The sequence below is a fragment of the Pseudomonas sp. P5_B2 genome (assembly GCF_056400445.1).
On the sequence record NZ_JBFULH010000002.1, the window covers coordinates 1 to 57671 of the forward strand.

General features: G+C 61.6%; 49 protein-coding genes and 2 pseudogenes (1 of these 51 running past the window's edge). 10 read left to right on the forward strand and 41 right to left on the reverse strand.

Annotated features, from left to right (window positions below; genetic code table 11):
- Positions 1-152: pseudogene (locus AC1DRJ_RS00465) on the forward strand (LysR family transcriptional regulator); the annotation flags it as partial.
- A 257-nt stretch (positions 153-409) separates the two neighbouring features.
- Here AC1DRJ_RS00465 and AC1DRJ_RS00470 read toward each other — a convergent pair.
- The 17 genes and pseudogenes from AC1DRJ_RS00470 to AC1DRJ_RS00550 all read right to left on the reverse strand — a co-directional run bounded on the left by AC1DRJ_RS00470 (position 410) and on the right by AC1DRJ_RS00550 (position 17075).
- A complete protein-coding gene (locus AC1DRJ_RS00470; protein ID WP_477800303.1) occupies positions 410-658 on the reverse strand; it encodes a hypothetical protein in 249 nt (82 codons plus the stop codon).
- Between the two features lie 33 nt (positions 659-691).
- Positions 692-1732 carry a 3-ketosteroid-9-alpha-monooxygenase, oxygenase component gene (locus AC1DRJ_RS00475; RefSeq protein WP_477800304.1) on the reverse strand — a complete coding sequence of 347 codons (1041 nt, stop codon included), beginning with the start codon at positions 1730-1732 and terminating at the stop codon, positions 692-694.
- Positions 1733-1912: 180 nt separating this feature from the next.
- The gene (locus AC1DRJ_RS00480; protein ID WP_477800305.1) at positions 1913-3289 is read right to left on the reverse strand and encodes a DUF1329 domain-containing protein; all 1377 of its coding nucleotides are present in this window, start codon (positions 3287-3289) and stop codon (positions 1913-1915) included.
- Between the two features lie 99 nt (positions 3290-3388).
- Positions 3389-4591 carry a helix-turn-helix transcriptional regulator gene (locus AC1DRJ_RS00485; protein ID WP_477800306.1) on the reverse strand — a complete coding sequence of 401 codons (1203 nt, stop codon included), beginning with the start codon at positions 4589-4591 and terminating at the stop codon, positions 3389-3391.
- Positions 4592-4661: 70 nt separating this feature from the next.
- Positions 4662-5870: an acetyl-CoA C-acyltransferase gene (locus AC1DRJ_RS00490; RefSeq protein ID WP_477800307.1), complete on the reverse strand. Its 1209-nt coding sequence runs from the start codon at positions 5868-5870 to the stop codon at positions 4662-4664.
- Positions 5871-5876: 6 nt separating this feature from the next.
- Positions 5877-6347 carry a MaoC family dehydratase gene (locus AC1DRJ_RS00495; RefSeq protein ID WP_477800308.1) on the reverse strand — a complete coding sequence of 157 codons (471 nt, stop codon included), beginning with the start codon at positions 6345-6347 and terminating at the stop codon, positions 5877-5879.
- 10 nt (positions 6348-6357) lie between these two features.
- On the reverse strand, positions 6358-7143 hold the full coding sequence (locus tag AC1DRJ_RS00500) for an SDR family oxidoreductase (protein ID WP_477800309.1): 786 nt from the start codon (positions 7141-7143) through the stop codon (positions 6358-6360).
- A gap of 224 nt (positions 7144-7367) precedes the next feature.
- Positions 7368-8246, reverse strand: coding sequence for an SDR family oxidoreductase (locus AC1DRJ_RS00505; RefSeq protein ID WP_477800310.1), 879 nt, complete (start codon positions 8244-8246; stop codon positions 7368-7370).
- 59 nt (positions 8247-8305) lie between these two features.
- Complete coding sequence (locus AC1DRJ_RS00510; protein ID WP_477800311.1) at positions 8306-9457, reverse strand: acetyl-CoA C-acetyltransferase; 1152 nt, start codon at positions 9455-9457, stop codon at positions 8306-8308.
- Between the two features lie 3 nt (positions 9458-9460).
- Complete coding sequence (locus AC1DRJ_RS00515) at positions 9461-10519, reverse strand: acyl-CoA dehydrogenase family protein (protein WP_477800312.1); 1059 nt, start codon at positions 10517-10519, stop codon at positions 9461-9463.
- Between the two features lie 10 nt (positions 10520-10529).
- A complete protein-coding gene (locus AC1DRJ_RS00520; protein ID WP_477800313.1) occupies positions 10530-11693 on the reverse strand; it encodes an acyl-CoA dehydrogenase family protein in 1164 nt (387 codons plus the stop codon).
- Between the two features lie 9 nt (positions 11694-11702).
- A complete protein-coding gene (locus AC1DRJ_RS00525) occupies positions 11703-12455 on the reverse strand; it encodes an enoyl-CoA hydratase family protein (protein WP_477800359.1) in 753 nt (250 codons plus the stop codon).
- 42 nt (positions 12456-12497) lie between these two features.
- A pseudogene (locus AC1DRJ_RS00530) lies at positions 12498-13565 on the reverse strand (NAD(P)H-dependent flavin oxidoreductase); the annotation flags it as partial.
- The gene (locus AC1DRJ_RS00535; protein WP_477800314.1) at positions 13562-14470 is read right to left on the reverse strand and encodes an enoyl-CoA hydratase; all 909 of its coding nucleotides are present in this window, start codon (positions 14468-14470) and stop codon (positions 13562-13564) included. The gene AC1DRJ_RS00535 and the pseudogene AC1DRJ_RS00530, both read right to left, overlap by 4 nt.
- Positions 14471-14486: 16 nt before the next feature.
- On the reverse strand, positions 14487-15284 hold the full coding sequence (locus AC1DRJ_RS00540; protein WP_477800315.1) for a CoA-transferase subunit beta: 798 nt from the start codon (positions 15282-15284) through the stop codon (positions 14487-14489).
- Between the two features lie 12 nt (positions 15285-15296).
- Positions 15297-16172, reverse strand: a complete 876-nt coding sequence (locus AC1DRJ_RS00545) for a CoA transferase subunit A (protein WP_477800316.1) — start codon at positions 16170-16172, stop codon at positions 15297-15299.
- A gap of 12 nt (positions 16173-16184) precedes the next feature.
- Positions 16185-17075, reverse strand: coding sequence for a VOC family protein (locus AC1DRJ_RS00550; protein ID WP_477800360.1), 891 nt, complete (start codon positions 17073-17075; stop codon positions 16185-16187).
- Positions 17076-17325: 250 nt separating this feature from the next.
- Here AC1DRJ_RS00550 and AC1DRJ_RS00555 point away from each other — a divergent pair, with 250 nt between their 5' ends.
- Together AC1DRJ_RS00555 and AC1DRJ_RS00560 are read left to right on the forward strand one after the other, a co-directional pair.
- A complete protein-coding gene (locus tag AC1DRJ_RS00555) occupies positions 17326-18498 on the forward strand; it encodes an acyl-CoA dehydrogenase family protein (RefSeq protein WP_477800317.1) in 1173 nt (390 codons plus the stop codon).
- Positions 18495-19688 (forward strand): acyl-CoA dehydrogenase family protein, encoded by a 1194-nt coding sequence (locus AC1DRJ_RS00560; RefSeq protein ID WP_477800318.1) that lies wholly within the window; start codon positions 18495-18497, stop codon positions 19686-19688. Before AC1DRJ_RS00555 ends, AC1DRJ_RS00560 begins: the two co-directional genes overlap by 4 nt.
- 175 nt (positions 19689-19863) lie before the next feature.
- Here AC1DRJ_RS00560 and AC1DRJ_RS00565 read toward each other — a convergent pair whose 3' ends face one another.
- The 3 genes from AC1DRJ_RS00565 to AC1DRJ_RS00575 are packed head-to-tail and all read right to left on the reverse strand — an operon-like array spanning position 19864 to position 22021.
- Complete coding sequence (locus AC1DRJ_RS00565) at positions 19864-20499, reverse strand: nuclear transport factor 2 family protein (RefSeq protein WP_477800319.1); 636 nt, start codon at positions 20497-20499, stop codon at positions 19864-19866.
- Positions 20499-21287 (reverse strand): SDR family NAD(P)-dependent oxidoreductase, encoded by a 789-nt coding sequence (locus AC1DRJ_RS00570; RefSeq protein ID WP_477800361.1) that lies wholly within the window; start codon positions 21285-21287, stop codon positions 20499-20501. Before AC1DRJ_RS00570 ends, AC1DRJ_RS00565 begins: the two co-directional genes overlap by 1 nt.
- Entirely contained in the window at positions 21287-22021 is a 735-nt protein-coding gene (locus tag AC1DRJ_RS00575) for an SDR family NAD(P)-dependent oxidoreductase (RefSeq protein WP_477800320.1), read from the reverse strand. Before AC1DRJ_RS00575 ends, AC1DRJ_RS00570 begins: the two co-directional genes overlap by 1 nt.
- A 274-nt stretch (positions 22022-22295) precedes the next feature.
- Here AC1DRJ_RS00575 and AC1DRJ_RS00580 point away from each other — a divergent pair, with 274 nt between their 5' ends.
- A complete protein-coding gene (locus tag AC1DRJ_RS00580) occupies positions 22296-23129 on the forward strand; it encodes an alpha/beta fold hydrolase (protein ID WP_477800321.1) in 834 nt (277 codons plus the stop codon).
- 118 nt (positions 23130-23247) lie between these two features.
- Here the strand turns inward: AC1DRJ_RS00580 and AC1DRJ_RS00585 are convergent, their stop codons facing one another.
- From AC1DRJ_RS00585 to AC1DRJ_RS00605, 5 genes are all read right to left on the reverse strand, one after another.
- A complete protein-coding gene (locus AC1DRJ_RS00585; RefSeq protein ID WP_477800322.1) occupies positions 23248-24477 on the reverse strand; it encodes an NADH:flavin oxidoreductase in 1230 nt (409 codons plus the stop codon).
- 74 nt (positions 24478-24551) lie between these two features.
- On the reverse strand, positions 24552-26198 hold the full coding sequence (locus tag AC1DRJ_RS00590; RefSeq protein WP_477800323.1) for a DUF1302 domain-containing protein: 1647 nt from the start codon (positions 26196-26198) through the stop codon (positions 24552-24554).
- A gap of 94 nt (positions 26199-26292) precedes the next feature.
- Positions 26293-27909 carry a FadD3 family acyl-CoA ligase gene (locus AC1DRJ_RS00595; RefSeq protein WP_477800324.1) on the reverse strand — a complete coding sequence of 539 codons (1617 nt, stop codon included), beginning with the start codon at positions 27907-27909 and terminating at the stop codon, positions 26293-26295.
- A 16-nt stretch (positions 27910-27925) separates the two neighbouring features.
- On the reverse strand, positions 27926-28948 hold the full coding sequence (locus AC1DRJ_RS00600) for a 2Fe-2S iron-sulfur cluster-binding protein (RefSeq protein WP_477800325.1): 1023 nt from the start codon (positions 28946-28948) through the stop codon (positions 27926-27928).
- Between the two features lie 80 nt (positions 28949-29028).
- Complete coding sequence (locus AC1DRJ_RS00605; protein WP_477800326.1) at positions 29029-30216, reverse strand: acyl-CoA dehydrogenase family protein; 1188 nt, start codon at positions 30214-30216, stop codon at positions 29029-29031.
- A 211-nt stretch (positions 30217-30427) separates the two neighbouring features.
- On the opposite strand from AC1DRJ_RS00605, the gene AC1DRJ_RS00610 reads away from it, so the two are divergent.
- The 4 genes from AC1DRJ_RS00610 to dmpG all read left to right on the forward strand — a co-directional run bounded on the left by AC1DRJ_RS00610 (position 30428) and on the right by dmpG (position 34076).
- Positions 30428-31201, forward strand: a complete 774-nt coding sequence (locus AC1DRJ_RS00610) for a glucose 1-dehydrogenase (RefSeq protein WP_477800327.1) — start codon at positions 30428-30430, stop codon at positions 31199-31201.
- 71 nt (positions 31202-31272) lie between these two features.
- Positions 31273-32064 carry a fumarylacetoacetate hydrolase family protein gene (locus AC1DRJ_RS00615; RefSeq protein ID WP_477800328.1) on the forward strand — a complete coding sequence of 264 codons (792 nt, stop codon included), beginning with the start codon at positions 31273-31275 and terminating at the stop codon, positions 32062-32064.
- A gap of 46 nt (positions 32065-32110) precedes the next feature.
- On the forward strand, positions 32111-33037 hold the full coding sequence (locus AC1DRJ_RS00620) for an acetaldehyde dehydrogenase (acetylating) (RefSeq protein ID WP_477800329.1): 927 nt from the start codon (positions 32111-32113) through the stop codon (positions 33035-33037).
- Between the two features lie 10 nt (positions 33038-33047).
- Entirely contained in the window at positions 33048-34076 is a 1029-nt protein-coding gene (gene dmpG, locus AC1DRJ_RS00625) for a 4-hydroxy-2-oxovalerate aldolase (protein WP_477800330.1), read from the forward strand.
- A gap of 129 nt (positions 34077-34205) precedes the next feature.
- On the opposite strand, the gene AC1DRJ_RS00630 is transcribed toward dmpG, so the two are convergent.
- From AC1DRJ_RS00630 to AC1DRJ_RS00680, 11 genes are all read right to left on the reverse strand, one after another.
- A complete protein-coding gene (locus AC1DRJ_RS00630; protein ID WP_477800331.1) occupies positions 34206-35039 on the reverse strand; it encodes an SDR family NAD(P)-dependent oxidoreductase in 834 nt (277 codons plus the stop codon).
- Positions 35040-35050: 11 nt separating this feature from the next.
- Positions 35051-35818 (reverse strand): SDR family oxidoreductase, encoded by a 768-nt coding sequence (locus AC1DRJ_RS00635; protein ID WP_477800332.1) that lies wholly within the window; start codon positions 35816-35818, stop codon positions 35051-35053.
- Positions 35819-35995: 177 nt separating this feature from the next.
- Positions 35996-37231, reverse strand: coding sequence for a LuxR C-terminal-related transcriptional regulator (locus AC1DRJ_RS00640; protein ID WP_477800333.1), 1236 nt, complete (start codon positions 37229-37231; stop codon positions 35996-35998).
- A 147-nt stretch (positions 37232-37378) separates the two neighbouring features.
- Positions 37379-39811, reverse strand: coding sequence for an efflux RND transporter permease subunit (locus tag AC1DRJ_RS00645; RefSeq protein WP_477800334.1), 2433 nt, complete (start codon positions 39809-39811; stop codon positions 37379-37381).
- Positions 39812-39825: 14 nt separating this feature from the next.
- Entirely contained in the window at positions 39826-40812 is a 987-nt protein-coding gene (locus tag AC1DRJ_RS00650) for a WD40/YVTN/BNR-like repeat-containing protein (RefSeq protein ID WP_477800335.1), read from the reverse strand.
- 373 nt (positions 40813-41185) lie between these two features.
- Positions 41186-42136 (reverse strand): bifunctional OB-fold nucleic acid binding domain-containing protein/MaoC family dehydratase, encoded by a 951-nt coding sequence (locus AC1DRJ_RS00655; RefSeq protein WP_477800336.1) that lies wholly within the window; start codon positions 42134-42136, stop codon positions 41186-41188.
- A gap of 4 nt (positions 42137-42140) precedes the next feature.
- Positions 42141-43352 carry a thiolase family protein gene (locus tag AC1DRJ_RS00660; protein WP_477800337.1) on the reverse strand — a complete coding sequence of 404 codons (1212 nt, stop codon included), beginning with the start codon at positions 43350-43352 and terminating at the stop codon, positions 42141-42143.
- 93 nt (positions 43353-43445) lie between these two features.
- Positions 43446-45113, reverse strand: a complete 1668-nt coding sequence (locus AC1DRJ_RS00665) for a DUF1302 domain-containing protein (RefSeq protein ID WP_477800338.1) — start codon at positions 45111-45113, stop codon at positions 43446-43448.
- 67 nt (positions 45114-45180) lie between these two features.
- Positions 45181-46266 carry an MBL fold metallo-hydrolase gene (locus tag AC1DRJ_RS00670; protein WP_477800339.1) on the reverse strand — a complete coding sequence of 362 codons (1086 nt, stop codon included), beginning with the start codon at positions 46264-46266 and terminating at the stop codon, positions 45181-45183.
- Positions 46259-48112 (reverse strand): long-chain-acyl-CoA synthetase, encoded by a 1854-nt coding sequence (locus AC1DRJ_RS00675; RefSeq protein WP_477800340.1) that lies wholly within the window; start codon positions 48110-48112, stop codon positions 46259-46261. The genes AC1DRJ_RS00670 and AC1DRJ_RS00675 overlap by 8 nt, the downstream gene beginning before the upstream one ends.
- Complete coding sequence (locus tag AC1DRJ_RS00680; protein ID WP_477800341.1) at positions 48109-49194, reverse strand: alkene reductase; 1086 nt, start codon at positions 49192-49194, stop codon at positions 48109-48111. Before AC1DRJ_RS00680 ends, AC1DRJ_RS00675 begins: the two co-directional genes overlap by 4 nt.
- A 255-nt stretch (positions 49195-49449) precedes the next feature.
- On the opposite strand from AC1DRJ_RS00680, the gene AC1DRJ_RS00685 reads away from it, so the two are divergent.
- Both AC1DRJ_RS00685 and AC1DRJ_RS00690 read left to right on the forward strand, forming a co-directional pair.
- Positions 49450-50778: a spinster family MFS transporter gene (locus tag AC1DRJ_RS00685; RefSeq protein ID WP_477800342.1), complete on the forward strand. Its 1329-nt coding sequence runs from the start codon at positions 49450-49452 to the stop codon at positions 50776-50778.
- Between the two features lie 69 nt (positions 50779-50847).
- Positions 50848-51282 (forward strand): nuclear transport factor 2 family protein, encoded by a 435-nt coding sequence (locus AC1DRJ_RS00690; RefSeq protein ID WP_477800343.1) that lies wholly within the window; start codon positions 50848-50850, stop codon positions 51280-51282.
- 359 nt (positions 51283-51641) lie between these two features.
- On the opposite strand, the gene AC1DRJ_RS00695 is transcribed toward AC1DRJ_RS00690, so the two are convergent.
- From AC1DRJ_RS00695 to AC1DRJ_RS00715, 5 genes are all read right to left on the reverse strand, one after another.
- Complete coding sequence (locus AC1DRJ_RS00695) at positions 51642-53024, reverse strand: DUF1329 domain-containing protein (RefSeq protein WP_477800344.1); 1383 nt, start codon at positions 53022-53024, stop codon at positions 51642-51644.
- Positions 53025-53116: 92 nt separating this feature from the next.
- On the reverse strand, positions 53117-54799 hold the full coding sequence (locus AC1DRJ_RS00700) for a class I adenylate-forming enzyme family protein (RefSeq protein ID WP_477800345.1): 1683 nt from the start codon (positions 54797-54799) through the stop codon (positions 53117-53119).
- 201 nt (positions 54800-55000) lie between these two features.
- Positions 55001-56143 (reverse strand): acyl-CoA dehydrogenase family protein, encoded by a 1143-nt coding sequence (locus AC1DRJ_RS00705; protein ID WP_477800346.1) that lies wholly within the window; start codon positions 56141-56143, stop codon positions 55001-55003.
- Positions 56140-57345, reverse strand: coding sequence for an acyl-CoA dehydrogenase family protein (locus AC1DRJ_RS00710; RefSeq protein ID WP_477800347.1), 1206 nt, complete (start codon positions 57343-57345; stop codon positions 56140-56142). The genes AC1DRJ_RS00705 and AC1DRJ_RS00710 overlap by 4 nt, the downstream gene beginning before the upstream one ends.
- A gap of 65 nt (positions 57346-57410) precedes the next feature.
- Positions 57411-57671, reverse strand: the 3' portion of a protein-coding gene (locus AC1DRJ_RS00715) for an acyl-CoA dehydrogenase family protein (RefSeq protein ID WP_477800348.1). The gene runs 909 nt beyond the window's last position; 261 of the gene's 1170 nt are visible here — the last part of the coding sequence; its start codon lies off the right edge, out of view; it ends in the stop codon at positions 57411-57413.

Here is a 57671-nt window from a genome sequence, read left to right on the forward strand (position 1 = left end):
CAGCCGGGGGTGTCCGAGCTGAAGACCCACCGCTGCCGGTACGCAGTTTTGAATTGCACATGGCCTGGCGTGGGTCGCAGGACAATGATCCGGGCGAGCGCTGGCTGCGTTCGCGGATACAGATGTTTTTTGGGGATCCGGATAGCCTTTAAAAACCTGCTGGATCGACCTAAAGGGCCCGTATTTCCTATGTTAAGCATCTTTTTTTGAATCTATTACAGTCTGTGAAAATCCGCTTGATTCCACGACCTTTGGGGGCATGATCAGGGCTGGTTTCAGCTTAATAAAAAAGGACGCCCCACCCGTATCCCGAAGGCAMCACCAGTCCTACCCTGACTTCTCGCAACCAAGGCGCTAAGACCGGATGACTACAAAACGAAGCGGCTACCCAGAAACCCCCTAGCGGAAATCAAGCCAGTTCGAGACTCTCGAATTTAGGCTGAGACAGCTCGCGTAACGCTTGCACGCCTTGACGCTGGCCGACTCCGGCGGCACCGAAACCTGTACGACCAAAACCAAGAGAATCAGTACTAACAAAGGAAAGGTATAGGCATTTTTTATTTTCATTGTGCATTCCCTCTTTACCTTCAAATCGACCCTGAGTCATGACCATGACTTCAAGGGTGGCAGTGCGCTTGGGCGCGCCTTCGAGAGACATTCGCTTGCGTCTCGAAGGCGCGCTGCTTCTCTATTAGCGCTCGTCAACCGTAATAAACTCGCGACGCTCTGCCATTGACACGGGCACGTCATCCTCATCAGTGAAGAATTGCTCGTACCACTCGCGCAACTGATAGACCGGGCCGTCTGTTTCTGCCAGCACCGGTTTGTCGATACGGATTTTGTGCTTCCAGATCACCACGTCCTGGTAGAACGAGTCACGGTTACCTTCGACATAGGCCCTGGCCACTTCCTGGTTCTGCTCTTCAGTCCATCCAGGCACCCGCTTGACCATGCAACCGAAGCGCAGGTCGAAACTGTTTGGCGTCACCGGCACGTGGCTGTTGAGCAGAATGGCGTGGATCCGCGCATCGCCGAACATCGAACTGATATGCGTGAAGTGAGTGGCTGGCCCGTAGTAGGCCGATGGCGCGATCAGGTCACCGCCCAAGCGCTCGGAGTCGCCATGGAAAATCTGATGGCCGATATGCCCTTCGAATATATTGGCGAAATACTTGGTTGGCGTACCGTGCACCGGCCCGAAGTGCTGAGCGTCCACCAGGTTATCGACTAACTCCCGTGGGTTGGTCTCGATCAGCATGGTGTCGATGTTCCAGTCATGAATCCAGTCTGGATCATCCATCTCGGGCAAGTGCGGAATGACCACGCCCTCTTTTGGCGGACGGCCTTCGGGGTTGTTCCAGACGAACAGCAGGTTGTTTTCCTCGCAAGTCAACCAACTGCGAGTCTTGGCCTTGGGTGGAATGCGTTTGCAGTAAGGGATCTCGACGCATTTGCCGCCGGTGTCGTATTTCCAGTGGTGGAACGGGCACACCAATTTGTCGTTCTCGATGGTGCCCTGGGACAGGTCGGCGCCCATGTGCGGGCAGTAGGCATCCAGAATGCTGATGGTGCCCTGGCTATCGGCAAAAGCCACCAAGCGGGTGCCAAAGATTTCCAGGGTATGGGGCTTGCCATTACGGTAAATGTTGGCGTTGCCCAAGCAGTGCCAGCCGCGCGCGTAACGGTGGCTGCGCTGGGCGTTTTCGATGTTGATTTCAGCGAGTTTCGTCATTGTTATTGTTCCTCGAATGCAGACTTCGGGGCAGGCAATGCCCCCAACAAATACAGGGTGATCCCATGGCGGACATCATTGAGTAGGATGCACAAGGAGATCATCGTTCAGTTGGACTAGATCAAATGGGAGCGACTCTCAAAGGGCGCCCCTGGGCAAAGCGGGCGCCAAACTTCTTGGTCACTGGCCGAAGCGGCGAGCGGCTTCCGGACCGAAGTCCCGGGGACTGAAACCGGGTTTATTCAACAGGTAGCCGTTGCGCTGCTCGTTGATCAGATTGAACGCCAGGTAGCTGCCGGCGTTGAGGTCGTAGTACAGGCCGACGCCCGCCTGCTGAGCCTGGCTTTCGTAGGCATAGAAGTAGTTGACCATCGAGGTGCGCCACAACTCGCCACGGTTGTCGTAGTTGTCGGCGAGCATCGGAAACCAGGTGTCTTCGTCGACATACAACTTGCGTTTGCCATACAGGTGGCGATAGCCAGGCTTGAGGGTGCCTTCCAGCTCCCAGACCCTATGGCGCTCATAACGCATCGCATCGGGATTGATATGACCGGGAGTCAACAAGTCGGCATATTTGAGTTTGGCGTCGTGCAGACGATAGGTGTTGTAGGGAATGTACATCTCACGCTTGCCGACGATCTTCCAGTCGTAGCGCTGACCGGAACCGTTGAACAGGCGCACTTCATCCACGGTGATCGACCCTCCGCTGCCGGGGAACGACATGTCGAAACCATAGCCTGGCGACTGGCGCACACGCCGTGTGCCCGGATCGTAACGCCAGGCCTGGCGCGGTTCGGTCTTGTCGTTCCAGAACTCGGTGCCGGTATTGATCTCACCCTTGTCCCGTTGCGGCAGCAAGGTTTCATTGAGATAGAACGACGAGTTGCCGGTGGTATCGCCAATCTTGCCTGGCTCCAGCGCTGGCGCCAGGTTGCGCGAATGCACGCGGCCCCAGTTGATGTTGCCGTCCTTGAGCACATAAGCGTTGTCGGAGGTGTACTCCTCGGTCCAGGCCCGCAATGTGAAGGTTGAGGCATTCTTCAACAGTTCAAGTCCGCTGCGCGGCACCGGGAACGGAGTGCCGCCTGTTTTGCCAACCACCCCTTCGCCATCATCAACCAGACGCGCCCCGCTGGCGTTCTCCCGTGTGGCTTGGCATACCACGTCATTGACGCGGAAATCCCTGTGCGAGGGATAGACCGGTATTTTGTAGGTGGCCGGGTAGAGCTTGAACAGAGCTTTTTGGCCGTCAGACAGGGAGTCGCTGTATTGCGCGATGTTCTGCGCGGTAATCACGAACAACGGTTTTTCGTCCGGGTACGGATCCACCGGGTGGTTACCCGTGCCTTTGAAATCAACATGGGGCGGCACGCCCAACCACTTGCCACTGAACGCTGGAATGCTGCCGTCGGCATTGCCGGCCTTTTCCGCGCCCAAGCACGTCAAGTCTTTGCCAAGGCGCGGGATGTCCTCAGGTGCGGCATTCACCGTGCCGACGGAACAGCATCCCAATAACAACGTCAAGGCCCAGCCAGGGGACTGATTACTGCCGGTCATTTTTATTCTCCATGGGTTCGACAACGGTTCCCAGTATCGACAGGCCAGGAACCCGACAGCATCGTCCGCACGGACTAACGCATTTTTACCCGGGCCGCGTCACAGCCGCGACCCGGCCGGCTGCGGCGCGCCCAGAGCTACCACGCTATTGAGCATGATCCGCACCAGCTCGGTCTGACGCCGAACGCCAGTCTTGGAAAATATCGAACGCAGATGCGCGCGAGCGGTATTGCGTCTGATATTGAGGATTTCCGAGGCTTCCTCCAGCGACAAGCCGTTGGCCAGTTCCAGTGCCAGCGCAGTTTCCGCTGGGGTCAGGCTGTACAGTTGCGAAGTCAACACCGTGCTCACCAGCGACTTGCTCACAGCGTCACGCACATACACAACCACCGTAGGTTTACCGTTGCCTTCGAGCAGTTCCCGGGATGGAATCAACTCCACCACAACGCCCAGGCTGACCTGGCCTGAAGGACGGGAAATCGACGTCGCCTCGGCCACCTGCACGCCCTTGCCGGCGCCTTGCCTGGTACGCTGAAAGGCATTGCGCACCAGGCGCGCCAATTCCCGATTGTCACTGGGGTAGGTCGCCTCCAGGCGACCGCCAACCACTTTGAGGCCGTCTTGACTGTCGAGGATTTCCCGGGCCACGGGGTTGAGTTGCACCACGCAGCCGTTTTCATCGAGCACGAAGGTCGCCACTGCGAGGCGGCTGATCGTCTGCGAATACAGGCTGCCGAGCGACTCGCTGCGGTCGAGTTGCGAATACATGTGCAAAGACCGGCGCAAATGTGGCAACAACATGGCGCACATGGCCCGCTCGGTATCACTGAAGCGTGGGTGACCCTGCGGTCGATTGATCCGAAAACGCACCGTGCCGCCATCCGGCATGCGTATATCAGCACCGAGCATGTGGTAACAATCGTAGGGTTGGCAGTACAGCAGGTAAAACGCCGAACTCGCCCATTCGGCATCGCTCATTAGCTCATCGATGGTGAACACGGTGTCGGTGGGCAAACCGTCGAACAGTGTGGATTTGGCGTAGTAGGCGTAATGGTTGATACCGCCCTGCCCCAGTTCGATATCACCGGCGACCACCATCGGTGACAACAGCGGCTCATCCTGAACCCGCAGGATCAAGGTCACGAAATTAGCCTTGAACAGCGCGCGTATTTCGCGCAACGAGTCGCTTAGGGAGGCGGGGTTCATCGCTGAGTCGTAGATGTTGCCAATGATCCGTTCGTACTCGGCCAACTCCAGGCCCATTTGCGCCAGGACCTGTGCATTGGGCAAACAACTTTGCATATCCATTCCCCAGCAGCGGGCCCGACCTGCGGGCCCCATGGATTTAATCGAGTGTGTGGCGGCGCCCGCTTTACGGCAGCTCGAACAGGCCGGCGGCGCCCATGCCGCCACCGATGCACATGGCAATCACCACATAGCGCGCACCGCGGCGCCGCCCTTCGAGCAAAGCGTGGCCGACCATCCGCGCGCCGGACATACCAAATGGGTGACCGATGGCTATCGCACCGCCATTGACGTTCAGGCGCTCTGCAGGGATCTGCAGCGCATCGCGGCAATGCAACACCTGGCTGGCAAAAGCCTCGTTGATCTCCCACAGTCCGATATCCGCCACCCCCAGGCCGAAGCGTTTGAGCAGCTTTGGAATGGCGATCACCGGACCGATGCCCATTTCCTCCGGTGCGCACCCACCCACGGCAATGCCCCGGTAGATGCCCAATGGCGTCAACCCTCGGCGCTTGGCCTCGGCACGACTCATCAACAGACTGGCCGCGGCACCGTCAGAGAACTGCGAGGCGTTGCCGGCGGTGACGAACTCTCCCTGCTCGATCCATTTTCCGTCCTTCCACACCGGTTTCAGATTTGCCAGGTCCTCAAGGCGCGTGCCGGGCCGATTGCATTCGTCACGCAAGACCTTCACGCGTTCATGACCATTAGGCTGACCATCGGCGGCGAACAGCAGCTTGTCCACGCTCAGGCCGACGATTTCCTCATCAAAAAGACCGTCCCGTTGCGCGGCAGCAGTGCGCAGTTGGCTTTGCAGTGAATACTCATCCTGAGCGGCACGACTGATGCCATAACGACGGGACACGATCTCGGCGGTTTCAATCATCGGGATATAGGCGCTGGGCATCACCTGCAGTACGGCTTCGGATTGGRCACGGAAGCTGTTTTTGTGTTTGGTCTGGGTCAGCGACAAGGACTCCACGCCGCCGCCAATGGCGATGCTCATCTCGCCACTCATGATGCTCTTGGCAGCCACGCCGATACTCATCAGACCCGAGGCGCACATCCGGTCCAGAGCCATCCCCGGCACACTGTCAGGCAAGCCACCGGTGTAGGCACAAAGCCGACCGATGTTATAAGCCTGGGTGCCCTGCTGAACCGCCGCGCCCATGATCACATCCTCTACGTCAGCCGGCTCGATGCCGGCACGTTCGACCACCGCGCGCACCACATGGCCACCCAACACCGGGGCCTCCGTATCGTTGAACGATCCACGAAACGATTTGGCCAGCGCAGTACGGGCGGTGGCGACGATGACGACTTCATTCTGGTCCATGGAAACTCACTCGGAAATTGGGTTGAAGGTGTAGCGGCTGATGGTGTCGATCACGCAGCCCGGACGCGCCTGGCCCTCGACCTCCACGCTGATGCGCACCACCAGTTGCACGGCGTCGCCCAGTGGCTCGGCACGGATGATCAGGCCGCTTCCGCGTACCCGCGAGTCGACCTTGACCGGAGCCGGGAAGCGCACCCGGTCGCTGCCGTAGTTGACCCCCATGGCCATGTTTGAAAGGGTCAACAACTGCGGCATGAACAGATTGGCCAGGGATTGGGTCAGGTAGCCGTGGGCAATGCAGGCGCCGAACGGACCGCTGGCTGCCCGTATCGGGTCGACATGAATCCACTGGTGATCACCCGTTGCTTCGGCGAACAGATCAATTCGCTGCTGGTTGATGGTCAGCCATTCGGTGTGACCAAGGTCCAGGCCTTCGGCCGCAAGCAAAGCCTTGGCACTGCTAAAAACGTGACTCATGAGCGCGCCCTCAAGCTTGTTGTGAACTGACGGACAACACTTCACCGACCATGTAGGAGGCATAGTCGCTGGCCAGGAACATCATCACGTTGGCCACTTCCCAGACTTCCGCGGCGCGACCGAATGCTTCGCGCCCCGCCAGGCTGGCGAGCAACTCTTCGCTGGAGGCTTTCTTGAGGAAATCGTGCAGGGCAATCGATGGCGATACCGCATTTATACGAACGCCGAACTCGGCGGCTTCCAGGGCGCTGCAGCGGGTCAGCGCCATCACCCCGGCCTTGGCGGCGGCGTAATGGGCCTGCTCCTTTTGTGCCCGCCAACCGAGCACAGAGGCATTATTGACGATGGCCCCTGCGCCGCGGCGCTGCATGTGCGGCAACATCGCCCGAGTCATTCGGAAGGTGCCGGTCAAGGTCACATCCAGCACACGCAACCACTCTTCGTCGCTCATCTCCACCACACGCTTCTGGCCACCCAGACCCGCGTTGTTGATCAGCACATCGACCCCGCCCAGTGCCTCTTCGGCCGCCACCACCAGGGCCTGGACTTCGTCTTCTATCGTGACATTGCACAGCTGGCCATAAATCGCCTGTAAACCGGTTTCGGCCTTGAGGCGCTCCACCGCCTCTTCCAGGCGCCGCGGATGCACGTCGGAAATCATCAGCGCCCGGCAACCTTCCTCGGCACTGCGTCGGGCCGCGGAGTAACCGATACCGGCACCGGCTGCGGCGGTTATCAACACCGACTTGCCGGCCAGCAATTGATGACCGGGAACATAAGGGGGGGCTTGTTTCACAGCGTCTACCTCCGAAGAAATCAATACGCTGTAGTTGTACGGAGGGGGCGATGCGGGCACATCGTCAAAATGGGGTATGAAGGCGAAGAACGCTGACTAACAGATACACCGCAGCGCCTGGTTTCTGTAGGAGCCGGCTTGCCGGCGAAGAACGATGACTCGGTATATCAGATACACCGCAGCACCCAGTTCCCCGGCAAGCCTGGCTCCTACAGGGTGGGACTTCAGCCTCCCCAGACTTTCTGCGCCTTCGGCGCTTCGGCGAGGATCTCATTCACTGCCGCACCGATTTCTTCGACTAGCCACAACGCGCCTTTGTCGCGGGTGACACCCGTGCGCCAGCCGTCAGCCAGTGAAATTCGCCCGCCCTGGCTTTCAAAGATCTGACCGCTGACGTGGGCCGACGCAGGGCTGCCGAGCCACACCACCAGCGGCGCAACGTTTTCTGCGGCCCAGGCGTCGAAGGTGCCGTCCTCGGGTTTTTTCACCACGTCGGGCATGGCGCTCTCGGTCATCGAGGTCCGTGCGGCCGGCGCCAGCGCGTTGGCGGTGACACCGTAGCGCGCCAGTTCTGCCGCTTGTACCAGGGTCAACGAAGCGATGCCGCCCTTGGCCGCCGAATAATTCGACTGCCCCACCGAGCCTTGCAGACCGGCGCCGGAGCTGGTGTTGATGATCCGGGCGTCAATCGGCGTGCCGGCCTTGGCCAGGTCGCGCCAGCGGCGGCCGAGGATGTTGGCCAGGCAGTAATGGCCCTTGAGGTGGACACGCATGACCATGTCCCAGTCTTCTTCGCTAAGACTGATGAACATGCGGTCGCGTAACACGCCGGCGTTATTGATCAGAACATGGACTTCACCGAACGCCGCCAACGCCGCATCGACGATGCGCTGCGCAGTGGCCAGTGTGGTGATGTCGTCGCTGTTGGCAATGGCCTGGCCACCGTTGGCGCGAATTTCACCCGCCACATCTTCTGCGGCATCGGCGCGAATATCGTTGACCACGACATTGGCCCCTTGCGCGGCGAACGCCAAGGCATAGGCGCGACCGAGCCCGCCACCGGCCCCGGTAATGATCACGGTGCGGTCTGCACAAATAGCCATGTTTGACTCCTCAGGATTGGGGTGGCCGCGCACCCGAAGCGGCGGCCCACATGAAAAAATTACAGGCGTTCGATGATGGTCACGTTGGCCTGGCCACCGCCTTCACACATGGTTTGCAAGCCGTAGCGACCGCCGCTGCATTCCAGTTCGTTCAGTAGCGTGGTCATCAGTCTTGCGCCAGTTGCACCCAATGGGTGGCCTAGGGCAATCGCTCCGCCGTTGACGTTGGTGCGCGCGGGGTCGTAATCCAGCTCTTTGGCCCAGGCCATCACCACCGAGGCAAAGGCTTCGTTGATCTCGACCCGGTCAATGTCGGCCATGCTCAGCCCGCTTTTGGCCAAGGCCCGGCGGGTGGCAGCAATCGGTGCGGTGAGGTGCCAGATCGGATCGTCACCGAGCACCGTCAGATGATGAATCCGCGCCCGTGGCGTCAGGTCGTAGCGCTTGAGCGCCGCCTCCGACACCACCAACAGCGCCGCGGAGGCATCGCAAGTCTGGCTGGACACGGCAGCGGTGATCGAGGGAGACTGAGGGTCTACCGGCTGCAATTCGGCCATCTTCGCCAGACTGCTCTGGCGCGGGGTTTCATCCACCGCCAGCCCCTGGCAGGCGACGATTTCCCGAGCAAATCGCCCACTGGCGATGGCCGCCAGGGCGCGTTCGTGGCTTTGCAGGGCAAAGGCTTCCATTTGCTCGCGACTGATTTGCCAATGATCGGCAATCCTTTGAGCGGCATAGAACTGGTTCACGGGCTGCTGACCAAAGCGCGCGCGCCAGCCAACGCTGCCCGAGAATGGATCGGCAAAGCCCAGGGCCTGGCCGGCCAGCATCGCCGAGGAAATCGGGATTTGGGTCATGGTCTGCACACCGCCCACCGCGACCACATCCTGAGTGCCGCTCATCACCGCCTGCGCGGCGAAATGCAGCGCCTGTTGCGACGAACCGCACTGGCGATCCACAGTGGTGCCGGGGACCGTCAGCGGCAAACCGGCGGCCAGCCAACTGGTGCGGGCGATATCGCCGGCCTGGGAGCCGATGGTGTCGACGCAACCGAATATCACGTCGTCGTAGTCTTCTGCGGGGATCACATTGCGCTCCACCAGTGCCTTGAGCACATGGGCGCCCAAGTCAATCGCGTGGATCACGCTCAATGAGCCCTTGCGCTTGCCCGTGGGGCTGCGCAATGCATCAACAATGTAAGCCTGTGCCATGACTCATTCCTCGAAAGTTTGTCCCGGCCCAAGGCCGGTAGCGTCGGCGAACAGGTAGTCGCTGACACGGGTTTTGTGAAAGCCGCGGTCGCCCCAGGATGCATCGAGGGCCCAGGCACGCTTCATGAACATCTGCAAATCGACTTCCCAGGTGTACCCCATCGCGCCGTGTACCTGAATGCCTTTACGGGCTGCGATCCAGCTCGCCTCATTCGCCGCCAGGCGGGCCTGCGAAACCCATACGCCAGCGTTGACGTCGCCCCGGGCCAGGGCATGGGCGGCGCGGTACAGCACTGGTTTGGCCTGTTCGATGTAACGGGCGACATCGGCCAGGTGATGCTTGACCGCCTGAAAGCTTCCGATCGGCTTGCCGAACTGTTTACGCTGGGCCACGTAGTCCACCGACAGGTCCAGCATGCGTTGCGCCAATCCCAGAAGTTGTCCGGCCACTGACAGCGCGCCACGGTCCAGCATGCGGTCCTGCAAGGCGCGCCCCTGCTCGCCGCTGGCCACGCAGGTCGCCGACGACGGGGTCCATGTCACCAGACCCAGACGGCGCGAGGCGTCGATGCTCAGATGGTTTTCCACGTCAACATGGGAGCGCGGCACCACATGGATGTCATCGCCATGGGTGAGAATCAACACTTCGGCCAATTGCGCGTCGCTGACCAGAGCATTGACCGGGTGACTGATCGCCAGGCGCAAACTGCCATTGGCGATTCTGGGTAACAGGTCAGCGCGAGCCGGATGCCCTGCGGGCAGACCGGCCAATAAGCCGCTGGCTACATAAGCCGTGTCGGCCAACGAATCGGGAATGGCGTAGTAACCCAACTCCTGGGTCATCAATGCCCAGGTCACATCGTCCATGCCCAGGCCACCTTCGGTCTCGGGCACCGACAAGGCGGTCAGGCCCTGCTCGGCGATCTTGTTGCGCAGGTCCTGGGAGCGCCCGACATCGGTCTCCCAGATTTCCCGGAGCATCTCCGGGGCGGCTTCGGTCATCAGGAAACGACTGATGGCTTCGCGAAACGCCAATTGGTCATCGTTAAAAGTGAAGTCCATGGGCGGTTCCTTATTTCGGCAAACCGAGCATGCGCTCGGCAATGATGTTGCGCTGGATCTCGTTGGTGCCGGCATAGATCGGCCCGGACTGTGCGAACAGGAAGCCCTCCAGCCAGCCGGCCGCGTCGCCTGCCTGAGCGCTCTTGCCCAACAGCTCGCCTCGGCCACCGAGAATGCGCATGGCGGTCTCGTGCATCTTCAGATCCAGCTCCGACCAGATGACCTTGTTGATGCTCGACTCGGCGCCGATCTGCTCGCCCCGGCTCAAACGCCCCACAGTGTGATAGGCCGACAACGCATAGGCTTCTGCGCCCATCCAGGTCTCCAGCACGGCATCGCGCAGGCTCGGGTCGCGGTCGGCGCCGGCGCGGTTCGCCTTGTACAGCTCAACCAGCTTGCGTGCCGTGGCCTGAAAGCGCGCCGGTGAACGCAGCAGCAGGCCGCGCTCGAAACCGGCTGTGGCCATCGCCACGTGCCAGCCCTGCCCTTGCTCACCGATGCGGTTGGCCACTGGCACCCGCACGTCGTCGAAAAACACCTCGGCAAAGGCGTCCTTGCCGTTGAGCGCCTTAATTGGGCGAATGCTCACCCCCGGCGTGTCCAGCGGCACCATGACGAAGGACAGGCCGTGGTGACGAGTCGATCCTGGTTCGCTGCGAAAGAGGCCGAACAGCCAATCCGCGTAGATCGCCCGGGTCGACCAGGTCTTCTGCCCGTTGATCACGTAATGGTCACCGTCAAGCAGCGCCTTGCTGGTGATTGCCGCCATGTCGGAGCCGGCGTTGGGCTCCGACCAGCCTTGCGCCCACATGTCCAGGCTGGCGGCCATGCGCGGCAGGAAGCGCTGCTTTTGCTCCGGGGTGCCGAATTCCATCAGGGTCGACCCCAGCAACAACTGGCCGTTCTGATTAACGCGCATCGGTGCTCCGGCGCCGTAATACTCTTCCTCGAAGATCAGCCACTCGATCAAGTCGCTACCGCGACCGCCCAGTTCAGCCGGCCACATCACCATCGACCAGCGGCTCTCGAACAACTTGGCCTCCCAGGCGCGGTGCTGTTCAAAACCTTCGCGGGTGTCGTAACTGGCCAAGGGCTCACGTGGCAGGTTGGCCGCCAGCCAGGCACGTACTTCGGCGCGGAACGCGTTTTGCTTGGGGGTATAAGTCAGGTCCATGGCGTTATCTCAGAACTTGGCGTCGCGTTTTTCAACGAAGGCCCGGCGCGTTTCCGCGGAGTCCGGGCTGCTATAGGCCTGCATGGTGAAGCCCTGTTCCCAGCGGTATTTATCTTCCAGGTTGCCGTCTTCGATACCGTTCAAGGCTTCCTTGGCGATGCGGATCATGCCCGGGCTCTTTTCGGCGATTTTCGCCGCGATGCCCAAGGCGGTTTCGCGCAACTGATTCTTGCTGACAATCCGCTCGATAAAGCCGTATTGCAGTGCCTCGGGAGCGCTGATGCTGTCACCGGTAAAGAACAGGTAACGGACTTTTTGCACCGGGAACAGGCGCTGAAGATGCGCACCGCCGCCCATGGCACCCCGGTCGACTTCCGGCAGGGCAAAGGTCGCGCATTCGGAGGCGACGACGATGTCCGCCGCCCCGGTGATGCCGATGCCGCCGCCCAGGACAAAACCATGGACCGCGACAATCACCGGCACCGGGTTGCGGTGCACGGCCTTGAAAGTGGCGTAGTTACCGGCATTGACCTCGACGATCCGTTCCGGGTACTTGTCCAGCTCCTTGATATCGACACCGGCGCAAAAGCCACGGCCTTCGGCGCGAATCACGATCACCCGCACTTCGGGATTCGCCCCAAGGGCTTCGATCTGTCGTGCCAGGGCATGCCACTCCTGGCTGTCGAGGGCATTGACCGGTGGTTTGGCGATCACCAGCTCAGCGATCCCCTGATTGAGTTGTGTCGTGAATGCCTGGTTCAAAGGGTTGCTCCAATACTGGCGGGATGGTTCGAAGGGGTGGGTCTGGCTGCGTGCCAGGAGCGTGTCCAGGCATTGCTGGGCCTCGCTGGCAATGCCTTCGATGACTTCACGGCAACTGAGTAACTCGCCGATGGCGGCCGCGACCTGGCCACTGGGCAGGATGCCCTCGTCCGGTGCGCCATCGACCATAGAGCGCTGCAACAGCACCGGCTGGTTGGCGGCCATCACCACTTGCGACAGCTGCGACGGGTCTTCACGCAACGCCCTGATAAAGACTGAAGCCATGTGCCCCAGGCTCATGCCGGTTTGCTGCTTCCACTGCCACGCACTGCCCAAGGCAATGCGCAGGCGACCGAAGGGGCCCGCCTTTTCGAGGTGATTGATGAAGCGGTTTTCGATCATGCGGTGACGCATGCCATCCACCGCGGTGGTGACGCGCACCTGCTGCGGATCGTTGACCTTCAGGTAGCGCTCAAGGGTCGCGGCCGGGGTCGGCGATTCGCGGGTCATCAAAAACCGCGTGCCCATGGCGATGCCGGCGCCACCGGCAGCCAGCACTGAGGCCAGGCCACGGCCGGTGGCGAACCCTCCGGCCGCGATCACCGGCACCCTGACCGCCGCCAGTACTTGGGGCAGCAGGATCGAACTGGGCACGCCGCCGGTATGACCGCCGCCCTCGCCGCCCTGAATAGTGATCAGATCGGCACCCAGTTCCACCGCCTTGAGCGCATGCTTCAAGGCGCCCACGGTGGGAATGCACAGCACCTTGGCCGCCTTGAAGCGAGCGATGGTCTGTTTGTCCGGACCGCGTCCGTAGCTCACGGCGCGCAAGCGGTATTTGATCGCCAGGTCGACGCACTGCGCGGCGTTGTCCTGGAACATATGGAAATTGAGCCCGAAGTTGCTGCCGCCGGTGGCGTCGATCACCTTGCGGATTTCGCCTTCCAGCTCATCGGCCGCGATGGTCGCCCCGGCCAGGAAACCGAAGCCCCCGGCCTGGGTCGTGGCGATCACCAGATTGGCATCGGCGACCCAGCCCATGGCGGTTTGCACAATCGGGTAACGGCAACCGAGGGCCTCAGTCAGTGGCGTATCCAACCAGCGGTTCATTGGCTTTTGTCCTCGGCCTGCTTGTTGGCCCGGGCCATGCCCTTGGCGTCGAAGCCGCCCAGTTTGTCGCCGGACAACAGCTCGTTATGGGCATGGGCAAAGTGGTGCCAGGCGAATACCGCATCCATCGCCGTGCGCTTGCCTTGCAGGTCTTCGACGTGGTTGATCGCCTGCTTGGTCAGGGCCAGGCCCATACGCGGCTGGCGGGCGATGCCGGCAGCAAGGGTATAGGTGGCCGCCTCCAGTTCCTCGCGGGGCACCAAACGGTTGACCATGCCCACTTGCCAGGCCCTCGTGGCGCTCATGCGGTCGCCGGTGAAGAGGAATTCCTTGGCGATACGCGGGTTCATTTCGTAGGGATGCGCAAAATATTCCACCCCCGGAATACCCATGCGCACCACCGGGTCCTGGAAGAATGCGTCGTCGCTGGCGACGATCAAATCGCAGACCCAGGCCAGCATCAGCCCGCCCGCTACACACGCGCCATGGACCATGGCGATGGTCGGCTTGGGAAGTTCGCGCCAGCGCCGGCACATGCCCAGGTACACCTCCTGCTCGCGGGCATACAGCTGCTCACCACCGGGTTTGTTGGTGTGGTCCCACCACAGGTGCGCGCGCTCGAACGGTTTGTCGATATCGCGCCCGGGGGTGCCGATATCGTGGCCCGCCGAGAAGTGCTTGCCGTTGCCGCGCAGGACGATGACCTTGACGCTGTCGTCGTTCACCGCCTGGCGAAAGAAGGCATCCAGGGCGTAGGTCATCTGCGAGTTTTGCGCGTTGTTGAAGGTCGGCCGGTTCAGCGTCAACGTGGCGATACCCTCGGCCACGCTGTACAGCACCGGGGTGTCCGTCTCATAGACGGCGTTGTCCTGGCGGACGATGAATTCACTGTCGCTGCTGTGCATGGTCGCTGTCCTTGCCTCAGGCCGTACGGATGCCGGGCGGGTTGCCCTTGATCGCCTTGGCGCGGTAATCGTGGGGATCGAGTCGACGGATCAGCGCCAACTGTTCTTGAGTGGGGTGCGTGGTCTCGTGCAACTGCGCCGACTTGAGCAACGGGAATCCGGTGTTGTCCTGGACTTGCTCGAAACTCACGCCGGGGTGCAACGAGCGCACCTGCACCGCACGTTCCGGGCCATTGAAATCGAGGACGCACAAATCGCTGACCACGCAATGGATGTCCATCAAGTCGCGGCGCGCCCCTTCGGGCCAGCGCTCGGCCTTGAAGCCGACACCGGAGACCATGTCCACTTCGCCGCTGACGAACACCCGGCTGTTATGGCTGGGTACAAAGAACGAGTTGAGGTGGTTGATGCTGTTGCCTGGCAAGCCGCGCACACCGAGGATCGCCGTCTTGGGCTTTTGATAGTCGCCGACGCAGGACAGGTTGGTCTGGCCCCAGCGGTCGATCTGGGTCGGGCCGATCATTGCATGGCGGCGTCCGCCCCATACGCATTCGAATACCCGCTCGAACGACATGTAACCCGAGTAGCGCGGCACGTAGTCGCCACGCGGGCCCAGCGGGATCGGTTCTTCAACCAGGAACGCCTCGCTGTCGGTCATCAACAGTTCCGGGCTGTGGGTCAGTTTGGCCAAGCTCGCGCCCAGGCGCGGAATCACGCCCAGGCCCGAGGCAATTACCTCGCCATTACCACGCCAAGCCTCAGAGGCGGCGACGATCATCAGTTCAGCAAGGGTGAAATCACGGGTTGCAGACATAGTCGCTAATCCTCAGAACACGGGAAGGGGCAAGGCGCCCATGGAGTCGGCACCGCCGTTCTGTGCCTGATAGGCCTGCTCGCCACCGGCGATGTAGGTCTGCACATAGTCCTGCCAGCCGTTTTCCGCCTGGCTGCTGGCGACATAGTTCTTGAGGTGCTTCATGTCCCAGCCGTAGTCGGGGGCGCAGAGCGTCGGGTGTGCACCGAGAGGTGCATGCACCACACCGCTCACCAGGTAGCGTTCGAAGGTATTGAAACGGGCCTGATCAGCGCTCAGCTCCAGGCGCTCTTCCAAGCGTTCGCACGAGACAAAGCACTGGTTGGCGGCGCGGGCGAACAGGTGATCGAAATACGGATCCGGACCGGTCACCAGGCAGTTACCCAGGCGGTCGGCGACGTTGACATGCAGGAACGCCACGTCGAGGTTCAACGCCGGCATCGCCAACAGCACCTCGCCATCGGCGTAGGGCGACTGTATCGTCTTGAGCTGCGGGTTCAGGCGCGTCACGTCAGTGGCCAGACCGCAACGGGTCGGCAGGAAAGGCAGGCGCATGCCGGCGGCGCGCAGGCCCCACTGGAACATGCCTTCGTCCAGCTCCATCAGCTCCAGTTCGCCAGCTTCACGGGCCTTGCGATAGTAGGGTTCCAGCGGTATGGCATCGAGGGTGGCGAAGCCGAATACCAGCTTCTTGACCTTACCGGCGGCGCACAGCATGCCCACTTCCGGGCCACCGTAGGCAACCACAGTCAGGTCTTTGACCGGTGAGCGCAGGATCTGCCGCACGATAGCCATCGGCTTGCGCCGTGGGCCCCAGCCGCCGAAACCGATGGTCATGCCATCGCGCAATTGAGCGACCGCATCGGCCGCTGTCAGTTGTTTGTTCATTTTGATGATTCCTTACTGTTGGCCGACCGAAAAGTCGTGCCCCCAAATGCTCACGCGGGTGAACTCGAATGCCGAATGCTCCACCCAGTCAACTTGCAAACCGCCAAAGCCGTACTCCAGATCGAAACCAGACGGCGTCTTCATGTAGAAACTGGTCATGCGATCGTTCAGGTGCTGACCGAGGGTGGCCGACAGGGGCACCTCATGGGCGTGCAGACGGTCGTGGGCTCGGCCGACTTCGGTCATCGAATCGACCTCGACCATCACGTGCACGCAACCTGACGGCACCGGGTACTCGGCCAGTGCCAGGCTGTGATGGCGGGCGTTTTGACAATGCAGGAAGTGAATGCGGATCGGCGGCACCGATGGGTCGGGACGAAAGTTGAAAATGTCCGACAGCTCGAAACCCAGCACATCCTTGGCGAACGCCAAGGTGGCGTCGAAGTTCGGCGCCGGCAGCACCGTATGACCCAAGCCCATCTCACCGGTAATGAAACGCGGCACACCTTGGGGTGACACAAACGGCAGGCAATCGGAGCGATGCCCCCAGCTCAGCTCATGACAGTTGCCCGACGGGTCGGTGACCTTGATCAGTGCCTGTACGCCGCGCTGCTCGACCTCGGCGGCAGAGCCCGGCTGCCATTCGATGCCGGCAGCGCTAAGGTGCTCAAGTGCGGCCTTGAATGCCGGCTCGTTGGCCAGCTCCCAGCCAGAAGCCAGATAACGCGCCTCGCTGCCTTCGACGATCAGCATGCGAAACGGACGCTCGTCCATTTTTACGTACAAGCCACCACCTGGGGCCGCATGCACTTGCATGCCCAGCACGTCTTCGGCGTAACGCTGCCAATGGCTGAGGTTTTCGATCTGCGAGACGAAATAGCTCAAACCGCGAATGTCGATCATGCCTTGGTCCTCGTTGGCTGAATGGGCTTTCGTGGCGAGCATTGTGCAAAGCGCCGCCCGCCGCTTCATCGTCCGTTGAGACTAAGCAGAGAGCGGCGCAGAAGAACCGCGGCGCCCGGATCCCGTAGGAGCCAGGCTTTCCGGCGAAGAACGATGACGCGGTGTCACAGTCCTAGTCCGTTTTAGTGATTCGAACACAGCGCCTGACGCCACAGACTCACGCATCCATCCGCATTGCAGAGACCGCCCCATGGAGTTCGCTTTTACCGAAGAACACCTGATGATTCGCGACAGCGCCGAGCGTTTTCTCGCCCAGGCCAGCGACTCGCATGCCGTGCGCGCCGCCATGAAACGGCCGGACGCTCATGACCCCGAAGTCTGGCAACAGATCGGTCAGGAGCTGTACTGGCCGGCACTAATGGTGCCGGAGCGCTTTGGCGGTATGGGCTTGGGGTTTGTCGAACTGGCGATTCTGCTGGAACAAAGCGGTCGCTATCTGCTGGGTTCGCCGCTGTTCGCCACTGCATGTCTAGCCACCCCGGCCCTGCTGCTGGGGCACAACGAGCCCATACAGGAGCACTGGCTGGCAGCGATTGCCGCAGGTGAAACCCGTGCCACCCTGGCCTTCGCCACTGTTCCAGGGCTGGAGGCTTGCAGTGTGCAGGCCGTGGCCGCGCCGCGCCCAGGAGGCTGGACCCTTGACGGCCAATACGCGCAGGTCATCGATGGCGCCTCGGCCGACCTGCTGATCGTCGCCGCTCGTGCCCCCGATACTCAGGGCGAACGGGGTATCAGTCTGTTCGTCTTGCCTGGCGATACGCCGGGCGTGGTGCGTACCCCCCTGGCAACAATGGACCAGACCCGTCGCCTGGCACGCATTGAATTGCATGACGTGCAGGTCAGCGAGGCACAACAGCTTTGTGGTCCCGAGCAGGGCTGGGCAGTGCTGCGGAACACACTGTTGATCGCCACTATCGGACTTGCCGCCGAGCAGACGGGTGGCGCGCAACAGGCCTTGGACCTGACCCTGGCCTACATTGCCGAACGCCGGCAATTCAAACGCACCATCGCCAGCTTCCAGGCGATCAAGCACCGCTGTGCCGACATGATGCTGCAAGTCGAATGCGCCCGATCAGCAGCCTACTACGCCGCCTGTGTAGCCCAGGAGCACCTGGACCCGAAAGGCGATGTCGCCGTGGCCCAGGAGCTTGAGCAGGCCGCCGCCACGGCAAAGATTCATGCCAGCGAAGCCTTTTTTCACTGCGCCGCCGAGTCGATCCAGCTACATGGCGGCATCGGGTTTACCTGGGAATACGATCCACATCTGTACTTCAAACGAGCCCGCGCCAGCGAGCAACTACTGGGCAACCCGGCGTTGCACCGCGAGCGCCTGGCCAAGCATCTATTGGGAGAGCAACCATGAAAATCGGTTTCAGTCGTGCAGACGAAATATTCCGCGAAGAAGTCGCCCAGTGGCTGGCCGAGCACCTGAGCGGCGAATTTGCGCCACTGCGCTTTCGTGGCGGCCCGGGTGATGAACACAGCTTTCCTGAGGAGCGCAAAGCCTGGGAGCGTCGGCTTGCCGCAGGTGCCTGGATCGGCGTCGGCTGGGCCAGGGAACACGGCGGACGAGGACTTCCCATCAGTCAGCAAGTAATCTTCCATGAGGAATATGCCCGCGCCGGTGGCCCAGGGCGCATGGGTCATATCGGCGAAGGCCTGATCGGCCCGACCCTCGCCGCCTTCGGCACCCCGGCCCAGCAAAAGCGCCTATTGCCCGGCATCCTCGACGGCAGCCAGTTCTGGTGCCAGGGCTATTCGGAGCCGGGGGCAGGTTCGGACCTTGCCAACGTACAGACCCGGGCGAAACTGGATGCCACGGGCGAACACTGGTTGATCAGCGGGCAGAAGGTCTGGACCTCCCTGGCGCACGAGGCCGACTGGTGTTTCGTGCTGGCGCGCACCGAGCCCGGCAGCCAGGGCCATCACGGCTTGTCGTTCCTGCTGGTGCCGATGGCTCAGGACAGCATCCGCGTGCAACCGATCCAGCAACTGACCGGTACCAGTGAATTCAACGAGGTGTTCTTCGACCAGGCCATCACGAGTGCCGAAAACCTGATCGGCCAACCGGGCGATGGCTGGAAGATCGCCATGGCGCTGCTGGGTTTTGAGCGCGGCGTATCCACATTGGGTCAGCAGATGCAGTTTCACAACGAACTCGACGAAATCATCCGCATCGCGCGCACCAACGGTGCCGCCCGTGACCCACTGCTGCGCCAGCGCATCGCCCAAGCCTGGAGCGGGCTCAAGGTGTTGCGCTACAACTCTCTGCGCATGCTCTCGGGTCCGCAAGACGGCAGCCTCGGTCGCGAAGCGATGATCTACAAACTGGCCTGGTCCACTTGGCACAGCGACCTGGGCAAACTGGCCATGGACGTGCTGGGCGATGCCGGAGAAATCCTCGACGCCGCGCCCTACCAGCTCAGCCGCCTGCAGTCGCTGTTCCTGTTCACCCGCTCCGATACCATCTATGGCGGCAGCAATGAGATTCAGCGCAATGTGATTGCCGAGCGGGCACTGGGCATGCCGCGTGAACCACGGGTCACCCTTTAAACGGTGTCCCCGCAGTACATCGATGACGCGGTGCAGCAGATGCACCGGGGGTGCCTGGCTTCCTGTCGAAGCCAGGCTTGCCGGCGAAGAACGATGACGCGGTGTGACAGCCACGCCGCAGTGCTTGGTAAGGATTGATCGCTCCCACTATCCCGCCGTGGGAACGATCAGCAGTTCAGCGCACGCGAATCTTCGGGTCATCCGCCCCACGGCGCAGCGTCTTGAGAAAGCCTTCCAGCGGTGCTGGTTCGGCGATCTGCGGCAAGGCGTCCTTGTCCGGGCGTTGCGCCCAGAATGCATCCCAGGATGGAAAGAGCTCGTGGAAGGAACCGGCGTACGGCTCGCGCCCAGGCCAGCGTATTTTCAAGCCGCCGATCGGTGGTTTGTTCAGGTCGGTCGCGTACCAGTAGCACGGCAAGCGGCGACGGAAGCACCAGCGCCCGTCGATTCGCTCATAGTCGTCCCAGTACAGCATCTGCATGATTACCCACTCGGGACCGGTCTCATGCTCGTTCTTCGAATAGACCACGCCTGTGGCGTGATCGGCATCGCTGAACTCGATGATATGTTGCCCCAAGTGATGGGAGGTGCCGTGAAACTGCTTGCGCATGGTTTCGTCCAGCCACACCTTGAGGTGCGCGCGACCGCTTTTGTCGCGGCCCACGCGCACGTCCGGCGCGAAGCAATTGGCCATGGCATCCATATCACGCATGTCCAGAGCCAAGGCATATTTGCCAGCCAGTTGGCGGATCTCGTCCAGCGACTCCAGTCGGTCAATGCGCGCAAGCAATGCGCTCGGGTCCTGGCTCATCAGTCGAGCACCGTATACAGGTCCGAACCGCGCCCACCGTCCACTGCCAGGCTGGCACCGGTGACATACGAAGCCTCGTCGCTGGCCAAAAACAAAATGGCGTTGGCCAGTTCCACCGGCAGGCCGACCCGTTTCATCGGGATCACTTTTTCAGTGTTGGTACGGGTCTTGGCGTCGCCCAGCATGCCGGCGGTGGCCGGGGTGTCGACCACTCCAGGGATGATCACGTTGCAGCGGATGTTGTGTGGTGCGCCTTCGCTGGCCGCCGCCCGGCTGAAGTTGATCACCGCCGCCTTGGCCGCCGAGTAACCGGCCATCCAGGCTGTGCCGAACAGGCCGCAGATCGAAGCGATATTGACGATCGAACCACCACCCTGCTCTTTCATCAGCTGCATCGCGGTACGGGTGCCCCAGAAGGTGCCGTCCACCGTAGTAGCGAAGTTGGCGTGCCAGTCTGCGGTGGTCATCGTGTCGATACCACCCCAGGTGTAGGCCATTGCGTTGTTGACCAGAATGTCCAGACGTCCGTGGCGTTGTGCAGTAGCTTGAAGCGCGCCGACGTAGGCCTGTTCATCGCTGACATCGGCCACGGCTATCTCGGCCTGCCCACCCTGGGTCCGGATTTTTTCCTGCACACCTTGCAGCGGCTCGATGCGTCTGCCGCACAACACCACCGTGGCGCCCTCCTCGGCGAATCGCAGTGCGGTGGCCTCACCGATGCCGGAACCGGCACCGGTAACGAAGGCGATTTTTCCTTGTAAACGCTTACTCRTGGGTGTCTCCCTGATCAGATAAAGGCCATGCCACCGTTGACGGCGATGTTTTGCCCAGTCATGAAACTGGCGTCTTCGCTGGCCAGAAACACCGCGACCCGGGCGATCTCGTCGGTCTCGCACATGCGGCCCAGGGGCACGTTTTTCAGCAGCGCTTGCATGTAGTCATCAGGGATGCCGGCCATCATCGGGGTGTTAGTCGGTCCCGGCACCAAGGTGTTGACGCGTATCCCACTGGCCGCCAGTTCACGGGCAATCGAACGGGTCAGGCCCATCACCCCGGCCTTCGAGGCGCAGTAGTGGCTTGGGCCGTCACCGGTCAGCGCGGCGGTGCTGGAGAGGTTGATGATCGCGCCCTTGCGGCCACCCTTGACCATCAGCCTGGCGCCCTCACGGCAGCACAGAAAGGTCCCACCCAGGTTCACCCCGATCACTCGCGCCCAGCTCTCGTCCGGGGTATCGAGGAAGCTGTCCAGCGCGCCCACGCCGGCGTTATTGACCAGAATGTCGAGGCCGCCGAAGTGCTGCTCAGCCTGGCCCATGGCATCGACCACGGACGCACCATCACCGACGTTACAGGCCAGGGCCAGTACCTTGTCACCCAAATCTGCCAGGCTCTCGGCCAGGGTCGCCTGATTCAGGTCGACAGCCACCACCTTGGCACCTTCGGCGACAAAACCACGCACGATGGCCTGGCCCATACCCTGGGCGGCGCCGGTTACAAAGGCCACTTTATTGAGTAACTTCATAGCAATCTCCAAATGTGCAAATACGCTGCGGCCCGCTGCCCTTGCAGTGAAGCCGTCCCGTGCATGATTAGCGGTAAGCGCCTGGACACACATCGTCCGATGGGACTACCGCCGCGTGGTCTGAACGGACGATGTGACTAGCTCGATCAGAGCCCAGCATTCGCATTGCGCGCACCACGCCAGTCGCTGCGTTTCCCTTCAAATCGCTGCATTCAATCTGCTGCAGTGCCTGGCGCGGCTGTGCCTCATGAATCCGCAGACAATGGAGAACCCCATGAACCAATCCGTAGACTTGCCCCTGCCCGTCGGCCATTACGCGACCCTGCCAAACGGCCTGCATTTGCACTATCTGGATGAGGGCGCAGGCCCCGTGGTGCTGTGGCTGCACGGCAGCGGGCCGGGCGCCAGTGGCTTCAGTAACTTCAAGGGCAACTACCCGCAACTCGTCGCCGCGGGCTATCGCAACATCGTGCTTGACCTCCCGGGTTTCGGTCGCTCGGACAAACCCGAGGACGTCCAGTACGACCTGGATTTCTTCGTCGACTGCGTGGCCGCGTTTCTGGAGTGCATCGGTGTGCGGCGTTGCACGCTGCTGGGGAATTCGTTGGGAGGCGCGATCGCCCTTGGCCTGGCCCTGCGTCTGCCACAACTGCCACAGAGTCTGATCCTGCTGGCTCCGGGCGGTGTCGAGGAACGGGAAACCTACTTCAAGATGGAAGGCATCGTGCGCATGGTCAGCCTGTTCAGCGCTGGCCCCATCGGAATGGAGGAGATGCGCAGCATGATGCGCCTCCAGCTGTTCGATGATTCGATTCTGCCGGAAAGCCTGCTGCAAGAACGCGTGGCGGTGGCAATGTCCCAGCCCAAGAACCTGTTCAGCACCATGATGGTACCGAACATGGAAACACGCCTGGGTGAGATCCAATGCCCGATCCTCGGCTTCTGGGGAACCAACGATCACTTCAACCCGATCAGTGGCGCCCAACGCATCATCGACGGCGCGCCAAATGCCCGGTTCATCTTGCTCAACCGTTGTGGACATTGGGTCCAGGTAGAACACCGCGAACTGTTCAACCGCAGCTGCATCGACTTCCTGCAACACGGTTGAACCTGTAGGAACGTGGCGGCCCGCGAACGGGGCACCGTGGTGTATTTGTAATACCGCGTCATCGTTCTTCGCCGGCAAGCCTGGCTCCTACACAGGAACCAGGCGCTGCGTGTAACTGTCACCCCGCCGCTGGCTGGCGGTTCAATTCGGCGTCGCCGGGCTGGCCAAGCACGCAGGAGGTGCCGCCGGGGGTGTACATCATTGCCACGCAACGGTTACAGGCAGTGCAGATCGAGTCGCGACTGGCTCCGCTGGCGAGTTTGTTGACGTAGTCCTGCTCGGCCAGCAACACCCGCCCCATGGCGACCAGATCAAAGCCCTCGGCCATGACCTGTTCAATGCTCGCCAGACTCTTGGCGCCGCCCAAATAAGCCAAGGGCATCTTGACCGCCGCACGCACTTTGCGCGCGTGTTCCAACAGATACAGTTCTCGGAACTCTACGGTCGGCTCTTTACGGCGCTGGATGGCCATGGCCAGGGCGATAATCTTGTTTTTCTGCTGCACTCGGTTTTCCTTGGGGAAGGAAGAACCGAACATGGTGGTGATCGATTCGGCGTTCATCCCGGCGCTGAGCACCAACAAATGCGCGCCCTCTTCTTCCAGCATGCGGGCAATCTGTGCCCCGTCTTCGGCACTGTTTCCGGCGCGCACACCTTCGGTGATGCTGTATTTGCAGATCACCGCCATCTCTTGGCCGACCGCATCGAGCACCGCGCGCAACACCCGCCGCGGAAAGCGCAGGCGGTTTTCCAGATTTCCGCCGTACTGGTCGCGGCGCTTGTTGTACATCGGCGAAATGAATTGGCTCAACAAGTAGCCGTGCCCCATATGGATTTCCACAGCATCGAAACCCGCCTGGCGTGCCAGGCGGGCGCCCTGGGCGAAATCGCGCACCACTTGTTGCATGTCGGCTTCGTTCATTGCCTGCTTGAGGAACATGCCGCTCATCAGGCCAATCTTGTTGAACCCACCGCTGGCCGAAAGCGGACGTTTGGTCGAGCGCTCGCGAATAAAGGTAAAGCAGCCGCCGTGGGTGATCTGCGCGCTGGCCAGGCCACCGGACTCGTGCACGGCGTCGGTCAGGACCTTGAAGTGCGGCACGCTGGATTGAGCAAGGATCAACTGATTGGGCAAGGTGCGGCCATCGCTGCTCACCGCGCAATAAGCCACGGTGGTCAGGGCGGTACCGCCAGCGGCCAGGGCCGAATGCAGTTTGACCAGTTGTTTGGAAGGCACGCCCTGGGCACTCATACCCTCGTTGGTGGCGGCCTTGATAAAACGGTTTTTCAAGGTCAGTGGGCCAATCTCGACCGGGCTGAACGGTGATGGGGTTGAACGAGGATTCATGGCAGGCCTCTCTTTATTGTTATCAGGCTACAAACGAAGGACTGCGTCGCCACATCGCGACGCAGCGATGATCTTCAGAAGGTGTATTTGGCGTTCAACGACAGGTAATCGCGGTCAGCCAGCAAGCGACCCTGGGCGACATCCGGGGAGCTCAAGTAGGCGATATAGGTCATACCGACCTGAAAGTTGCCCAAGTACTTGAAGTCACCACCCACAGTCAGCCGCTTCTCGTCGCGCCCCAGGCCCTGGTAGGCACTACCATCGATGTTCTGCGTCCAGACCACCTTGGTGCTCAAGTCGAGGCCGTTGGCGATGGACGGGTAGTCCATGTAGACGCCAACGCCCAGCAGGCTCGTGCCTCGGGTCTGGATCTTCGACTCGAACTTGTCAAAAGTGCCATCCACGCCGGCCCCGCCGCCGGTGATCGTCAGGCTGTCCACCCCGTCGATGTGTTGATGCACCACTTCGCCCATGAAGGTGGTCTGCTGGGCGAGCAGGCTTGGGCCCAGGATGTACATTGCGTTGAGGTTGCCTTGCCAGATCTGCCCGGTGGTCGGTGCGCCGTTGTTCAGGTAGACCGCGGCGCCATCGCGGTAGCTCAGGTCACCGGCGTACTGCACCGAGTCGCCGACCTTGGAGCTGAAGCTGATCCCCGTCAGCTTGACGTCTTCGAAGTAACCCAGGCGATAGGTCGGTGCGCTTCCCTCATGACCAATGCCCTTGAGCGACGAGTATTGGGTGGTGCCAGTAAAGTCGAAGAACAATGAGCCGATGTGCTCGTTATAGCGGTAATGGAACAGCCCCACTTCGGTGTTCTCGGTGACTCGATAGCGCACGCCCACACCCCATTGGCCGCTGTCGCTGGCGTCTTTTTCACCGGCATAACCGACCGCCAGGCCGTTGGGCAGGCTGTCGACTACCCCGCTGCCCAGACGAAAGAACTCGGCACCGGGACCGAAGGTATCGCTGCCGAAGTAATCGCCCACAGGATTGAGCTGAGTCTTTTCCCACTCGTATTGGTAGTAGCCCACCAGCGCCAGGTCTTCATTCAGCGACCACGACCCGGACACCTGCCCCACCGGCAGGTACGAGTCCTTGGCCTCGGTACCCGGCACGTTGAACTTGGTGGCGTCCACCGGGGCCTGGCCCTGGCTGATGTTGGCCCAGAACAGGCTCTCGCCCCAGGCCACCAGATGCCGTCCGGCCTTGAGCGACAGGTACTGGGTTTCGCCGACATCGAAGTTGCCATACACATACGCATCGAGCAGACGCGCCATGCTGCCACTGAGCCTGCGGGTTTCGTCGCTGAAGCCATCGTTGTGCCCAGTCTTGTTTACCGTCTGCGGCGAGTCGTTGGCGTTTTTCTGGTTGTAGACATCGTCATAGAACTGGCTGCCGCGCAGCACCGCACCGAGGTTGTCGTGTTTGAGTTGTAGTTCGCCGAACAGACTCAGGCGGTTATTGATCAACGAGCCGCGCTTGAAGTTTCGCGTGCCGTCGTCGTAGTTCGGGTCATTGAGGTATTGACTGGCCTGCTTGGCCATACGCATGGATGCGGTGTAGTTGACCGTCAACGACGAATCCAGGGTGGTGTTTTCCCCCAGTTCGATGGTGGGCGAAGCGCTGGCACTGGTGATGGTGATGGTGATGGCCGTAGCCAACAGGCATCGCCCATCGATCACTCTCCCCGGACTGCGTGCAACAAAGTTTCGGGTAAACATGCTCATCTCCTTTTTTATTGTTTTGGCTTGTGTGGCCACAGCATGAAAAAAACCGCTTTCGCGCACATCGTCCGTTTGGTGAGATGGGCGCTTCTCACGACTGAGCGCTGTTGGCCACCACCGCGCGCAATTCGTTCTTCGCCACCTTGCTCGACGGATTCAATGGCAAAGCGTTGAAGAAGCGCACCTGGCGCGGCACCTTGTAATTGGCCATCTGCTCTCGGCTCCAGGCGATCAGTTGCGCCTCGTCGAGTTCTCTACCTTCGCGCAGGACCACGCAGGCACACCCGACCTCGCCCATGCGCTCATCGGCGATGCCGACCACCGCCACCTGGGCAATGGCCGGGTGCCTGATCAGTGCTGCTTCGATTTCCGCCGGGTAACAGTTGAAACCGCCGACGATGAACATGTCTTTCAGCCGGTCGGTGATGATCAGGTTGCCCGCGTCATCCAGGCGCCCGACATCGCCGGTGTGCAGCCAGCCTTCGTCGTCGATGGCTTCGCGGGTCGCTTCGGGGTTCTGGAAATAGCCCTGCATGATGTGAAAGCCACGCAGACAGATCTCACCGGTTTGCTCTGGGTCCAGTGCCTGGTTGTGCGGATCGCGGATGCTCACTTCAGTGCCGGCAATCGGCCGTCCGCTGGTGCCGGCGATCACCTGCGCCGAATCATGTGGATCGCAGATCGTCGCCAGTCCGCCGCATTCGGTCAGGCCGTAGGCGGTGGTCACCACGGCAAAACCCAACTCATTGCGCATGCGCTCGATCAGGCTCGGCGGGATACTCGCTGAACCGGTCACCGCGATGCGCAGGCTCGACAAGTCGGTCTGCTTGAGCTGCGGATGCGCAAGCAGCGAAAGGTACAGGGTCGGCGCACCGGGCAAGACGCTGATGCGCTCACGGGCGATGCGCTGGAACACTTCTTCTGCGTCGAACACCGCATGGGGCAGGATGGTCGCTCCGGCGATCAGGCAGGTCAGCCAGCCGGCCTTGTAACCAAAGGCATGAAAAAACGGGTTAACGATCAGGTAACGGTCGCCCGGCACCAGGCCGATGACCTTGACGTATTCGGTAAAGGCTCGCAGGTTCTGTCCATGGCCGCTCATCACGCCCTTGGGTTTGCCGGTGGTGCCGGAGGTGAACAGCAGATCGCACATCGCCTCGGGGCCGACCGCCGATGCACATCGCTTGGCACTGTCGGCATCGATGGTCGCTGCACCGCGCAGGAACTGTGCAAGCGTCAGGTCTGAAGGCTGCCCTGGCGCGTCGCCATCGACAATTACCAGGTGCTGAAGGCTGGCCGGCCGATGAGGTGCGAGCAGCGCCGGGTAGTCGACGTCGAGAAATCGCTGCTGGACAAATAACAGCCGGCAGCCGCTGCGTTCCAGCACATCGGCGGCCTCAAGGCCCTTCATACGAGTGTTGATCGGTACCAGCACCGCACCGGCACACTGAATGCCCAGCGCTGCGAGGATCCAGTCACCACTGTTCGGCGCCCAGATACCGACCCGGTCACCGGCCTGGATCCCCAAGGCCATCAAGCCACGGGTAAAACCCATGACGCGCTCGGGTAACTGGGCGTAGTCGATGCATTGGCCGTTGTCCTCAATGGCAGTGCGACCGGCAAAACGTTCGGCACTGCTAAAGACCAACTGGGCAAGGGTCACAGGGGCTGCGCTCAGGGGCGCGGCAAGGTTCAGGCTCTGATTCATCGTGGGCTCGGGCTCATCAATCGGGAAAGCGAATACGCAGTTGCGCGCTGGTGGGAACCGCCTGACAGGCAAGAATCCAGCCTTCGGCCAAGTCGCCAGCATCCAGTGCATCGTTGTGCAGCAACTCGACGTCGCCACTTTCCAACGTGCACATGCACGAGGCGCAGCCACCGACACGACAGGCGCTGGGTGGGTTGAGGCCGGCACGTTCCATGGCGGCCAGCACGGTCTCGCCGCTGTCACAGGCCACGTGGTGGTCCTCGCCATCCAGGCGCACTGCCAGCTGCGCGGCCACTGCTGCCTCGCTGCTGGCGACCATTGGCAGTTCGCCTTCGCCGGGGAGCGACACGAAACGCTCGACATGCACCCGTCGATCCGGCATGCCCAGGCCCTTGAGTGCGCTAACGGCCGCATCCATGAACGGGGCCGGACCACAGATGAATGCCTGGGCATCGATAAAAGGCCGCGCCAGTTCGGCCAGTTGCCCGACGCTCGGGATGCCCTGAACCGAATCGAGCCAATGGACGATTTGCAGGCGTTGCGGATGAGCACTGGCCAAGTGTCTGAGTTCATCCTTGAAAATCACCGAAGACTCATCGCGGTTGGCATAGATCAACAGGACCCGGCCTGTTCCGGCGAGCAACGCCGAACGCAGGATCGACAGCACCGGGGTCACGCCGCTGCCGCCGCCGAACAGCAGCAAGTCGCCGTCGAGGCTGCACGGCACAAACACCCCGGCCGGTGGCAGCACCTCCAGGGTCTGGCCGGCCTGCAATTCGCCGCACAGCCAGTTCGATGCGCGTCCCTCGTGCACGCGCTTGACCGTTACCCGCAACGGCTCATCCAGCAATGGCGTGCTCGACAATGAATAACAACGGGGCAGCCAGCCGTCCTCGAAAGGCACTCGCAAGGTCAGGAACTGGCCGGGCTGATAGCGAAAACGTTCGCCCAGATGCTCCGGCACGTCGAAAACCAGGGAGCGCGCATCGGCGGTTTCCTCGATCACTTGCGCCACGCGCAGGGCAAGATAATTGTTCATAGGTCAGATACTCATGACCACCTGCCCGTGAATCACCGGCAGGTGTAAACCCAAGGGGTCGAAAAACGGAGGCCATGGCCTCAGACGTAAGGGTCCGGGTTGGGCAGGCCCAGCATCACGGCGCCGTAGCTGCGCCCGTAAGCCATGTAGTTGTTGGCGATGTGCCCGCGTGCCTGGTGCAGGTCGCGGAACAGCCGCGCCACCGGGTTGGTGTTGTACAAGCCCGAAGCGGCCATGCTGCGTAGCAGGTCGTTGGCCCGTTCGGCGCAAATATTGGTCACGTAGGCCGACTGGTAGCGATACAACAGGCGGGTTTCGGTATCCGGGTATTCGCCGGCGCGGGCCAGGCTCATCAGGTGCTCGTAATTGCGCTCCAGCACCAGGCGCAGGCTGTCAACGGTGATCATCGCTTCGGCAACGGCGGTTTGCGCCACAGGATCGTCAGCGGTACGGGCGCCGTGCTTGCCGATGTGTTTGGCGGCATTGTCGCGGAACTCGTTGATCGCGCCCTGCAGGGCACCAATGGCCGAGGTGGAAACGGCGCGGGAGAACACCTGGGCAAATGGGATCGCGTAGATCGGGTTGGTGTTGACCAGCCGCCCGGGCGTCGCTTCGAGGGTCCAGTTATTGGTGCGCTGCACGCGATGGGCAGGGACGAATACATCCTCGACCACGATGTCATGGCTTCCCGTGCCGCGCAGGCCCATCACGTCCCAATTACGTTCGATCTGATAGTCCTTGCGTGGCAACAGGAAGGTGCCGTGCTCGGCTGCCAGTTCGCCATCGGGCGGCAGGATCCCGCCCAGAAACACCCATTGGCAGTGCTCGCTGCCGCTGGAGAAACCCCAGCGCCCGCTGATGCGGTAACCGCCCTCGACCACCGTGACCCTGGCCGCTGGCATATAGGTCGAGCAGATCAGTGCGTTGTGGTCATCAGCCCAGACTTCGCGCTGCGCTTCGATCGGGTAACGCGCCAGTTGCCAGGGGTGAACCCCCATCACGCCGTATATCCAGGCTGTGGACATGCAACCCTCGGCGAGGATGGTCTGGATTTCGAAGAAGGTACGCGGGTCCACTTCATATCCACCAAACGCCCTTGGTTGCAAGGCTCGCAGCAAGCCGGCGGACTGCAGCTCGGCGACGCTCTCCTGCGGCACCTTCAAGTCCTTGTCGGCCTGCGCCGTGCGCGCCTTGAGGGCGGGCACCAGGCTCCGCGCACGTTCAAGCAGATCACGTTCGTCCTGGGTCTTTTCTCGCATGCTGTGCATCTCTCAACTCTCCCGATCTCACTGCGCCACTGCGCGAGTTGAGATGGATCATCGGATCGAGCGAACAATCATTCATCGTCAAAGCGGACTAGGGGTGGTCTCGCTCCCACAGGTTATGTGCCCTGTTTGATAGTCCATTGAGACGATGCTGGCGGCGGCCGTTGCGGCGATATTTCATCCATCGACAATCGACCCCACGGAGCAAGGGCCCATGAGTATTTTGCAGCGTTTCCAGATGCACGGCAGCGTCGCCATCGTCACCGGCAGCGGCCGGGGAATCGGTCGGGCGATCGCCTTGGCGTATGCCGAAGCCGGCGCCGATGTGGTGTGCTCGGCGCGGTCGCTGGACGAGGTTCAGGCAGTGGCCGAAGAAGTTCGCGGCCTGGGACGGCGCGCCCTGGCGTTCGCTTGCGACGTCAACGACGCCGAGCAACGCCACGCGCTGGTGCGTCAAAGCGTGGAGCAAATGGGTCGTATCACTCATCTGGTGAACAATGTCGGCGGTGGCGGTCCTAACGATCCGCTGGCGATGACGCCGGAGCAGTTCGCCCAGGTATTGACCTTCAACGTCGCCACCAGCTACGCCTTCTGCCAATTGTGTGTGCCGCTGATGCGTGAGGCAGGTGGCGGCAACATCATCAATATCAGCTCGGTGGCGGCACGCTATGCCCAGCGCCATTTCAGCGCCTACGGCACAGCCAAGGCCGCTCTCAGCCATCTGACCCGTTTGCTGGCCCAGGACTTTGCGCCGCAGATCCGGGTCAACGCCGTTTCCCCCGGCCCGACCCTGACCGAAGCGCTGAACGGCGTGATGCCGACCGCCATGCGCGAGGTCATGGAAGCCAACACCCCGCTCAAATGCCTGGGCACCCCGCAAGACATCGCTGCTGCCGCGCTGTACCTCGCCAGCCCGGCTTCGGCCTGGGTTACCGGCAAGATTATCGATGTCGACGGCGGCGCCGACTCGTCGGTCTGGCCCGGCTGAACGCCTCCTTTTGGCCCGTCCCTGATGACGTTCGGACGGGCTTTTTTTCCCCACCTATCTGGAGCCCTGCCATGGACGCTCATTTGATCAACACGCTCGGTGACGAACTGTTCAACGCCTTGCGCAGCCGTCAGACCCTGGCGCCCCTGACCCGGCGCTATCCACAGATCACCCTGGAACAGGCCTATCGGATTTCCCTGCGCTTCCTGCAACGCCGAGAAGCCCTTGGCGAGCAGGTGATTGGCAAGAAAATCGGGGTGACTAGCCGCGCAGTGCAGGAAATGCTGGACGTCCACCAACCGGACTTCGGTTTCCTCACCAATGCCATGCAGGTCGAGGATGGCTGCGATGTCAGCCTGGCCCGCTATAACCTGATCCAGCCACGGGCCGAAGGCGAAATCGCCTTTATCCTCGGTGAAGACTTACAAGGCCCGGGCATAAGCGCCGAGGACGTCCTGGCCGCCAGCCAATGGGTCGTGCCGTGCTTCGAGATCGTCGACTCGCGGATCGACGACTGGCAGATCCGTATCCAGGACACCGTGGCCGACAACGCTTCCTGTGGCGTGTTCGCCCTCGGCACCCAGCGTATCGACCCTCGCTCACTGGACCTGGCTGCCGTGCACATGCAACTGCTGAAAAACGGCCAGCCGGCAGGCTCGGGACTGGGCTCGGCGGTGCAAGGACATCCCTGCGCGGCCGTGGCCTGGCTGGCCAATACCCTGGGCGAACTGGGCATCCCGTTCCGCCGTGGCGAGATCATTCTCTCCGGTGCCTTGGCACCGCTGGTGCCAGTAGTCGCCGGTGACCAAGTCAGTCTGTCCATGAGTGGCCTGGGTGACGCCAGCCTGCGCTTTGTCCCTTGATCACCCTTCATTCCCCTCCCTTTCTCCCTCCCTGGAGCCAAAGACCATGAGCAAAAAGATCAAATGCGCGCTGATCGGGCCGGGCAACATCGGCACCGACCTATTGTACAAATTGATGCGCAGTGACGTGCTGGAACCGGTATGGATGGTGGGCATCGACGCCACCTCCGAAGGCCTTTCGCGTGCCCGCGAGCTGGGCCTGAAGACCACCGCCGACGGTGTCGACGGATTGCTGCCCCATGTCCTCGAAGACCAGATCCAGATCGCCTTCGACGCAACCTCGGCCTATGTGCACRCGCAGAACTCGCGCAAGCTCAATGCCCTGGGCGTGTTGATGATCGACCTGACCCCAGCGGCTATCGGCCCGTACTGCGTACCGCCGGTCAACCTCAAGGCTCAACTGGGCCTGGGCGTGATGAACGTCAACATGGTCACCTGCGGCGGCCAGGCCACCATTCCGCTGGTGGCGGCGGTATCCAGCGTGCAGCCGGTGGAATACGCCGAAATCATTGCCACTGCCGCCTCAAAATCAGTCGGCCCCGGCACCCGAAAAAACATCGACGAATTCACCCGCACCACCTCCAGCGCAGTGGAAAAGGTCGGCGGCGCGAAGAAAGGCAAGGCGATCATCATTATCAACCCCGCCGAACCACCGCTGATCATGCGCGACACCGTGCATTGCCTGACCGCCATCGAGCCCGACCAACCGGCAATCACCGCCGCCATCTTGGCAATGATCGAGCAAGTGCAGCGCTACGTGCCCGGCTACAAGTTGGTCAATGGCCCAGTGTTCGACGGCAATCGAGTGTCGATTTTCATGGAAGTCGAAGGCCTGGGCGACTACCTGCCCAAGTACGCCGGCAACCTCGACATCATGACCGCCGCAGCGGCACGCACCGCCGAGATGTTTGCCGAGGAAATCCTCAAGGGCGAACTGGTTCTGCAAGCCACCGCCCAAACCGCCCACGCATAAGGAGTCGATCATGGATCTTCGCGGCAAAAGCATTACCGTTCACGACATGTGCCTGCGCGATGGCATGCACCCCAAGCGTCACCAGATCAGCCTGCAACAGATGAAGGACATAGCCTGCGGCCTCGACGCGGCCGGCGTGCCGCTGATCGAAGTCACACACGGCGACGGCTTGGGCGGCAGCTCGGTGAACTACGGCTTCCCGGCCCACACCGACGAGGAGTATTTGTCAGCAGTGATCCCGCTGATGAAAAAAGCCAAGGTCTCAGCTCTGCTGCTGCCGGGCATCGGCACCGTCGATCATCTGAAAATGGCCTATGAGCTGGGGGTCAACACCATTCGGGTGGCCACTCATTGCACCGAGGCCGATGTCAGCGAACAGCACATCTCCCACGCCCGCGGCCTGGGCATGGATACCGTCGGTTTCCTGATGATGGCCCACATGAACAGCCCCGAAGGTCTGGTCAAGCAAGGTTTGCTGATGGAAAGCTACGGCGCCAACTGCATCTACCTGACCGACTCGGCGGGCTATCTGCTACCCCACGAGGTCAGCGCCCGTGTGGCGGCGATGCGCGCGGCCCTCAAGCCAGAGACCGAGATCGGTTTTCATGGCCACCACAATCTGTCGATGGGCGTGTCCAACTCCATCGCCGCGATTGCCGCCGGAGCAAACCGTATCGACGCCGCCTGCGCGGGCCTTGGTGCTGGAGCTGGGAACACACCAATGGAAGTGCTGGTGGCGGTGTGTGACCGCATGGGTATCGAGACGGGTGTCAGCGTGTTCGGCATTCAGGACGTGGCCGAAGACCTCGTCGTGCCAATCATGGACTTCCCGATCCGCAGCGACCGCGATGCCCTGACCATGGGCTATGCCGGGGTGTATGGCTCATTCCTGCTGTTCGCCAAACGGGCCGAGAAAAAATACGGCGTGTCGGCCCGGGAGATCCTCGTTGAAATGGGCCGTCGCGGCATGGTCGGTGGCCAGGAAGACATGATCGAAGACACCGCCATGACCCTCGCCCGTCAGCGTCGGCAGGCGTAAGACCACACTGCCCCTGTGGGAGCGAGCCTGCTCGCGATGGCGGTAGACCAGTCCACATTGTTGGCGACTGGATGCCCCCATCGCGAGCAGGCTCGCTCCCACTCCTGATTGGTATCAATGGAATAGGTTTTAACGCCAATCGGCGACGATGCCGTGCTCCAACGCAAACGGCTGCGCAGCGATGGTCCGGCGTTGAAACCCCGGCGCCTGTTCAGCAGTAGCCAGCCACAGCATCACCGCCGCTGGTACATGGGGTGGTGCGCTGCCGGCGCGCAGCGCGATCAGGCCTTTATCGCCGATGGTGGCCTTGAGGGCTTCGGTGGTGACTACGCCCGGATTGAGGGTATAAGCGCGCACCCCGGCCTCGCCCAGTTCTGTGCTCAGCACCCCGGACAGTCGCGACACCGCTGCCTTGCCCGCGCCATAGGCATAACCCCAGCCACCCTTCCCCGCCGCTACCGGTGGGTCGCTTTCGCCGGCGCCGGAGGTAACGTTGATCACCACCCCGCCGCCGCGCGTCACCATGTGTTCGGTCACCGCCCGGGTCAGCAGGAACGGGGTAAGGATGTAACCCTGAAACATCCGCTCCAGAGTCTGCACCTTCAGGTCCATGAACCCGGCGTTGAGGTCGCTGCCTTGGTAGATCGCGTTGTTGACTAGCACGTCGATGCGCCCGTACTCGGCCAGCACAGCCTGGCAGGCGTTCAGGGCCGAGTCGCTGTCGAGCAGGTCCATCGGCACGACGAGCACTCGGCAACCGAGCTCGCGCAACAAATGCGCCGTGCTGTTGAGGCTCCCGGCCAGCGGTGCCCCGGCAGCGTCGCGCAGGGAATGTTCATGTTGTTCGCCCTCGTTGAGGGTGCGGGCGCTGATCGCCAGGTCGAAACCGGCGCGGGCAAACGCCAGCGCCGCCTCGCGGCCAATACCCCGGCTGGCGCCGGTGATGAATGCCACTTTGTTCATGGGAGTTCCTTTTAGAAGCGCGAGGCGCGGACCATGGCGTCCATGCCGCCATCGACGAACAGCACGCTGCCATGGATAAACGAAGCCTGCGGCGATTGCAGGAACGCGACCACTGCGGCGATTTCCGCAGGTTGCCCGGAGCGGCCCAGTGGCGCAACGAATTCGCGGGTCGACTTGCCGAAGCGTGCATCGTCCAGCGAAGCCTGGTGCAACGGGGTTTCTACTGCCCCCGGCGCCACTACGTTCACCCGCATGCCTTGCTTGCCCCAGCTCACAGCCAGGCTGCGGACATGCTGGCTGATGGCATATTTGGAAGCCGCATAGGCGACGTGAGGCTGGCCGAGGGTGTTGGCCAATTGCAGTGCCTGGGCCTCATCACCGGCGATCATCGCTTCCGTCATCGACTGGCCCTCGGGGCCCGAATGAGTCGCCGCCACCGAGCCGATCACCAGCGCCGCCGGTTGTTGGCCCTTGGCCAACGCTCCTTGCAGGCCGTCGAGCAACTGGCTGACGCCGAAATAGTTGACCGCCAGGATCAGGCTACAGGTCGGTGCCGTCACGCCGACCCCAGCGCAGCAGATCAGCCCATCGAGGACCCCGCCGCTGAGTTCAAGCACTTGCGCAATGGCCGCCTCACGCCCCTGAGCAGTGGACAGGTCGGCGATCACTTCGGCGTTGCTGCGATCGATACCAATAACCTGATGTCCCGCGGCCCGCATGGCGGCGGAGACGGCGGCACCGATTCCCGAAGCACTCCCGGTGATGGCTGTAATAGGCATTGTGATTCTCCGTGATAGGTCCACCCAGTATCGACAGGATGATCACGGGATTGCATCGTCTGTGCGGACTATGCAGGGGCGAGCGGGCGGCGATCCGACTTGCCCGCGAACCGGACGCCGCGGTGTATCTGTGATACCGCGTTATCGTTCTTCGCCGGCAAGTATGGCTCCTACAGGTCAGGCCTGGCGATAGATCGGCACGGCCAGTCGCAGTGGCGGCACCTTGATTTTTTCGGCCACCTTCAACGCAAGTTGCGGCTTGCCCAAGGCCACCACGCTGTTGAGCATGATGCGCACCAGTTCGGTCTGGCGCCGCACACCGGTCTTCGAGAAAATCGAGCGCAAGTGAGCCCGCGCGGTGTTGCGCCGGATATTCAAAACCTCGGCAGCTTCCTCCAGGGATAAGCCGTTGGCCAGTTCCATGGCCAGGGCGGTTTCAGCCTTGGTCAGGTTGAACAGCTGCTTGGTCACCACTTCACTGGCCAGGGATTTGCTCGACGCATCGCGGATGTACACCAGCGCCGCCGGCTGGCCCTTCTCCTCGGCCCAGTCCAGGGACGGAATCGATTCGACCACCACGCCGAGGTTGACCAGGCCGGATGGCCGCGTCACCGACATGGCCTCGGCGCTTTTCGGCGCATCCGGGCAGAACGCGCCACGAATCAGGCGTTGCAGCTCACGGTTGTCGCTGGGATACGTCGCCTCCAGGCGTCCTCCCACCAGTTTCAGGCCATCGGAACGGGAAAGGATTTCCTGGGCCACCGGATTGATCTGCAACACGCTGCCGCTCTCGTCGAGCACCAGGGTCGCCACCGATAACCGGCTGATGGCCTGGGAGTACAACTCGCTCAGCGATTCGCTGCGGTCCCGCAGGTTATGCAGTTGCGAGGCACGTCGCAGGTGAGGCAGGAAACTGGCGCACACTGCCCGATCGTGGGCAGAGAAGTTGGGGGCCCGCTTGGGGCGGGTGATGCGAAAGCGCAGCTTGCCACCGTCCGGGGTAGAAATGTCCGCGCACATCACGTGATACACATCGTTGGGACCGCAGAAAGCCTTGAAGTAGGCGCTGTGTTCCCATTCCGTGGAGCTCATGATGTCATCGACCGTGAACACACTGTCCAGCGGCTGATTGGAGAAAGGCGAATTGGTCTGTGGGTAGGTCATGTAGCAGACATCACCGGCACCTTCGATGTCGCCGACGATGATCATCACGCCCGTATCGGGTTGTTCCGGCACCCGCAGGATCAGGGTGACGTAGTTGGCATCGTAGAGCTTGAGAAAGCTTCTGAGGGCGTGGGCCATGTGTTTCGGATCGAGGGCGCCTTCGTAGATTTCGCCCACCAACTGGTTGTAGCTTGTGAGGTCGAGGCCAAGGCTGGCCAGGGCTTCATGGGTCAAGACAGCATTTTGCATAGTCTTATCTCGCTCGGGTAAGGACTGCGCCCTTCCCTTGTTATTTTTATAATTTCGGCTGGGGGAACCTGGGCTCCCCCCCACTCGACTGCTACTTGCCAGCCAGTTTCTCTAGTGCCTGCGGACTCCACAATAGGCCCGACAGGTTTATTTTTCGCTACCGGGATCACGCGCCGCAGGGTTGTTTTTCAGGCGGAACTGCCCTTGTGCAGGCACCGGCTGGCGCACCCGACCGGCGACCAACGGTCGACCGCGATTGAACCAGGCTGCCAACGCCGGGAGGAGGAAAATCGCCCCCAGCACGTTGACCAGGAACATGAACGACAGCAACACCCCCATGTCAGCCTGGAACTTCAGCGGTGCGAACGACCAGGTGCAGACGCCAATGGACATGGTCACGGCTGTGAATACCGCGGCCGTACCGCGTTGGCACATGGCCTGGTAGAACGCCTCGCGCAGATTGGATCCGCGCAGCATTTCGTGCTGAATACGTTCGTACAGGTAAATGCCGTAGTCGACGCCCACCCCCACCCCGAGCGCCATCACCGGCAAGGTGGCGACCTTAAGGCCGATCCCGAGCATGGTCATCAGTGCGTTGCACAGAATCGCGACGATCGCCAGCGGCACCAGAATGCACAGCACCGCGCGGATCGACAAGAAGGTCAGCCAGCAAAACAATGCCACCGATCCGAATAGCGCCCCGAGCATGATCACTTCGGCGCGTTTGACCGCCTCGTTGGAGGCCGCCATCACCCCCACGTTGCCACCGGCCAGGAGGAATTCGACTTGCGGCGAGCTGACTTCGGCAATGATCCGCCCGGCTTCAGCGATTGCATGGCTGACGGTGCTGCCTTCGTGGTCGGCAAGGAACACCAGAATCTGCATCTGCTGGCAGCCGTCGGTGACCAGGCCGTCATCCGGCATATAGGCCCGTGCGCCCTGACTCAGGCCACGAGGTGATCCCGGAATCGCCGCCCATCGCGGATTGCCTTCGTTGTTGCCAGCGATCACCCGCTTGCCCATGTCCGCCACGCTCTGAATCGACTGCACACCCGAGACCGTGCGCATGCGGAAATCGAAGGCTTCCACCGCGCGCATCACCGCAGGTGACAGGCAACCTTCTTCGACACCCTTGACCTGGACGAACACCGACATCACATCCAGCCCGATGGAGTAGCTGCTGATGATCTTTGCGTTGTCCTGGTTGTAGCGCGAATCGGCCCGCAGCTCCGGCGCGCCCGCGCCGATATCACCCACGGCCAGGTCGCGAGCCTTGTAGGCCCCGACCGCCAGCAGCAACAGACTGACCACAAACACGCCGAGGGCGGGCCCCGGTTCAGCCAGCGCCGACAGACGCCACCACAAGCGGTGCTTGCCCGCCGGTTTGGATTGCGCCCGACGTAATAGCGCTGGTTCCAGGCGTAGGTAGGAAATGATCACCGGCAACATCAGTTTGTTGGTGATGATCATCAACATCACGCCGATGCAGGCCGTCACCCCCAGTTCRTGGACGATGGGAATATCGATCATCATGATCACCGCAAACCCCAGGGCATTCATCAGCAAGGCCAGGGAACCGGGGATGAAGATCTTGCAGAACGCCGAACGCGCCGCCTCCTTCGACGTGCTACCGGCCAGCACGTCTTGTTTCCAGGCGTTGGTCATCTGCACCGCATGGGATACGCCGATGGAGAAGATCAGGAAGGGCACCAGGATCGACATCGGATCGATGCCCAATCCCAGCAGCGGCAACAGGCCCAGCAACCAGACCACCGGCAGCAACGCGACAACCAGCGCCACCACCGTCAGGCGCAGCGAGCGCGAATACAGCCACAGCAGCAACCCGGTGATCACGAAAGCCACAACAAAAAAGCCGATCACCGTGTTCAACCCTTCGACCACATCACCCACCAGTTTGGCGAAGCCAACGATGTTGATGTCGATATCGGGACTGTTGTACTTGGCGCGAATGTCTTCGAGGCGCTTGGCGATGTCGACATAGGACACGGGCTGGCCGGTCTTTGGGTCGATGTCCTGCAGGTCGGCGCGGACCATGGCCGATTTGAGGTCATTGGCCACCAGGCGACCGACCTGCCCGGAGGCTGCCGTGTTACTGCGCACCTGCGCCAAATCCTCGGAGGTGCCGCTAAAGCGCGGCGGCACCACCACATCGCCAAAGAAACCTTCCTCGGTAATTTCGATGTAGCGCACGTTGGCGGTAAACAGCGACGTCACACTGGGGCGACTGACTCCAGAGATGAAAAACACGTCGTCGGTGACTTTACGCAGGGTCTCAAGGTACTCGGCGTTATAGATATCACCCTCGCCTTTCCAGCGTACGCTGACCAGGAAGCGGTTGGCGCCGGTGAAGTAGCGGCTGAACTTGAGAAAATTGATCATGTATTCATGACGCACGGGGATCTGTTTGTTGAACCCCGGATCCAGTTGCGTGTGGGTGGCGCTGTAACCCAGGCCCAGCGTCACCAGAACAAAAAGCAACAGCAGTCCCTTGCGCCAGGCCATCAAGTGGTCCGCACACGTTTCGACGCAGCGCGTCACCCAGTGTTTACCTTGATTCATTGCCTGCCTCTCATTTACTGGGTGGCCTGTGTGGCCATTAAGGCAGCGACGCTGCCAGCTGAACCCTGCAATACCCCGCGCTCCCCACCCACCAGCAGACGCGGGCCGACCATCGTCGCCGAGGTCAACGTACCGAGACCGGCCAGGCGACCGACGCCGACCAACACGCCCTGTGCATCCAGACGCACCACCGAGCTGCCTGCACCGACGATCACCAGTCCCGAGTGATCGGGCAGCAATACATGGCCATACAAAGGCAGTTGGTTACCTACGTTGATCCGGGTCCAGCTGTCGCCGAAGTCATGGCTGACGAAAACATTGCCGCGCATGCCGTAGGTCACCCAGTTATTCGCGCTCAGGCGAACGATGCCGAACAGCGAGCCGCTGTAAAACGCAGGCAAGGTTTGCCAGTGCTGGCCGTCGTCGGCCGTACGCATTACCAGGCCCTGCTCGCCCGCCAGCATGCGGCGGCCATCGTTGCCGCCAGCCATGCTGTTCAAGTGTGCGTTGTCGATGTCCAGGGACTGCGCAGTCCAGGTCTGCCCGGCATCAACGGATTGATAGAACTTACCGAAGCTGCCGAAAGCCAAGACGCTGTCGCCACCACCGGCCCAGATGCCCAGCAGCGGTTCGCCCAGATCGCTGTCGTGGCGCATTTCCTGCCAACTGCTGCCTGAATCCACGGAGCGCAGAATCCAGCCGTCATGCCCGACCGCCAGCAAACGCTTGTCGTCCAACGCCACCACTGCGGTCAGGGTGGCATCGCGTTGAGTGGCGACTGCGGCTGGCTGCCAGCTGACGCCCTGATCGTCACTGAGCAGGATGCTGCCCCGTTCGCCCACGGCTATCACCCGTGAGCCAAGATTGAACAGGCCGTTGATCTGCACCCGATCCGGACGCGTGGCCAACAGTTCCACTTGCGGAGGGGACTTTGGGGAAAAGGTGTAGCCAATGGTCAGGGCGACCACCAGGCAAACCGCGTAGCCGATCACCGAGCGCATGAGTAGCGCTCCTGTTCGGGGTACACGTGCTTAGGGCAAGTCATAGGGCCGATCCTCTTGTTTTTGTCACGCGCCAAGGCATGCGAGGCAAACGAGATGGGCGTTGCCTCTGAGGGAATAGTCGGCGCAAGGAATGGGTGACACATCGTCCAAATGGCTTATGCATTGGCACAAATGGCGTGGGGCGGGAATGGTGGGTATTTATGTGCAAACCGAACTGATTGCCTTGGCATCCTGTAGGAGCTGCGATGCGGCGATCCGACTTGCCAGCGATAGCGTCAGGTCAGGCAACCAATTCGTCGACTGCATGGACGTCATCGCCGGCAAGCCGGCTCCTACAGGGGATCTTCGGCGGGTGGAGGCCGCCCTGCGGTCAGGCCATGTACAGGATCACCAAGTCGTTGATCACCGACGGCCGATCCTGGCCCACCACATGAATGTTGAGTTCCAGGGTCAGCTGGGTGCCACGGGACAGGATTTCGACTTTTTTCACCCGGGCCCGCGAATGGATACGCGAGCCAGCCGGTACCGGCGCCGGGAAGCGCAGGCGATCAGAGCCGTAGTTGATCTGGGTGCTGAAACCGCAGATCTCGTAGCCCAGCGCCAGTTTCATCCGCGACTGCAGCACTTGCACCAGCGCACCATGGGCAATGGTGCCGCCAAACGGACTTTGCAGGCGCGCCCGCTCCGGATCGGTATGGATCCAGTAATCGTCGCCTGACAACTCGGCAAAGGTATCGATCAGTGCCTGGTCGACCACCACCACGTTGCTCCAGTCGCTGAACTGCTCGCTGACCAGAGTCTGCAAGGCCGGACCATCGTTGAGGTCGATCTGACGGGCGGGCGGATGCTCGGACGCGGCAGACGCCGGTTCACTGTCCTGCGCGGGAAGCGACTCAAGGCCCGCAGCATCTTTGTCCACCCCGGTGAAGCGCAGCAGGCGGTTGCCCTTGGCGTCGACTTCGGCGAACACCGGCTGCAAGGACATGCCGATCTGGATCTCGTCCTCGTCAAGGCCTACCAGGTTAGTGTTGATTCGCACCCCTTGGGCCAACTCGACCACCGCCAGTTTCTGCGGCATCTCATCCATGAAGTCGGGCAAGGTCGCGATGCGCGTCACGGTGAAGCTGTACAGCGTCGCGGCGCCATCGACTTCGCGCCAGGCCAGGTCGTGTTCCAGGCACACCGGGCAATGCCGGCGCGGGTAGAAGTTCCAGTGCGCACAGGCGTTGCATTGCTGGATCAACAGGCGGCGAGCCTTCAGGCCCTCCCAGAAGGGCGCGGAAATCTGCGTCGCGACCGGCATCGGTTTGTTGTTGGACATGTGCTTATGCTCCCTGAAGTATCAATGCGCCCTGCTCACTCATCACGCCGCCGGTGCCGGAGACGTAGACGCTGTCGCAGCGGCCCAGTTGGCGTTCACCGGCGGTGCCGGCGATTTGCGTCACCGCTTCGATCACCTGGCTCATGCCACCGGCCGAGGCCGACTGGCCAAAGCTCAGTTGCCCGCCATGGGTGTTCATCGGGAAATCGCCACGCCAGGTCAGGTCGTGTTCACGCACGAACGCCATGCCCTCGCCCTTGCCGCAGAAACCGGCATCCTCCAGGGTCAACAAGGTGGTGATGGTGTAACAGTCGTAGATCTGCGCGGCATCGACGTCTTTGGGCTTGAGTCCGGCCATGGCAAAGGCCCGCTGGGAAGCCGGACCGATCGGCGTGTGCAGCATGTCCTCGGCATAGGACGGCGACTTGAATGCCAGGTGTTCGCCAAACCCGGTAATGAACGCTGGACGCTTGCGGGACCGCGCCGCCACTTCCTTGTTGGTGATGATCAATGCGGCGCCACCGGCCACCGGCATGACGATTTCCAGGACGTGCAACGGATCGGCGACCATCTTGCTGGCCAGCACCTGCTCGATGGTCAACGGCTGGCCATAGAACATCGCTTGCGGGTTCGCCAGGGCGTTGGTGCGCTGGTCGACGGCGATCTTGGCCATCGCTCGCTGGTCATAGTCGTACTGTGCGGCATAACGCTGGGCGATCATGGCGTAGCCGGTGTTCTGGCCCATGTGCCCGTAAGGCAGGTCGAACTCGGCTTCGGGCGCGCCAAATGCCGTGCTGTGCCCGCCAAAACGCATGGACCGGGCCATCCAGCCAGGATCCTCGTCGGGGCCCAACGGCGCCATGCGCGCGGGGATGACACAGAGTACCGCCTGGCATAACCCCAGTTCGATCGCGGCGGCGGCGCGCCAAACCATACCCACCGACGTACAGCCGCCCAGGTCCACCACTTCGGCAAAGTTCAACCGCAGGCCCAGGTACTCGGCGGCCATCGCCGGTACGAACACCGAAGCTTCATGAAAATGCGGACCGTTGATCACCAACCCGTCGAGGTCCGAGGCCTTGAGCCCGGCATCGCGCAGCGCCTGGGCCGCCAGGTCGGCGACTTGCTCCAGGTGAAACATCTTGGGTGCGGTCGAATACTTCTCCGGTTTGTATTGTGCGCTGCCAACAATGGCCGCATGCCCTTTGAGTCCCATAGTGCCTCCATGCCGAAGCGTTACGCTGCGGCCATTTCCAGGTTTTGATGAAGGTTCGGGCGCAGCAAGGCGACCCGGACCTTGAGTGGTCGATTAGAAGGTGTATTTCATCGAGAACGTGGCGTAGTCGCGGTCGGCGAATGGACGATCGATCGGGTCGGCTTCACCCAGATAGCCAACATAGGTCAGGCCCATTTCCAGGTTGCCCAAATATTTGAACGTGGTACCCACGCTCAGGCGTCGGTCGCCGTGTATCCCGGAGATGCTCCCGGACATCGGTGTCGAGCCGCTGAACACGTTGGAGAAGCGCACCGGCACTTCCAGATCCCAGCCTTGGAAAACTCCCGGATAACTGAACGATGCCCCCAAGGTGTAGGCGCTGGAAGACTTGGTGCGCACGCCAGCGGCGGTGCTGTAGGTGTAGTCATCGGAAGGCGCCACTAGTGCTGCCACCGAGGGCAGCAGATTTAGACCTTGCAGGTTGGGTGCCGCCGAAGTGGATTCGACGCTATCGACCTGCACGCGGATGATTTCGGCAGTCAGGCTGGTCTGGCTGGCCCAGGGACGGTCCCCCAGGATACGGATGGCTGACAACTGCATTTGCTGACCCTTGCCCTTGGCCGGCACCGCGCCAAGGCCGGTATTGACCATCACTGGCGCACCGTCGCGGTACGACCACTCGGCGCCGACCTGGGTATCGCCGATCTTGGTTGAGGCACTGATGCCGGTCAGTTTGATGTCCTCGAAATACTTGATCCGATAACCATTGATGGCCATGGCCAACCTGCCGTTGCCGACCGGAAACGGGTCGTAGCCGACCAGTGCGGTGGCGGGGTTTTTGTCGTGGTAGTTGACGTGAAACAGCGCCAGCTCGACCGCCGGTACCGGGCGATAGCGCATTTGCACACCCCACTGGCCGCCATCACTCGGTTCATCGGTACCGAGGTATTTGACCTTCTGGCCGTTGGCGTAGATAAACTCGCGCCCCGGCCCCACTACGTCGGTGCCCGACAGGTAGCTGCCTACCGGCGGCAGTTCAGTGCCCTTCCATTCGTACTGCACGTACGCACCAAAGGTCAGGCTGGGGTTCAGACGGAACGAGCCGGAGAACTGGCCCACCGGCAACAGTATTTCTTTGACTTCAACACCCGGCTGCGAGGCTTTTACCGCATCGGAAGGGTTTTGAACGCCGTTCACACCTGGGTAATACAAACTCTCGCCCCAGGACTCGATGTGTCGCCCGGCCTTGACGTCAAGCATGGTGTCGTTGTCAAAGCGCCAGCCGCTGAACACATAGGTATCCAGCATTTTGCTACGACCGCCGCTGTAGTAACGGGTATCGCTGGTGAACTCGTCGTTGCTGCCGTTTTTGTTCACTGTTGCGGGTGAATCGTTATCGTTCTTTCGGTGGTAGACGTCGTCGTAGAAGGTACTGCCGCGCACCACGGCGCCGTAGTTGTCCTTGCGCAGGATCAATTCGCCCAGCGCGCCGACACGGTTGGTGGTCAGGCTGCCACTATCGAAGTTACGGTTGGCATCATCGGCGTTGATCGTCAGCAAGCGATCGCTCGAACCGCCAGTGCGCACACCGATGCCGTAGCTGGTAGTCACCGACCAGTCGACGGTCGCGCCGTTGTCGAACTCGATCGTGTCACCGGCCCAAACGGGTGTGGCCACCAGCGCAATGGCTGCCGCCAGGCTGCTGACCTGAAATGCGCGCGAACCGATGACCGTAGAGTTATTGTTGTTTTTGTTGATCACACTGACTCTCCTCAATGACAACCGACTGGCTGCCTGGAATGTTCAACTCTGCTGCCGTGCCGCCCGCTCAAAACACCTTGAGCGAGGTAACAGCGCACGCTCCCCTTACAGCACGCCGGTAGCGATATCGCCCCCGGTCCTCTTCCCGCTCCAGCGACCCTTCGGCCACCAGGTAGTTGGCATGGGCCAACGTTTCGCCAAGCGCCATCAGTTCGTCGAAGCGACCTGACAGCTTGGGAAACAACAGGGCCATCAGTTCGAGCACGGTGCGCGGCTCGTCACAGTTGGCCAGCATCAAGGCCAGATGCCCGCGGTGATGGGCCTCCAGCTGATCCAGGCGCTGATGCAAATTGAAGAACGGCCGCTCGTGCGCCGGCAGCACCAGCACGCTGTCGGGCAAAGTGCGCAAGTGCTCGATGGAGTCGAGCCAGTCGCGCAGCGGGTTGGCCAACGGCTCCGTCGCATGCACACCGACGGTGGAGGTGATGCGCGGCAGCACTTGGTCGCCAGAAATCAGCAAGCCGTCATCAGCGGCATACAGACAGGCATGTTCCGGCGAGTGACCGCGCCCGATGACCACTTGCCAGGTGCGCCCACCAATGTGCAGCTGGCTGCCCTCATGCAAGCGGCGGTAATGGTTCAATGGCGCAGGCAGGAAATGCGCGTTGCTCATCACCGCAAACATCTCGGCACTCTGGTCGTCGCTGACGCCGGCCTTGCGGTAGAAATCGAGAAAGTCCCAGCCCGGCGACTGATCGCCGGGAAACCTGACGTGCAACGACTGGAACTCGCTGGCGGTCATGTACACCGGGCAGTGAAAACGCTCCGAAAGCCACGCGGCCACACCGGCATGGTCAGAGTGAAAATGGGTGCAGACCACCGCCAGCAGCGGCAGCCCGGCACATACCTCACTCAGCACCCGGTCCCAGACCTCGCGGGTCTGTTCGGTATTCATGCCAGTGTCCACCACCACCCAGCCATCGGTGTGGCGCAGCAGATAGAGGTTGATGTGGTCCAGGCGAAACGGCAGCGGCATGCGCAGCCACCACACGCCCGGTGCCACTTCAAGCACCTGCCCGGAATCAGGCGGCTGCGGCCAGGGGTAACGCAGGCCGCTGCGCAGTTCGTGGCCGTTGGCATCCAGATCAGTCATGGTGGGTCACCGCGAAGGGCGAGAGGCCGACCCGAGTCAGGGCCTCTACCGAATAGGGCACATAGGTGCGGGCATGTTCATCGCGGATGAACAACGGATCGCTGCAACGAGCCGGGCAATAGCCCTGACGCTGCAGATCGACCTTGCGCAGCTTGTAGCTGGCGGTCAGGTCTGCTGACTGAGTGACACGCACGAAAACGGGGGCGGCATAGCGCGGAAGACGGGCCTCGGCCAAGGCGTACAAGGAAGCTGGATCGAACTCGCAACCCGCCTGCATCAACACGGCAGCCATGCCGGCGCGTCCTTCATGACCCTGCACCTGGACGCCATAAATGTTGATCAGCTCCAGCCCCGCCAGATCGCCCAAGGCGTCGGCCACTTCCAGGGTCGAAACGTTCTCGCTCTTCCAGCGATAGGTATCGCCGATGCGGTCGACGAAGTAGCAGTAACCGTCGGAGTCCTCGCGCAGCAAGTCGCCGGAACTCCACCAGGCATCGCCCTCGCGCAGGACGTTGCGGCGAATCTTGCTCTCGGTCGCCTCTCTTGAGGTGTAACCCTCGAAGCGCCCGCCACCAATCTCAGGGTGATCGACGATAAAGCCCATGGCCTCGCCAACCTCGCCCACTTTGCAGACTTGATAGAAACCGTTTTCGTCCCGTGGATGGCAGTCGTTTTCGATGTCGTAACGCACCAGCCGCAGGTTGGTTTTATTCCAGTCCGGCACCCGTCCGCAGGAACCGAAATAGTTGTCGACGTTGATCACTGCAGCATTGGCTTCGGTAGCCCCCCAGCCCTCGAACACCTGGATCGGACCGAAGCGCTCCAGCCAGCGCTGCCAGGAGTCCGGCGACAGCCCGGCGCCAAGCATGCAGCGCAGGCTGTGCTCGCGCTCGCCCACTTGCAGCGGCTGATTGAGCAGGTAGCGGCAGATCTCACCGATGTACTGGAAGATGCTGATCCGATGACGAGCGACGTCCTTCCAGAACTCGCGCACGCTGAATTTGCGGCGCACCACAATGGCCGCACCGGCCCGCAACGCGGTAGAGGTCACCGACGTGGCTGCGGCGCCGTGGTACAGCGGCAGGCAGCAATAGAACACGTCCTCGCGGGTAGCTTGCAGGGTGACTTCCATCACATCGCCCGAGGACATCCAGCGCATGTGGCTGTAGCGCGCCGCCTTGGGCAAGCCGGTGGTGCCCGAGGTAAAGATCAGCAGGGTTGGGGCTTGCGCTTCGATGTGCGCGCGGATATCGCGGGGAAACGGCGTGCGCGGGGCTTTCTCCAGGCGCGCAGCAAAATGACCGTCGATACCCTTGGGCAACGGGCCGCTCCACGGATTTTCCGTGTCGCGTATCAGCCAGCACGGCAGGTCCGGAAAACCTTCGGTGGCCTGCACATTGGCCAGGCATTCTTCGCCGACCACCAACGCCTTCGCGTCGGTGGTTTGCAACGCATGCAGCAGTGGGCGGCCGTTGACCTGAGTATTGATGAAGGCCACCACCACCCCGAGCTTGACCAGGCCGAACCAAGTGCAGAAGAACGCCGGGCGGTTTTCCATGGCCAGGGCGCAGACATCGCCGGCGCGCAGGCCATTGGCATAAAACGTGTGAGCCATCTGATTGGCCCGTGCATCGACCTCAAAGTAGCTCAGGGTCTGCTCGCCATAGATCAGAAACGTGCGCTCGCCCTGCTCCGCCACCCTTTGCTCCAGGCGGTCAGCCAAGGTATAGAGGTCTTTCGGCTTTATCTGCCCGGCAGCAATCGAACGCTGATCGAGCAGCGCCTGGGTCTGTTCCCGTGGTACCGGGCTGGTCGGCAGGACGTGAGGCAAGTCGTTCAGGTTCATTGCGCCACCTCCTCGGCGATTGTTTGATAGGCGGGGTAATCCGAGTAGCCAGCCGAGCCCGGCGTATAAAGTGTCTTGCGATCAAAGCGATTGAGCGGCAAGCCACGCTTCAAGCGCTCCACCAGATCGGGGTTGGCAATAAAGTGACGGCCAAACGACACGGCAGCCCCCTCGCCCGACGCGAGAGCGGCACTGGCCGAAGGACCGTCGAAACCATCGTTGAGAATCAAGGCATGAGGGCTGTGCCGACGCGCCAGGGCGAAGGCATCGAGGTCTGCCAATGGCGAGCGCATGATGTGCAGGTAGGCCAGGCCCAACGGTGCTACGGCATCACATAAGGCGGCTGCCGTGGCGGCCGGATCGTGGTCGTCGATGTCGTTGTAGGGGTTACCGGGGCACAGGCGAAAGCCGACGCGTCCGGCACCAATGGCACTGGCCATCGCCTCGATCACTTCCTTGGCAAAACGCACACGCCTCGTGACATCACCGCCGTAGGCATCGCTGCGCTGATTGCTGCCAGAGGCCATGAATTGCATCGGAAGATAGCCGCTGGTGCAGTGCAGTTCGACACCGTCGAAGCCAGCCTGGCGCGCATTCAATGCGGCCTGACGATAGTCTTCGATGACATTGCCGATACCTTGCAGGGTCAGGACCTGTGGCTCGTCAGTGTCCACGAGGCCGGCAGCGTCGCTGAACACTTGAGTGCGCGCACGCAATGCCGATGGAGCTACCGTGGCCGCCCCCGCCGGCTTGTTGTGTTGGCTGGCGGCGCGACCGACATGCATCAGCTGCAGGACAATGCGTCCACCCTCGGCATGCACCGCCTCGGTGACCCGTTGCCATCCGACCATCTGCTCGTCGCTGTAGATCGCCGGGGTGCGACAGTAGCCCAGGCCGCTGGCGGACGGCGCGGTGCCCTCGGCCACGATCAACCCGGCACTGGCACGCTGACGGTAGTACTCGACCATCTCGCTACCGGGTACTGCATCGGCAAGGGCGCGGCTGCGAGTCATGGGGGCCATGACAATGCGGTTGGCCAATTGAAGCTCGCCCAGGGCGACCGGCTCGAACAAGACGCTCATTTCAATTCCTCAGCTTCTTATTGTTTCAGGCTGTCGCCGGGCTCGCCACAGTGTGGGCAAGCGCTGACATGGCAGCGGATATGGGCCGAATGATTGATCGTGAGCGCAAGCGAAACATCGTCCGACAAGACTAGGTCGGCTATCGTGTGTTTCGGCTTGTACGGGGGATAAAAAAGATGGTCTGAACGGACGATGAAAAAAACACAGGGCACGTGGAGCATCGCGCCAACTAGAACAAAACCGGGAGCACCCGCAGTGAATCAATCCACCCCCGTGACATGGCGAACGCACTACGCGTTGTTCGTGCTCGCCAGCATCTATGTGTTCAACTACATCGACCGCCAGCTGATGGCGATACTGATCGAACCGGTGAAGCTCGAATTCGGTATTTCCGATACCGGCATCGGCCTGCTTTCGGGGGTGACCTTCGCGGTGTTCTACACCGTGTTCGGCTTCCCGCTGGGGCGCCTGTCGGACCGCATCGGGCGCAAGCCGGTAATCGCTTTCAGCTGCATCGCCTGGAGCCTGATGACCATGCTCTGCGGTATGGCCGGCAACTTTCTGACCCTGGTGCTGGCGCGGATCGGCGTGGCGGTGGGTGAAGCCGGCGGCACGGCGCCGTCGGTGGCGATGGTCTCGGATTTGTACCCGGCAAACCGCCGCTCCACTGCTCTATCAGTACTGATGCTCGGTTCCAGCCTGGGGGCAATCGTTGGCCTGGGCCTGGGTGGCTGGATCGCCCAGCACCAAGGCTGGCGCTACGCTTTCCTGCTGATCGGCGCTCCCGGAATCTTCCTTGGCCTGCTTCTGCTGCTGACCGTGCGTACACCCAAACCCTTAGCGGCGCTAAGCAACGACGCGGCGCAACAGGATGGTTGGCTCAAGACTCTCGTCGAGCTGTTTCGCATGCCCTCTTTCCTGTGCCTGGTACTCACCGGCGGCGCGGCGGCGATTGCCGGTTACGCCATCGGCACCTGGAGCCCGAGCTTCCTGATCCGTTCCCACGGCCTCAACCTGCAAGAGGCCGGGTTCCTGGTGGGCGTGGTGGGCGGCACCGGATCGACCATCGGCACCCTGGTCTGCGGCATGCTCACCGACCGCATGGCGCGGCGCGATGTCGGCTGGCAAATCGGCGTACCACTGCTAGGCACGCTGATCAGCATTCCCTTCGCCCTTGCGTACTTCCTCTGGCCCCAGGGCACAGCGTTCTACATCGGCAGCATCGCCGTGCCGCAAGCGTTCCTGTTCTACAGTGCCTTCGGCTTCTTCGGTGTGTGGTGGGCAACACCTTGCCTGAGCGCCATTACCCACCTGTTCCCGGCCACACGACTGGCCCAGGCCACGGCGATTTTCGTGATGTCCATGACCCTCTTGGGTGTCGGTGTCGGGCCATTGTTGGTGGGCATGCTCAGCGACTTCTTCGTGCCGACCCTGGGCAGTGAGTCCCTACGCTATGCCCTTGCTTCGTCAGTGTCATTGCTGGTGCTGGCCAGCGTGTTCTTGACACTGGCGCTGCCACGTTACCGCCAACAGATGAAGGATCCCGCCCCGCTCCTCACACCGGTTCAGGCCGCCACTGCCTGACCTGTTTTCCCGCAACACCACGCCGCTGCAACCTTGCCAGGTTCCAGCGGCTTTTTAATGAGGATCACCATGAGTATCAGCGCCATACACATCAGCAACCTGCTCTACCGATACGCCGAATGCCTGGACGATGGTCAATTGGTCGAAGCCGCAGAGCTGTTCCGTCATGCCCGCATCAAGGTACAAAGCCAGCCAGTCTTCCTTGATCACGCAGCCCTGCTAGGAATCTGGCAGCAACGAATCAAGATCTACCCCGGCGGTACACCCCGTACCAGGCACATCATCAGCAACCCCAATATCGAGATCGACGAAACCGCAGGAACTGCAACAGTTCGCTCTTGTTACACCGTCCTGCAAGCCACCGACACCCTGCCCCTCCAACCCATCGCCAGCGGGCGTTATCTTGATGAGTTCGAACGTGTCGACGGGGTATGGCGATTCAGCTTTCGTGATTATTCGCAGCTGGACATGATCGGGGACTTGAGTTGGCATTTGTTAACGTAGGAGCCAGGCTTGCCCTAATGCCGATCAGTTAAGCAATTTATGCGGCAACGCAATTTTTGTAGCAGCTGGCGAAGCCTGCGTTCGGCTGCGCAGCAGTCGTAAAACTTGAGTTTACGGTCTTCCTGAAACACTGCATCGTCTGATTTCGCGACTGCTGCGCAGCCGAACGCAGGCTTCGCCAGCTGCTACGGATCGCGTTATGGCTTAACTGATCGGCATAAGGCTTGCTCGCGAAAAACGATAACGCGATGCAGCAGGTACACCGCCGAGACCGGCTCACGGAATGGGTGGGATGACGCAAACGACAAAAAGCCCCACCGGATACCGATGGGGCTTTTGTTATTGCAAAGACCTGGGTCTTAGCGCCCGATAGCCCGCGCCGCATCTGCCGTGTATTGGTCCGGAGTGAATTTGCCTTCGTTGAGGATCGGACCTTTCTTCGACTCGTTGGTCATGCCGTAGCCGGTGTACTGCCCAGAGTTCAAGTCCATGAAAAACTGCGAACCGGCCTGCCAGCCGCTCATGTCAGGGTGGTAGTAATAGTTGACCATGGCGTGTTTCCACAGTTGCCCACGGGCGTCGTAGTTGTCCGCCATCACCGCGTTCCAGGTGTCTTCGTCGATGAACAGCACGCGCTTGCCATAGACATGGCGATAGCCTTCCTTCAAGTCGGCTTCCAATACCCACACGCGACGCAACTCATAACGCATCAAATCGGGATTGGGATGGTTGGGCGTCAGCATGTCGGCGTGCTTGACAGTCCCAGCGTTGGTCTTAAAGGTGTTGGCCGGACTGTAGATTTCGCGCTTGCCGATTAGTTTCCAGGTGAAGCGCTCCGGTGAGCCGTTGAACAAGCGGTCCTCGTCGACGGTCATGGTGCCGTTGGTGCCGATCATCGGCTGGTCGTAACCATATCCCGGCAGTTGTCGCACACGCCGGGTCGAGGGGCTGTAGGACCACGCCTGACGCGACTCGACGGCGAAGTTGTAGGGTTCATGGGCAATACTGAGTGTGCCGTTGTCGCGCGCCGGTTTTAGGGTCATGTTGTTACTCATGGCCTGAATTTTGCCCTCCGTAGTGGGTTCGACGGTTGGCGAGTTGGCCTGCGACAGGTTACGTGCATAGGCACGTCCCCAACCGATGCTGCCATTGGGCAGGACCGAAGCCAGATCGCTGGTTTTTTCTTCGGTGTAGGCACGGGCCGGCAGTTGATGGTTCCACAGCAGCTCCATACCGTTCTTTGGAATCGGGAACGGCACCTGGCCCAATCCTTCGAAACCTGCACCGTCGTTGACCAACTTAGCGTGCAGCGCGTTGTCCATCGCGCGACGGCAGACGTAATCCGGGTAGCGGAAATCCCGATGGCCTGGGTAAATGTTCATCTTGTAGGTGTTCGGGTACTTCTTCAGCAGGGCCTTCTGTCCTTCGGTCAGGTGCGACTCGTACTGGCCCATGTTCTGCGCGGTGATCACAAGGATCGGCTTCTCCGTCGCATAGGGATCAACCGGTTGGTCACCGGAAAATTTCACATGATTCCAGCCCGGCACTTCACCCAGGTACTTGCCGGTATACGGCGGAATGGTGCCCTCGGCGTTACCGGCTTGTTCGGCGCCGACACAGGTCAGCTCCTTGCCCAATTTGGCGGCTTCCTGAGGTGACACCGCAGCGTTCGCATAACCCATCAGCCCGCTATTGGCTGTGACTGCGACCGCGAGCATGAGACCTGTTCTTGTTATTTTCATGTAATGCCTCCTTCGCTGATAAGGCTTTGTGATTTAGACCCATTGTTCGTGTTCTGCCGGCCCCTACATCGTCCGGAAAGACTAAGGAAGCGTTATGCGCCCAACTTTTCTTGCAGTTGTGCCTTGAGCACCTTGCCAGTGGCATTGCGTGGCAAGGGTTCGAGTACCCGATAGACCTGCGTCGGCACCTTGTAGGCAGCCAGGCGCTCGGCGATGAATACGCAGATTTGAGCCTCCTGGGGCAGCGTCGATGCCATGCCATGCACGGCCAGGCCCACCGTCTCCCCCAGCAGAGGGTCGGCGATGGCAAATGCAGCCGCTTCCAGGACTCCGGGCATATCGAGTACGCACGTCTCGATTTCAGCGGCGGAAATCTTTTCGCCACCCCGGTTGATCAACTCCTTGACCCGGCCAGTGATATTCAGGAAACCCTCATCGTCGAGGTAGCCGATATCGCCGGTGTCGAGCCAACCGTCGCGCAGACTTTGCGCAGTGGCCTCTGRCAGATTCCAGTAAGCGCTCATCAACGTCGGCGAACGCAGCCAGATCAGCCCGCGATTACCCGCAGGCTGCGGCTGGTGCGGATCGTCGCCAATGCGGATGTCGACAATCGGCAAGGCCCAACCCGCCGTCGCCGGCTTGTATATGAACGGATCGCCACCGATGGCAGCGCCGATACCATTGCTTTCGGTCAGGCCGTACCCGGCACCGCCAATGACGTCGGGCTTGATCTTGAGCATGTTGTCCAGCACCCCGGCAGATGCGGCTCCCCCCCCCAAGCCAAGGCCGAACAGGCTCGCGGTGTGTTCGCTGGCAAAGCGCGGTGAGGCCAGCAGTTGCTGCATCATCACCGGCGCTCCATTGAACTGGGTGCAACGCTCGTCGCGGATCRGATCCAGCGCCTGCTCCACATCCCACTTGTACATCAGTAGCAAACGCCGCCCCCCGCGCAAGGCGGAAAGGAACTGCGCATGCAGGCCACTGACGTGAAACATCGGCACCGCTGCAAGGGTAGTCGGCGGATAGCCGCTGTTGATCACCACGCCGATTCGTTTGGGCGAGCTCACGGCGCAAAACGCGCCCTGGAAATCCAGGGCAAAGAGCGCTTGGCAAATTGCCCGGTGACTGGATACAGCGCCCTTGGCACGGCTGGTGGTGCCCGAGGTGTAGAGGATGAGTGCCGGCGTATCGGGATCTATTTTCAGCGCTGGCGTGGGCAATACCGGGGCGCTGATCAGGTCCTCGAAACGCAGGCAGTGTCCGGATAACGAATCGCCCTGAGCCCCGACGACAATGGTCGCCCGATCCTCACGCGCCAGATCTTCTTGCAGGGTATCGAGACGGGCTTTGTCGCACAGCAGCAGGCGCGAACCGCTGTCCTGCAGCGCGTATTGCAATTCATCGCGCAGGCCCCAACTGTTCAGCGGCACACACACCGCACCGCAGCGCTGAATAGCGGCAAAGGACACCAGCCACGCTGGCTGGTTGCGCATGGCTATCGCTACCCGCTCGCCCGGCTGCAAGCCGAAACGGGCAACCATCTGCCCGGCCAGGCGGTCGACCTGATCGAAGAATTGAGTGAAGGTCAGGCGTTGCGATTGCCAGATAAGGAATTCTCGTTCGCCGTGGACTCGACCGGCGTCGATCACCTGCTGCAAGTTGTGCGCGGCGTGACGGAAGTAGCGTGGCGCGCCGTCATCGGGCGTCACCACTTCAAACGGCGCGCCGGGGGCGATCAGGTCGCGCCACGCGGATTGCCATCGTGCAATGCTCATTTTTATTTTCTCCAGGACAGCCGGGGTGCACACCAGGAGGCATGCAATGGGGCCAATGTCAGTCGGTCACGCGACATCCCTGTGGGAGCGAGCTTGCTCGCGATGCCGGCGTGTCAGTCGATATCAGTGCCGACAGTTGCACCGCTATCGCGAGCAGGCTCGCTCCCACAAAGGTTGACTCGCTGCAGGCTTCTACTTGTTCTACGTGTGGGCGCAATAACGCTCACAATGGAAATCCCTATCGCCCAGGCAGCTCTGGGCAACGCGGACGCGCTTGAGGTACAGGCCGACATCCAGCTCGTCGGTGACGCCAATGCCGCCGTGCATCTGCACGGCTTCGTTGGCGACTTTGATCGCCGTGTTGCCGGCCTTCCACTTCGCCAGGCTGACCAGTCGAGCGCGTGCCGGAGCATCGAGACTGACGTCATCCAGCGTCGCCAGCGCGGCCATCAGAGCGCTGCGGCTGAGCGCGAGATCGACGTACATTTGAGCGCAGCGATGTTGCAGGACCTGGAAGGTGCCAATGGGTGTGTCGAACTGCACGCGGGTCTTGAGGTATTCCAGGGTGGTTTCGAACAGTTGCTCGGCCATCCCCAACAGTTCCGCCGCCAGGCAGGCGCGGCCACGGTCCAGCGCAGTTTCCAGCGCGGCCCAGCCCTCGCCCAAGGTGCCCAGCAGCGCTTCGCTGCTCAATTGCACCTGGTCCAGTTGCAGGCGTGCACTGTTGCGCGAATCGATCAGCGGCAAGGCACTGACGGTCAAACCCTGCGTATCGGCCGGTACCAGAAACAGACTGATGCCTTGCGTCTCGCCCGGCTGCCCGCAAGTGCGTGCCGCCACCACATAGGCATCGGCACCCAAGCCGTCGATCACCCAGAACTTGTCACCCTGCAAGCGATAGCCCTGGCCCTCGGCCTTCGCCTCAAGGGCAATGCGGCTAGGGTCGTGGCGCGAGTGTTCGTCCACGGCCAGAGCCAGGCGCTGTTCACCGCCTATGACCGCTTGCAACCAATGCCTCTGTTGCGCCGAATTGCCCGCCAGGTGCAGCAATGAACCGCCCAGTACCACGCTGGACAACAGCGGCATGGCGGACAGGTTACGGCCCATGGACTCGAAGATCGGTCCCAGCCCCTTGCAACCGAAATCCAGACCGCCGAAGTCTTCTGGAAACGCAATCGCACTCCAGCCCAGATCGACCGCGTCGCGCCATACCTGCGCATCGAAACCCTGTTGCAACGCGCTATCGCGCAGCCGACGCTGAGCACTCACCGGACTGCGACCGGCGAGAAAATCCCGGGCGCTGTCGGCCAGCAAACGCTGGTCATCGTTGTAACGCAGGCTCATGGGGTGACTCCTTTTTTAGCGTCGGGCAAGCCCAGTACGCGCTTGGCAATGACATTCAACTGGATCTCAGAGGCCCCGCCGGAAATGGTCAGCGCATAGCTGTTCAACCAGGAACGGGTTACCGCCTGTTGCTGCTCGCTGAACGCCGGACTGTCCCAACCGAAGGCATGCCCGGCCATGGCATCGAGCAGCACTTCAAACTTGTCGCGCTCCTGTTCGGTGTGCACCAGTTTCATGATCGACATCAGGCCGCCGATGTCATCGCCGGCCCGCGCCTCTTCACCCATGCGCTGCACGGTCAGGTTGTAGGCCTGCTCATTCATCGCGCAGGCCGTGGCCCGCGCCTGCAGAGCATGTTCGCTCTGAGTCTGTGGCGCCGGCAGGTACTCGCGCATCAGGGCCAGCAGGTCGAAGTGCGAAGGCAGGCTGAACTCACCGAATTTCGACATCGCCTTGCGTTCGTGCTGCAACAGGTACTTGGCCAGGTTCCAGCCACCGTTCAACGGCCCGATCAACTGGCTCTTGGGGACTTTCACCGCGTCGAAGAACACTTGGCAAAATGCCGACTTGCCACTGATCAAATCGATCGGCTGCGGCTTGACGCCGGGGCTGCGCATGTCCAGCACGATCAGGCTGATGCCTTCGTGTTTCGGCGCGCTGAAGTCGGTGCGCACCAGGGCATACATCCAGTCGGACTTGTCGCCGTAGGAGGTCCAGATTTTGCTGCCGTCCACCACGAAGTGGTCACCGGCATCGCGGGCGGCCATTTTCAGGCTGGCCAGGTCGGAGCCGGCGTTCGGCTCGGAGAAGCCCTGACACCAGCGCACTTCACCGCGGGCAATGGGCGGCAACAGGTCGCGTTTCTGTTGCTCACTGCCGAAGGCCAGCAGCACCGGCCCGAGCATCCAGATACCAAGGTTGATCTGCGGCGGCCGGCACTTGATGCGGCGCATCTCGCTTTCCAGCACCGCCAGTTGTTCGTCGCTCAGCCCCGCTCCGCCGTATTCCTCGGGCCACTCGGGGCAGAACCAGCGCTTGTCGCGCATGCGTTCGAACCACAGGCGTGCGTCTTCACAGGGAAACTGCGGGTTTTGACTGCCCCACACCACATCGCCTTCAGCCATGCCGCTGCGCATCGACAGCGGGCAGTTAGCCTCCAGCCAGACACGGGTGTCCTGCCGAAATTGCTCGATAGTGCTCATGAAAGTCCCCTTCGACCCGCCCCGGATCCGGGGCGAGTACGGTTTTTGTTTTTGATGGACGAGCGTCAGCGTTGGGTGCGCGGCATGCCGAGGCCAAACTGGGCGATCAGCTCGCGCTGGATCTCGTTAGTGCCGCCGCCAAAGGTCAAGGTCGGCGAACTGCGCAACTCGTATTCCAGCTCACCCTGCAGCAGGGTCGCCGCCGAGCCACTGCGCATCGAGCCATTGGCGCCGAGGATCGCCGCCAGCTTGCGCAGGATCTCGATGGCCGACTCCGAGCCGAACACCTTGGTGGTCGAACTCAGCGCCACGTCCATGCGATCGCG

Bases quoted from the DNA above. Each gene is read 5' to 3' on its own strand.
- AC1DRJ_RS00470 (WP_477800303.1), bottom strand. From the start codon at position 658: ATGTCTCTCGAAGGCGCGCCCAAGCGCACTGCCACCCTTGAAGTCATG.
- AC1DRJ_RS00475 (WP_477800304.1), bottom strand. From the start codon at position 1,732: ATGACGAAACTCGCTGAAATCAACATCGAAAACGCCCAGCGCAGCCAC.
- AC1DRJ_RS00480 (WP_477800305.1), bottom strand. From the start codon at position 3,289: ATGACCGGCAGTAATCAGTCCCCTGGCTGGGCCTTGACGTTGTTATTG.
- AC1DRJ_RS00485 (WP_477800306.1), bottom strand. From the start codon at position 4,591: ATGCAAAGTTGTTTGCCCAATGCACAGGTCCTGGCGCAAATGGGCCTG.
- AC1DRJ_RS00495 (WP_477800308.1), bottom strand. From the start codon at position 6,347: ATGAGTCACGTTTTTAGCAGTGCCAAGGCTTTGCTTGCGGCCGAAGGC.
- AC1DRJ_RS00505 (WP_477800310.1), bottom strand. From the start codon at position 8,246: ATGGCTATTTGTGCAGACCGCACCGTGATCATTACCGGGGCCGGTGGC.
- AC1DRJ_RS00510 (WP_477800311.1), bottom strand. From the start codon at position 9,457: ATGGCACAGGCTTACATTGTTGATGCATTGCGCAGCCCCACGGGCAAG.
- AC1DRJ_RS00515 (WP_477800312.1), bottom strand. From the start codon at position 10,519: ATGGACTTCACTTTTAACGATGACCAATTGGCGTTTCGCGAAGCCATC.
- AC1DRJ_RS00520 (WP_477800313.1), bottom strand. From the start codon at position 11,693: ATGGACCTGACTTATACCCCCAAGCAAAACGCGTTCCGCGCCGAAGTA.
- AC1DRJ_RS00535 (WP_477800314.1), bottom strand. From the start codon at position 14,470: ATGCACAGCAGCGACAGTGAATTCATCGTCCGCCAGGACAACGCCGTC.
- AC1DRJ_RS00540 (WP_477800315.1), bottom strand. From the start codon at position 15,284: ATGTCTGCAACCCGTGATTTCACCCTTGCTGAACTGATGATCGTCGCC.
- AC1DRJ_RS00545 (WP_477800316.1), bottom strand. From the start codon at position 16,172: ATGAACAAACAACTGACAGCGGCCGATGCGGTCGCTCAATTGCGCGAT.
- AC1DRJ_RS00550 (WP_477800360.1), bottom strand. From the start codon at position 17,075: ATGATCGACATTCGCGGTTTGAGCTATTTCGTCTCGCAGATCGAAAAC.
- AC1DRJ_RS00555 (WP_477800317.1), top strand. From the start codon at position 17,326: ATGGAGTTCGCTTTTACCGAAGAACACCTGATGATTCGCGACAGCGCC.
- AC1DRJ_RS00560 (WP_477800318.1), top strand. From the start codon at position 18,495: ATGAAAATCGGTTTCAGTCGTGCAGACGAAATATTCCGCGAAGAAGTC.
- AC1DRJ_RS00565 (WP_477800319.1), bottom strand. From the start codon at position 20,499: ATGAGCCAGGACCCGAGCGCATTGCTTGCGCGCATTGACCGACTGGAG.
- AC1DRJ_RS00575 (WP_477800320.1), bottom strand. From the start codon at position 22,021: ATGAAGTTACTCAATAAAGTGGCCTTTGTAACCGGCGCCGCCCAGGGT.
- AC1DRJ_RS00580 (WP_477800321.1), top strand. From the start codon at position 22,296: ATGAACCAATCCGTAGACTTGCCCCTGCCCGTCGGCCATTACGCGACC.
- AC1DRJ_RS00585 (WP_477800322.1), bottom strand. From the start codon at position 24,477: ATGAATCCTCGTTCAACCCCATCACCGTTCAGCCCGGTCGAGATTGGC.
- AC1DRJ_RS00590 (WP_477800323.1), bottom strand. From the start codon at position 26,198: ATGTTTACCCGAAACTTTGTTGCACGCAGTCCGGGGAGAGTGATCGAT.
- AC1DRJ_RS00595 (WP_477800324.1), bottom strand. From the start codon at position 27,909: ATGAATCAGAGCCTGAACCTTGCCGCGCCCCTGAGCGCAGCCCCTGTG.
- AC1DRJ_RS00600 (WP_477800325.1), bottom strand. From the start codon at position 28,948: ATGAACAATTATCTTGCCCTGCGCGTGGCGCAAGTGATCGAGGAAACC.
- AC1DRJ_RS00605 (WP_477800326.1), bottom strand. From the start codon at position 30,216: ATGCACAGCATGCGAGAAAAGACCCAGGACGAACGTGATCTGCTTGAA.
- AC1DRJ_RS00610 (WP_477800327.1), top strand. From the start codon at position 30,428: ATGAGTATTTTGCAGCGTTTCCAGATGCACGGCAGCGTCGCCATCGTC.
- AC1DRJ_RS00615 (WP_477800328.1), top strand. From the start codon at position 31,273: ATGGACGCTCATTTGATCAACACGCTCGGTGACGAACTGTTCAACGCC.
- dmpG (WP_477800330.1), top strand. From the start codon at position 33,048: ATGGATCTTCGCGGCAAAAGCATTACCGTTCACGACATGTGCCTGCGC.
- AC1DRJ_RS00630 (WP_477800331.1), bottom strand. From the start codon at position 35,039: ATGAACAAAGTGGCATTCATCACCGGCGCCAGCCGGGGTATTGGCCGC.
- AC1DRJ_RS00635 (WP_477800332.1), bottom strand. From the start codon at position 35,818: ATGCCTATTACAGCCATCACCGGGAGTGCTTCGGGAATCGGTGCCGCC.
- AC1DRJ_RS00640 (WP_477800333.1), bottom strand. From the start codon at position 37,231: ATGCAAAATGCTGTCTTGACCCATGAAGCCCTGGCCAGCCTTGGCCTC.
- AC1DRJ_RS00650 (WP_477800335.1), bottom strand. From the start codon at position 40,812: ATGCGCTCGGTGATCGGCTACGCGGTTTGCCTGGTGGTCGCCCTGACC.
- AC1DRJ_RS00655 (WP_477800336.1), bottom strand. From the start codon at position 42,136: ATGTCCAACAACAAACCGATGCCGGTCGCGACGCAGATTTCCGCGCCC.
- AC1DRJ_RS00660 (WP_477800337.1), bottom strand. From the start codon at position 43,352: ATGGGACTCAAAGGGCATGCGGCCATTGTTGGCAGCGCACAATACAAA.
- AC1DRJ_RS00670 (WP_477800339.1), bottom strand. From the start codon at position 46,266: ATGACTGATCTGGATGCCAACGGCCACGAACTGCGCAGCGGCCTGCGT.
- AC1DRJ_RS00675 (WP_477800340.1), bottom strand. From the start codon at position 48,112: ATGAACCTGAACGACTTGCCTCACGTCCTGCCGACCAGCCCGGTACCA.
- AC1DRJ_RS00680 (WP_477800341.1), bottom strand. From the start codon at position 49,194: ATGAGCGTCTTGTTCGAGCCGGTCGCCCTGGGCGAGCTTCAATTGGCC.
- AC1DRJ_RS00690 (WP_477800343.1), top strand. From the start codon at position 50,848: ATGAGTATCAGCGCCATACACATCAGCAACCTGCTCTACCGATACGCC.
- AC1DRJ_RS00695 (WP_477800344.1), bottom strand. From the start codon at position 53,024: ATGAAAATAACAAGAACAGGTCTCATGCTCGCGGTCGCAGTCACAGCC.
- AC1DRJ_RS00705 (WP_477800346.1), bottom strand. From the start codon at position 56,143: ATGAGCCTGCGTTACAACGATGACCAGCGTTTGCTGGCCGACAGCGCC.
- AC1DRJ_RS00710 (WP_477800347.1), bottom strand. From the start codon at position 57,345: ATGAGCACTATCGAGCAATTTCGGCAGGACACCCGTGTCTGGCTGGAG.